The following is a 57054-nucleotide window of genomic DNA, read 5'->3' as shown; positions in this document are numbered from 1 at the left end:
CGAGTCCGGCATCAACGACGGGCTGGCGCTACCGGTGGTGCTGCTGCTGATCGCCGCGGCGGGCCCGGCAGCGGGACACGCCGAGGCATCGGCGTCGAAGATTGTGCTGGAGCTGGTGCTCGGGCTGGCCTTCGGGCTGGTGGCGCCGCTGCTGGTGACCTGGCTGGTGCGTTTCAAGCTGCTGGGGGCGGAGCCGAAGCTGCAGCCGCTGTTGCCCCTGGCCGTCGGCGTGATCCTCTACGGTGCCTGCCACCTCACCCACGCCAACCCCTACCTCGCCGCGTTCTCCGCCGGCGCCGTCTTCGCCGCGGTGGCACCGGAGTCGAAGGCTGTCTTCGAGCCGCTGGGTGAGCAGTTGGCGGAGCTGGCGAAGTTCGCCGCGCTGCTGGTGTTCGGGGCGCTGCTGACGCCGCAGCTGTTCGGCGACCTGTCCATCGGCGGCTACGTCGCCGTGGTGCTGGCGATCGTGCTGATCCGCCCCGCCTCGCTGCTGCTGTCGCTGATCGGCACCCGCTTCGACCGGCGGGAGCGGCTGTGCGCGGCCTGGTTCGGGCCGAAGGGCTTCGCGTCGGTGGTGTACGGACTGCTGGTGCTGCAGTCCGGCATCCCGCAGGCCGAGGAGGCATTCACGCTGATCGCGGTGTGCATCGCGGTCTCGATCGTCGCGCACTCCTCCACCGACGTGCCGATCGCGCGGGCCTTCGACGTCGAGGAACTGGTCGGCATTCCGGACGACGCCCAGGACGAGCGCAGCGGCCAGGAGGGCGCCCGGCGGAACGGACACGAGACGGTCCCCGGCGCCCGCCGCGACGACAAGGAGGGCGATGGTGCGCGCGCGTGACCTGGCCGAGGACTACACGCGAAACTGCCTGCCGCCGACCTCATCGAACAACTCAATTGCGGGCCCTGCCGAGCAGAACACGGTCGGGCGCCGGGACAGGGAGTGTTCCCACCGGACCGGGCTGGTAGCTGTCCTCGACCGTACTGAAACGCCTCCCATTGCTGGCCCCCGCAGCCCAAGCGGACCGGTCAGCGCTGGGGTAACGAACCGGAGGTGACCTGACGTCCAGGTCGTCCGTCGGCCACGCTGTGCCCTCACGCTCCGGACGCCGCCCGACTGCCGACTCGCACATCGCCGGCCCGGGATGCCGGCGCGGCCGGCAAGGAGGAGATTCCGCCGTACCGGAAGAAGGCATTCGCCGTCGGACACCTGGACAACGGCAAGGTCCAGCCCGGCTGGAGCCAGGCACCTGCCGGCCGTCCGGCCGTTACCGCAACCACGCAGACAAGGACATACGCATGTTCGGGACGGCGCACATAATCCTCCTCGCCTATGTGGTGATGGCGCTCGGAGCCGCCGCCCTTGCCGTCTCCGCCGTACTGGCTGTGCATGCCATCCGGCGGGACGTACGGGGCATCCGGCGGGAACTGACTCGACTGAACGACAGGCTCGAGTGAGGCCACCAGCCACCTTCGGGACCCGGCGGCGGCTGTCCCGATGCGGCGGTTCGGCAGCCGGGGCGGCAGCGGTCGGGCGGCAAACACCGGTCTCCTACCTGCCGCCCGCCGAAGGCACCCGCCTCCAGAAGACGGGCGGAGTCAGCAACGTGGCGATATTGGTATAGAGGACGCCGACCACCACCAGCGCCAGCGTGAGGTTTCCCGCGGCCCACTGCACCGCCGTCAGACCGGTCGAAATCATCACATTCGCTGCCAGCATTCCGGGGCGCTGTCTCCTGCCGCGCGGGGACATCAGCCGTGCGGCGATCCACTCCGGCGGCAGCATGGCGGACCCGCCCGCGAACACCGCTCCCGCCCCGAGGCAGGCGCCGATCACCGGATTCGGCGCGACCACGGCGGCGATGCCCCAGAGCGCGGCACCGGCCAGGAACATCAGCCGGACCAGCGGCGGCAGCCGGACTCGCCCCTCGGCCCATACCCCCGCGTCATCCGGGTACCGGCGCAGCGATTCCGCCCACCGCTGGTGCACTGCCACTCGCGCGGCCTGGAGCCTGTCGTTCCGGGTGCTGTACGCGGTCGGCCCCGGCAGCCTGATGCGTCTGCCGTCGCGGCAGGTCACCCACAGCTGTGCGCGGGACCCGGCACGCCACCACCGACCCCGTTCCAGCTCGATGGCGAGAATCTCGTGCCAGGCGGCGAAGCGCCACCGCAGCGGTGAACGGGCCTGGATGCCGTGCCTGTCGACGACCGTCGTCATTTTCAGCGACAGGGTGGCCAAGGCCACAGCCACGAGCATCACCAGGCAGGCTCCGGTGAACCCACGCCCGTCCGGGGCGGGCCCGCCCCGGGCCTGCTCTGCCGGCAACTCCCCGACGGCGTATCGGCCCATCACGTAGACGGCCCAGCAGAACGCGGCGCCTCCGGCGGCGGCGAGGCCGCACATGGCAGCTCCCCACCAACCGAACGCGCTCGGCCGGTACACCAAGTGCCTGCTGCCATGGCCCGTCTCAACCCCGACCACCGCCCACCCCTTCGTCTACATGCGCCGTGCCCGCCCACGGCACTGGCCAGCAGATACCACGTAATGACTCCGCTCAGGCCACGCACGGCAGCAACGATCGCCGTCGCCGCGAGGAGTGCGACTCCGATCAACAGCACGACGTACACGCGGTCAGCCATGCAGGGGAAGCTAAATGTGACCAGGGGGCGTCGTCTGCTGCAGATTCAGGCAGACTGGAAGATCCGAACGCTGCTGGAAACCGACCCCACCAGGCTGCTCAATCGGCCTTGGCGGCGGTGATCAACGTGATCGACGCCAATGCCAGGTCGATGAGCTCAACTTTCTCAGTGGACAGCCCGGCGCGCCGCATCTCATACGCCAGGCACGCCCTTGAGGTAGGCACTCCAGAACGCCTTCCTGAGCGGACGGCCCACCGGTACACCCGCCCGGGCCCTGTCCGCCTCCGTCGCCCATGCGGCGCCGCCGCCCGGCCGCTGTCGATCTCAGCGTCGGCGACCACAACCGTGCCACCGCCGACGGCGACCCGGCTGATCTCCGCCAACCCGAGGCGTGGATCTCCCCAATGCCGCACCGAGAGGGTGGAGACGACCAGGTCGAAGACCGCATCGGCAAAGGGAAGTTCCTCTGCGCGGGCCTGCAGCCACTGGGGGCACGCACTGACGTCCGCCTGATTGATCATCGCGATACAGGGATCCACACCGATGACCGACGCATGCGGAAAACATTCGGCCAAGGCCCGGGGCAAGCGCCCGGTACCGCAGCCGACATCCAGAATCCGTGCGGGCTCGGAAGTGCGACGGCGAACGCGGGCGAGCACCTTGCGGTGCACCGGCTGGTACACCATCTCCTGCAACTGGCTGCGCTCATAATGAGCGGCCCAGCCATCGAAGCGGTGCCGCCGGCCGGGAAACGCACCCTCCGCGTCGGCTCGGGACCCCATACGGGAAGCGTCCCACCTCGCTGCCGCCGGACAACCCTACGTCCGTGCGCACCTTTCAGGATCGGACGCCGCTGTCCGCGGCGGCGGAAGCCGCTCCCGTCACAGCAGCGTCAGCGCCAGCACCGCGCCGAGCAGCACCGCTGCCCACCACACCGTGAGATGTGTCGCCCACGGCGATACGAGCCGCGCTCCCGGCCGCACCATTGCGGTGGCGGCTCCGGCCAACCGGTGCACCCGGGAGACCAGCGACGCCCTCACCCCGCTGCCGAGCCGCGGCACCGTACGGGTCAGGGCCTGCAAGCCGCGCGGCAGCAGCCGGCGGTAGACGACGTCCACGTCCAGGTTCACCGAGCGCAGCTCCGGCGGGTACAGGCCGGTGCGGATCAGTACGGTGAAGGCCATGGCGGCCAGCAGCAGCAGCTGCAGCTGGTTCACCACGTGCGCCGTCGTGTACGGGGCATAGTCCATCTCGTACGGCAGAAGTGCGTACAGCAGATCCGGCGCCGTGCCGATCACGATGCAGATCAGGGCGGCCAGGGCCATCGCCGCGCGCATGTTCAGCGGGGGTTCGCTGACCCGCAGCCCGCGGTCGTGGGCGAAGAACGCGAAGTAAGGGATCTTGATGCCCGCGTGGTGGAAGACGCCCGCCGAGGCGAAGAGCAGCAGCAGCCAGGCCAATGTGCGGTGCTCCTGACCCACGGCCTCTATGATCAGCGACTTTGTGGCGAAGCCGGAGAACAGCGGGAAGGCGGAGATCGAGGCCGCGCCGACCATGCACAGCGCCGCGGTCTGCGGCATCGACTTGTAGAGACCGCCGAGTTCAGAGCCTTTCGTTGTGCCCGCGCGCAGCAACACCGCGCCCATGGCCATGAACAGCAGGCTCTTGAACACCATGTCCGCCACCGCGTGCGCACCCGCCCCGTTGATGCCGAGGGCGCCGCCGATGCCGACGCCGGCCACCATGAAGCCGAGTTGGTTGATCATGCTGTACGCCAGCACCCGGCGCAGATCGTTCTCGATCACCGCGTAGAAGATCGGGAAGACCGCCATGGCGACCCCGACCCAGATCAGCGCCTCGGTGCCGGGGAAGCCGCGGGCGAGGACGTACACGGCCAGCTTCGTCGTGAAGGGCGACAGCGCCACCGTGCCGACCGCCGTCGCCTCCGGGTACGTGTCCGGCAACCACGCGTGCAGCAGCGGGAAGGCGCACTTCAGGCCCGCGGCCAGCAGGATCAGCACGCCGGAGGCGCTGTCCGCGCCGAGTCCGGCGAAGCCGATCCCGTGGCCCTCGTGCACCCGCAGCGCGATGCCGGTCAGCATCAGCAGGCCAGAGGTGAGCTGGGCGATCAGATATCTCATCCCGGCGCGATAGCTGCGCTCGGTGCGGCCCGCCCAGATCAGGCAGGCCGATGACAGCCCGGCCAGTTCCCAGCAGACGAAGAGCGTGACCAGGTCGCCGGCGAGTGCGCCGCCGACCGCCGTGCCCGCGTAGAAGACGATGGCGGCCTGCTGCAGCGGGTCGTTGAGGTGCAGGGCGTAGATCGCGGTGAGCAGGGCGGCGATCAGGAAGCCGGTGGCGAAGAGGCGGGAGAGGTCGTCGATCCGCAGCGGGGTGAGCTCCAGGCCGAGGAAGACGAAGCTGCCGCCGGTTCCCCCCGGCAGCAGCCACAGCAGCACCAGGCCCGCCGCCGGGAGCAGCAGCATCAGGGCGCCGCGCCACCGGCCGCGCAACAGCGGCAGGGCAGCGGCGCCGAGCATGAGCACCAGGGCCGGGTTAGTCGTCATCGCGGTCCCGCTCCGGCGGCTCGTAGTAGTCCTCGTCGCGCATCAGAAATCTGCGCAGCCCTTTGGCCGCGAGCACCAGCGCCACGCTGCCGGTGAAGCCGTACAAGGCGTAGAAGGCGGGCCACTTCTCGACCGTGAAGTGCGGGTGCTTGACATAGAGCAGGTCGGCGAGCAGGGCGAGGGTGCAGAAGGCGACCAGCGCGTACACGATCCGGGTCACCGTGCGCGGATCGTCCAGTGGGCGGCGTCTGCGGCGACTCACGGCAGCTCCAAGGTCGCGGACAGCGGGTCGAGTACCGTCTGGGCGCCGAAGAACAGGGCGACGCAGCCGAGCGCGGTGACGAGCAGCGGCACGGTCAGCACGGCCGTCGCGTCACCGCCGCGGAGCGGATCGGGTGGCGGGCGCAGGAAGGCTCGGACCACGATCGGCACCAGATACGCAACGGCCAGCAGCGACCCGGCCAGCAGCACCACGATGGGGACGACCTGACCGGCTTCCGCAGCGCCGAGGAGTATCAGCCACTTGCTCCAGGTGCCGCCCGCCGGCGGCAGACCGACGATGGAGGCGGCGGCGACAGCGAACGCGGCGAAGGTCCACGGCATCTCGCGCCCGACGCCGTCCAGTTCGCTGACCCGCGTACGGCCGGTGCTGACGGCGATCGCGCCCGCACAGAGAAACAGGGTGATCTTGGCGACGGCGTGCGTGGCCAGATGCAGCGCACCCCCGGCGACGGCGACGTCGGTGGCCATGGTCACGGCGAGCACGATGTACGCGAGCTGGCTCACGGTGGAGTATGCGAGCCGGCGCTTGAGGTCGTCCGCCCGCACGGCGACCACACCGGCGGCGAGCAGCGTGAACGCCGCCACCCACAGCATCGGCCGCGCGGCCCCGCTCTCCCGCAGGGTGTCCAGGCCGAAGACGTACACGGCGACCTTCAGCACCGTGAACACGCCCGCCTTGACCACCGCCACGGCGTGCAGCAGCGCCGACACCGGAGCGGGCGCGACCATGGCGGCGGGCAGCCAGCGGTGCACGGGCATCAGCGCCGCCTTGCCAATGCCGAAGAGATAGAGCGCGAACAGCACGGTGAGGGTGGCCGGTCCGGCGTGTCCGCCGAGCAGCCCGCCGGGCCGGAAATCGGTGCTGCCGGCCAGCGCCCACGTCCACACGATCGCCGGGAGCAGCAGGCCGATGGACGTGACCAGCAGGACCAGGGCGTAGGTACGGGAGCCGCGGCGGGCCCGCTCGGTGCCGTTGTGCGCGACCAGCGGCCAGGTGGTCAGGGTCATCAGCTCGTAGCCGATGAGCAGGGTGACCAGGTTGCCGGAGAACGCGATCCACATCGCGGAGGCAATGGTCAGTGCGAAGAAGACGAAGAATCTGCCGTGCGCCGGCGCCGACACCGCACGCAGGTACCCGGCCGCGTATACACTCGTCAGCGGCCACAGCACCGCGGCGACCGAGGCGAACAGCAACCCCAGGGGCTCCAGCGCGAATTCGAGCGTCAGCCCCGGCAGCCAGTCCCACAGCGCGAACCGCGGCCCGTCGTCGACGGCGGGCCAGAGCGAGCCGACTACCCCCGCGAGCACGAGGCCGCCGGCCGCCGAGCACACGTCGCGGGCGAGCGGCCGGTGCCGCAGCAGGACGACGGCGGCGCAGACCAGCAGGGGGACGGCCACCGCCGCAGGCAGGGCAATGGCACGGTCGGAGGAGGTCCAGGCGGCGGACACCTCAGCCACCTCCGCTTCCGGCGCCTGTGAGCAGGGCCGAGGCCGCGGCGTCGGCGAGACGGCCCGGCAGCTCGGAGTCGATGCCGAAGTAGAGCGACAGCACCACCAGGAACCAGACGACAGCGGTCATGGAGGCGGGCAGCCGCTTCGGTTGCCCGTCCGTGGCGTGGCCAGGAGCGTCCTTGGGCTTGCCCGCGCCCGGCTCGCGGCGGAACCACACCGCCTCCACGATCCGCCCCACGTACACCAGCGCGAGCAGCGAGCTGAGCAGCATCGCGGACAGCACCACCCACTGCCCCCGCTCGACCAGCGCCACCGCGAGCGCCCACTTGCTGACGAAGCCCGCGGACGGCGGCAGGCCGATCAGCCCGATCCCGGCCACGGCAAGGGCGGCAGCCGGCCAGGGCAGCCGCCGCCCCAGCCCTGCCAGCGCCGTGATCCGCACCGACCCCAGCCGCAACAGCAGCAGTCCGGCGAGCGCGAACAGCGCCGCCTTCGTCACGCCATGCATGATCATGTGGAGGTACGCGGCGGACACCCCTGCCTCAGTGGCCAGGCTGATTCCGGCGAGGATGTAGCCGATTTGGGCGACGCTCGACCAGGCCAGCACGTACCGCAGGTCGTCCTGGAAGCACGCGGCCGCCGAGCCCACCAGCATGCCCGCCACAGCCAGCAGCAGCCCGATCCGGTCCAGCGGCAGCTTCCCGAACACCAGCGAGGCACCGAAGACGGTGAACGCCAGCCGGCAGAGCACATATGCCGCCACCTTCGTTCCGGTCGCGGCCAGGAAGGTGCTCACGGCGGCCGGCGCCTCCCCGTACGCGGCGGGCAGCCAGGCGTGCAGCGGGAAGACCGCCATCTTCACGGCGAGCCCGGTGAACAGCAGCACCACGGCGGCCTGCAGGGCGCGGTTGTCGTGCTCCGCGGTCACCCGCTGCGCCAGGTCGGCCATGTTCAAAGTGCCGGTGACCGCGTACGCCATGCCGATGCCGAGCAGCACGAAGGTGGCCCCGACGGTGCCGAGCACCAGATAGCGGAAGGCGGCGATCAGCGCCCGCCGGTGCCGCCCCATCGCGATCATCGTGTACGTAGAGAGCGAGCTGATCTCCAGGAACACGAAGGCGTTGAAGATATCGCCGGTGACGGACAGCCCCAGGAGTCCGGCAAGCGTCAGGCACAGACATGCGTACACCAGCGGCGCCCGCCGGTCATCGACCTCGGCGGCGATGCCGCGGCGGCCGTAGAGGGCCGTCGCCACCGCGGTCAGCGAGACCAGCAGCAGCACGGGGACGTTGAAGCCGGCGACCACGAACTCGATGCCGTACGGCGGCTGCCAGCCGCCCACCGCATACCGCAGCGTCCCGCCACTGTTGACCCGCACGGCGAGCGCGACGGCGCAGCCGAGCGCGGCCAGGGCGGAGAGGAGGAAGAGCAGCCAGGCGACGGTACGGGAGCGCAGGACGACGGTGAGGGGCGCGGAGAGGAGGGGTACGGCGAGCTGCAGCACCGGCAGTTGCTGGGTCACGGGCTGCCGCCGTCCCGACGGTAGGGCGGCGAGTCAGCTGTGGCCGTGTCGTCCGGGGCCGCGTCGGTGGCATCCTCGTCCGCCCGCTCCGCCTCCTCCGCCTGCTCGTCCTTCTCGATCTCGTCCTCCTCGACGGTCCCGTACGTCTCGAAGATCCGCACGGCCAGGGCGAGGCCCACGGCGAGGGTCGCGACGCCGACCACGATGGCGGTCAGGATCAGCACCTGCGGAAGGGGGTGGGAGTACGTCTCGACCTTGTCCGAGATGATCGGGGCGCTGCCGCCGTCCCGCTTGCCGAGGCTGATGTAGAACAGGAAGACACCGGCCTGGAACAAGGTCAGCCCGATCAGCTTCTTGATCAGATTGCCGTGGGTGATCACCACGTACAGACCGATCAGCATCAGCGCGAAGAACGCCCAGTAGACGTAGTGCGTCGCGATCACCGCGCCACCCCCCGGCTTGCGAAGCCGAAGAAGATCGTCGTCATGACCGCGCCGACTGTGATACCGATGGCCGTCTCCACCGCGAGAATGCCGTAGTGCTGCCCGGACTCCCGGTGCTGCGGGTCAAGTTCGCCGTAATCGAGGAAGGGGCCGCCGAGCGCCACCGTGGCCAGGCCGAGGCCGATGAACACCAGCAGACCCAGCGCGACGAGGAGCCACAGCACGGTCTGCGGGATCATCCGCTGCGCCCGGTCCAGACCGAAGACCAGCCCGTACAGTACGAAGCCGGACGCGAAGATCACTCCGGCCTGGAAGCCGCCGCCGGGGCCGTAGTCGCCGTGGAAGAGCACGTACAGCGCGAAGAGCAGGATCAGCGGCATCAGCGCGCCGCTGACCACGCGGATCACCCGGTAGTCGGCGAGGTGGAAGTCCGTGCCCGGCAGGGGCCGTTCCCTGCTCGATGAGCTTGGAGGCAGACTCAGCAGCGACAGCACCGCCAGCCCCGCCGTGAAGACCACGACCAGTTCACCCATGGTGTCCAGGCCGCGGTAACTGGCGAGCACCGAGGTGACGGTGTTGGGGATGCCGATGTCCTCCTGGGAGCGGTGCAGATAGACCTCGGTGAGCGGGTGCCGCTGCACGGGAGTGTCCGCGGCGCCGAACTCCGGCAGGTCGGTTGCGGCATAGCCGAGTGCACCGCCCAGCAGCAGTACGGCGATGGCTCCCGGCAGCCGGCGCCGCCGGGGCGTGACCGCCTCCCGGGACCTGGTGAGCGCGAGCACGCCGAGCAGCAGCACCGTGCTGATGCCGACGCCGACCGCGGCCTCGGTGAACGCCACGTCCACGGCGTCGAGCAGGACGAACAGACTCGCGGTCGTCAGGCTGAACAGCGCCGCCAGCATGGCGGCCTCGTACAGCGCCCGCAGCCGGGCGATGGTCACCGCGGTCGCCGTGAGAATGGCGAGCAGAGCGATGTTGATGAGGGTGAAGGTCGGCATCAGCGGCGCGGGTCGCCCTCCTGCCAGACCGGGACGCCGTCGCGGCGCGCGGCGTGCGCCAGGACGTGCGTGGCGGTCGGGCTGGTCAGGGTGAGGAAGAGCAGGATGATCAGCAGTCGTACGGCGGTGCCCCAGGAGTCGGAGCGCAGCAGCAGACCCAGCAGGATCAGCCCGGCGCCGGCGGTCTCGGTGATGCCGGCGGCGTGGATACGGGTGTAGAAGTCGGGGAAGCGCAGCAGTCCGACGCCGCCGGTGAGCACCGCCGCGCCGCCGAGGCCGAGCAGTACGCCGCTGATCAGTTCGAGGACGGTCATGTGCGCTCACCGTCCCGGGTGCCGCGCAGCAGCTCCTGGTAGTGGGTCAGCCGCAGCACGGCGATGGTCGCGACGAAGTTGACGAGCGCGTACAGGATCCCGATGTCGAGGAACTCGGGCCGGCCGAAGAGGAAGCCGGCGATCGCGATGAACAGCACCGTCTTGGTGCCGAACATATTGACCGCAAGGATGCGGTTGTAGCGGCCCGGCCCGATGAAGGCCCGCAGCAGCACGAGCACCATGGTGACCAGGAGCGCGGCCATGACGGCGAATATCACCGTCCGGACTCCGTCCGCCGTACCCGCGCCAGCATGGCGCCCTCGCGCAGCGCCTTGATGTCGTCCGGCACCAGGCTGTGCACCTCGATGCGGTCCGCTTCGACGTCCAGCGACAGCGTGCCCGGCGTCAGCGTGATCGAGTTCGCGTAGACCACCCGCGACAGCTCCGGCAGCCGCTCCGCCGGCACCGGCACCACCACCGGGCGCAGGTGCGGCCGCGGCGACCACACCGTCCGTGCCACCGCCCACGCCGAGCGCAGTACCTCACCGCCGAGCCACAGCAGATAGCCCGGCAGCCGGAGCACGAAGGCGAGCGGCACCCGGTAGCCATCCAGCCCCGCGCGGTGGACAAGCCAGCAGACGCAGGCGACGGAGAGCGCGCCGAGCGTGAGCAGCAGCGGAGTGTAGTGCCCGGAGAGGACCAGCCAGAACACCGCCGGGAGGAGCCCCGGCCCCAAGGCCAGGCGCACGGACCTTAACCGCGCTCGCATCGATCGCTCCGGCAACCTTGGCCTTCCCGGGTGCCCTCATGCACCCTTCACGTCGCTTGTTCCGCCGCCGCGGCGAGCAACCCGAGCAGGCGGTTGGCCGTCACGACACCGAGTATGTGCCCGTCTGCCGCTTCGACCAGCGCGAACGGTGACTTCCGGCGCGCCAGCAGGGCGCCCAGTTCGGCCGCCGTGGCTTGCGCTCGTACCCGCGGGACAGCGTCCGGCACCCGCCCGATCAGCGCCCTGACCGGCGTGTCGGCCAGATCGGCCGCGATCAGGTCGGCGTGCCTCTCGTCAATCACCTGCGCCAGACATGCCCCTTCCAGAAAGTACGGCGGAAGCACCGCCCGCAGCAGTGCGGCCGAGGACATGCAGGCGATCACCACAGCGCGCTCGTCGGCGACAACGAGCCCCGGAAGCCCTCGCTCCGCCACCATCCGCACGGCTGCCAGGGCGTCCTCGTCCGGTAAGGCGGTCGGCAAGGTTTCCACGACATCGGCAGCGTGCATGTCAGCCTCCCGCGAGCGAAGCCGGGTTCCTGCCAACCTGTCTGCCTCGATTGTCCGGCAGGAGACGGAAGCATCCAACGTTCGCCGCGGCCAATCAATGCCCGGCAATCCTTGCCGGGCACCGGCAAGGAGCGGGAGGCTACCCGTGTCACAGTCGCACTCCCCGCGGGAGGTGAGCGGACCATGCACCCACGCACGGGCGCGGACCCGGAACCGGCGCCAGATCTCATAGAGGTCGCCCGGCTAGCGGCAGAGGAAGCCCGCGGCGTACCCACCGATCTCCTCGAGGGCTATCTGCTCGAACTCGCCAGAGCCAGCACCGGCGCCCCACAGCGTCAGGACGGACGTCTGCGCTGGCGCGCCACCGGCGCTCGCGCCGCCGAACAGAACGTGCCGATGCGCGGCATCATCGACCTCTACCTCAGCGCCACCCGGCTCGTCTGGCCCGTGCTGCCCGGGGTGCGTGCGGCGACCGGCGCTGATGCGCTGCGTCGGGTCGGGGAGGCTGTGATCCGCGCCGCGGACACGGCGATCACGGCGGTGACCGATGGCTACGAGGAGGCGCAGCGATGGTCATGGCGCCAGGAGGAGTCCTTTCGCCGCGAATTCGTGGACGACCTGCTGGAGGGCAACAACGTCGAGACCCTGGTGGGCCGGGCCGAGCGGTACGGGCTGCGGCTCGCCGGCAGCTATGTGGTGCTGGCCGCCAGCGGCTCTGAGCCGTTTGTCGACGGCGGACCGGCGACCCGGCAGGTGGCTTCCGCCACCGGCCTCGACCCGCTGAGCCGGGACATCCTCGTCACCACCAAGGACGGCCTGCTGGTTTGCATCGTGCCGGACGCCGGCGACATGGTGCGGGACTTCGCCGCACGCGTGCGGGAGGTCCTCCGTCCGGGCACCCCATGGCGGATCGGCATCGGCCGGCCGCAGCGCGGGCCCGGCGGCGCCGTCCGCTCGTTCGAGCAGGCGAAGCAGGCATTGCACATCGGTCAGCGGCTGAATCTCCCCGATCAGCTGCACTGGGCCGCCGACCTGCTCGTTTACCAGGTGCTGAGCCGGGACCGGGCGGCGCTGGCCGACCTCGTGGACGCCGTCCTCGAACCGCTGCGCAAGGCCCGCACGGGCCCCGGCACCCTGCTGGAGACGCTCACGGCCTATTTCGCGGCGGGCCGCATGGCCACAGCCGCCGCACGCGAACTGCACGTCGGTGTCCGTACCGTCACCTACCGGCTCGACCGGGTCGAAGAACTCACCGGCTACTCGACGCACGATCCCCAGCAGAGCTTCACCCTTCAAGTGGCTGTGCTCGGAGCACAGTTGCTCGACTGGCCCGGTGGAAAATGACACGGGACCGTAAGACCGAATGGCCGCTCGGCCGGCACCCGCTCACCGAAAGTGCCGCGGGCTGGGGATCGGCAGGACGTCCGAGCTGTGCTGCATTCGTTGCACGGCGGCGGCCAGCTCATGGGCAACCCGCCGCATCTCAACCTCTGCGGCGGCGACTTGCATGCGAACCCGGGTGAGCTGCTGATGCATGGCCACGAACACCGCGACCTTGCTGCGCAACTCGTTCGGCTCGACGGGTTTGCAGAGATAATCTACCGCGCCGACCTCGTAACTGCGGCGCACCTGGTGGGGCTCGTCCGCGCTCGCCGTAAGGAAGATGATGGGGATGGCGCGGGTGCGCTCCCTGCCCTTGATGCACACCGCCGTCTCGAAGCCGTCCATGCCCGGCAGCCGGACATCGAGAATGATGACCGCGTAGTCCTCAGCCATCAGCGCCCGGAGCGCGGCTTCGCCCGACGAGGCTGTCACCACCGGTTGACCGAGCTCGTCCAGAATGCCGCCTATCGCCAGCAGCGCTTCCGGACGGTCGTCCACCAGGAGAATCTTGGAGTGCGGCACCTTTCCCCCGAACGACGACGACCCGAACCTGCTATTTTGCACACTGCAATCATGGTGGATGGCATCATGCGAGAGGCATGAGCGCGAACGCCACTCCGTTAGCGAAGTGTTACTGCGCGTCATGCTGACGATGCTGCTGGATCACCTGGGTTCACCGGGCATGCTCTCGCCTCAGCGGTCGCTGCGGCCGTTCGAGCGCAGGTCAGGCAGCGGTTCGGGGGAGGCGCTGGTGTCCGGGCTGCCCTGCATCAGGATCGGCCTGTCGCCGCTGCCACTCGTGGCGGGTCGCCGTGCGGACTCGGGTGGCTATGACGTCGTTCAGCGACCCCACCGCATGACTGCCGCCTGGACACGCATGGTCCAGCAGTGCCCGAGCCGAGAATGCCCTCTCGCTCACCAGCGGCGCGAGGGGCACCGGTGAACTGAGGGTCCCCATGTCGGGAGGGCCGCTAGCTCGGTCCGTCCTGGACATCAAACGCAAAGGTGCGTCCGATGTGTGCCAGCCGGTGGCAGTACGAGTCGAGGAGGTGGACGGAGGGGGTAGCGATCGTGATGTACACGCAGTAGTCGCGGGGAGCTGGGATGATCAGTTGCAGGGCGGCAACCGGGATCGCGAAAGGCGTCGTTGCCGAGTCACCAGCCGGGAGCGTGAGCGAACGCATGGACACCGACATGGCCCCTGGGCCGCAGGGCAGCTTGGCCGCCAGCACCATGTCCTGCTGGCCCTGCAGGCCCTTGCCCAGCTCGAAGTCGAGTTCCTGCAGGTTCGACTCCCCCTTGAAGAACTTCGTGGTCTTGGCCCGGTAGATTCCCTCCGCTGTCATCAAGCGGTCGTGGTGCTCACTGCCCATGATCGACACGGAGAGCAGACCCATGGACAGCCGTTCGTCGCCGTCGACTTCCTCCGTGCCTACGCACATGGCGTTGAGGATCCCGGATCCGTCATCCGACGGGGGCGGCAGCTGGCCGCGGATCTGGTCGCTGGCGGCCTGAAGGTCTTCCTCGTCCGCACCGGGCATCAGCCGCGCCATTGCCTCTCTCCAGCCGTCCGAGGAGGTGGGGTCGGGCAGCTCGATGAACTCATCCGGCACGGAATGCCGGAAGGAATACGTGACTGGGCGCGGTTGGCCCTCTACGGGCGTGTGGGTCATGCTGCCGTGCCGAACTGCGAGGGGTCGAGTCCCTTCGTGAAGGCGTCGCCCGCAGACATCAGGGTCTTAGGGGCATCCAGCTGAGGCTGGCGCGCAGGGCCCGGAGCCATGACGTCGGGCTCGGGTGGCTCGTATTTCGTCATCGCGGCGAGCGGCCCGAGAATGGGGACGTCGCCCATGGTCCCCTTTCCATCGCTCCAGCGAGTGTCGTTTACGTTGGAGCCGAGCGCGAAGCCGGCGCCGGCCGCCGTCATGCTCACGTCGACAACAGTCCCGGCGGCGACATGCGTCCAGCCCTCTGCAGCCATGACGAAGCCGCGGGCGGAGTTCCTGACGCCGCTGGGAATATGCGCGAGGTTGCCCCAAGATCCTGGACGGACCTTGCTGACAGCGGCCAGGAAGCCTTCCGAAGCACGCAGGGCTCGCCCGGATGCCACCAGGCCTCGTCCCGCTCTGGCCATCGCGCTGCCGGCAACGCCAAGTCCGCCGGTCAGGACACCGGCAGCGTCCCAGGCGAGGGTCTGCCAGGTCATGCCCTCGGCACCACCGATCATGGCTGCGCTGTGCGCAGCCAACGCTCCGGCGCCGACAAGCAGACCTACGAGTGCCAGCCCGGCTATGCCGCCAAATGGGATCGCGAGCAGGCAGATTACTCCGATCACCATCGCCACGTCGGCGAGGATGTCGCCGACAAGCTTCCAGAAGTTGGGATCGGTCAGCACTCTCAGCTGCTCGAGGATCGCCTCTTTGAACCCGTCCACCAAATCGTCGAACCAGCCTGGCTCGGGCGGCGCATCGTCCGCCGCGTCCTTGATGGTGCGGGCCGAGGCGTCTGCCTCGGTGACGTACTCGGCGTGCAAGGCGCGGGAACGGCTACGGATCGACTCAAGCTCGCCGCTGGCGCTGTCATACGCGCGCTGCTTGCCCTTCTTGTCGCGTTCGTGTTCTTCCTTCTCCTTGCCGGACAGCTTGGACGTGTCGCCGCTGACGCCGTCCAAGTCGGCCCTGGCGGCACTCACCTTCTGGGCCGCCGCATCAGCCTCGCGCTCCAGCCGCCGAGCCTGCGTCTGGAAGGCGTCCAGGCTGCGCTCCCACCCCGCCAGAGCCCGGTGTGCCGTGTTGAGGGACGTCAGCGCCTTCTTGAGGTAGGGCGGTATCTTCTCCACGGAGCTGCTGAACTTGTCCGCGGACTTTCCCACCCAAATACCCTATGAGGTGCCTATCTTGCTCAGCTGAGTCTGCGTGGTGCCGCTGTCACCGACCACTTTCCCCACCGCTGAGACTATGCGCCGCACCGTCTCCAGGTCGCCCGGCGCCGGATCGAATCCGAGATTGGGATACTTAGATGAGCCCATCCTGCTCCTCCCCTGTGCATGCCACGAACGCCACTCCGCGGGATGGCTGATGCCAAGATGATAGGAATCTACCTGTGTGACGACGACCTCGACCCCTGAACGAGGTCGTATCGGCAACGCGGACTACTGGGGATGGGATGAGCCTTCAGCGCGCACTCGACGGACTCCTACAGGCCGGAGCCAAGGGATCCGGCCTGTACACGCTCGTCAATCCATGGGGGTCGCGACGTAAATTCGCTGCTTTCGCGTACATCGCCGGACAATACGGGTACGAGTACGATGGCCTCGCTCCTGGTGTGCCCAGGAGCTTGAACTATCCCGTCTTCGCGTTCCGCCGACTGCCTGACGCTGAGCAGCGCGCGGCTCACACGGCGGCTCAGCACCCCAACGCCCGCTTCGGTGGCCCGTACCCGGGCATGCGCCCCGGCGGTGACGGACTCACCCCGCTCGCGGAGACTCGTACCGAGGTCGATCTGCTCCACGCGCGGATCAAGGTGGATCTCTTCGGGAAGTCGGCGGGCAAGCGCGTGCGGAAACTTGCCGTCCTGGTCCCGATCGGGGTGTTCCTCGCCTTGTTGATCAATCAGAGCTTCACGGCAACGGCATTCATCGTGGCCGGCGGCATTTGCGTGGCGTGGTGCCTGTACCTGTGGCTGGCTTCGGAGATCATGCGCCGGCGACACCACCACTACCGCCGCACGCTGGCGGACGCAGGGATCCGGTGGCCGCCGGACAGAAACACGTGACTCCGGGAAACCACAGGCGGAGCCAGTTCTCAAGTCCTGGCTCCCGAGCGCTCATGAGCGCCGAAGGAAACCACGCCGCGTGCGCTCCTGCCGGTACGAACGCTGGCGTGTCCGAGGATGCGCTCGATAGCATGCTTCGCCAAGGACGCTCGATCGAGGTATGTGGACAGTCGGGGGGTCAATGTCATTTCTGAGGTTCATGACTGATGAAGTCAAGCAAATGGCGGGCACGCTGGAGACCGGCGGCAGCCAGATGAAGGACGCCTCGAAGAATATGAAGTATGCCGACACCAAGGAGATCGGCCACGAGGCGATGGAATCAGCGTGCGATGATTTTGCGGACTCGTGGGACTACGGATTCGGCCAGCTGTCCAAGCTGACCAAAGGCGTCTCGAAGTTCGCGAACAAAGCTGCCGAAGAGTTCGCGAAGCTAGACCAGAAGCTCTACGACGAACTGGTCAACGCCAGCAAAGGCGAAGGTAAGCAGTAGACCGCGGCGCCACGCGCGCTGCCGCTGGAGTGCAACGGCATCACCGACCCCGACACCCCGACCAGGTCGTCATCGTCCCAGTGCCATCAGAAGCGGCCTGGGCACACGTGACGCCGGGCCGGCAAGCCAGGCTGCGGAGAGTCCCTCGGGAGCAACGGGCGCACCTAAAGCGTGTTGCACAAGGATGTGTTCTGGCAGGTCAGGGTGCGTGGAGGCAGTCTTCTGGTCATGTTGTGAGGGCGAGGTTGTGCATGTGGGCGACGCCACGCAGACGTCTGACCCGGGTGGGCCCCGGCAACCCGTCAATCCCGGCCTGTGTCAGCAGGACCACCTGGATGCCCATGTCACCCACACGTGCAGCAGACCGACGCGCCGACCGGACTACACCCTCAACTGCGACTGCGAAGAGCCCAAAATTGGCCCCGGTGCGAGGGTCGGCCCGCGTGCTACGTTCCGGCCATGACTAGACCCGGTGAGATCCTCGGCAGCGTGTTAGCCGCCAGCGAGCGCGAGCAGCTCGAGACGTTCCTGGATTACCTGCGCGACGCCGTCGTGCGCAAGGTCCGCGGGGTGTCGGAGGAGGACGCCCGGCGCAGCCCGGTGCCGACCGGCACCAACCTCGGCGGCCTGATCAAACACCTGCGGTGGGTGGAACTGGGCGGGTTCGCCCAGCAGATCGGGCAGATCCCCGCCGCGGAGCTGCCCACGCCGCCGTGGACCGACGCAGACCCGGAGGCCGACCTGCGGCTGGAGCCGCACGAGAAGCTCGACGACGTCATCGGCGCCTACCAGGCGGCGTGCGACCGCTCCCGCGAGATCGCCGCCCAGCACAGCCTCGACTACGCCGTCACCACACCGCGGGGCAGGGAGCTGACGTGGATGTACCTGCACGTGATCCTGGAGACCGCCCGGCACGCGGGCCACGCGGACATCCTGCGCGAGATGATCGACGGCAGCGTCGGCGACTGACGGCTCGCGACGCGTCGTCGGTCCGTGTTCCGGGTCGTCGGAGGCGGCGTTACACCGGTATCGGCGGAGGCTGACCTCCAACACCGTGGGCCGCCACCCGAACGGCTCGTGCGCCAACCGCCGGACCACCGTGTCCCTGGCCGCGCCCTGGCATCCGCAGCGACGACACCATCTGTCGGGCTCGACAACCCGGCACCGGAGAATCGCCCGATCGGGCTCCAACCGCTGCCCGAGCACTTCGAGCCCGAGATCATAGTCACCTCCATCCTCGGGAGACCTCGACCCCTACCCGGCCACCGACGCGCCGACCGGACTTACACCCTCAACTGCGAAGAGCCCGTCATCCACCGAGCGCTGGGGATTGAACTCAACCTAAGCGAACCGGATCTTGGATACCCCGACCGGCCGGCACTGCTTCGACGACGTGGTCGCACACTTCGGCGGCCTGGACATCCTCGTCAACAACGCGGCGATCTCGGTGGAGCAGCGCCGCACGGTGGACGCCCCGGAGACCGACACAGCCGCATTGGACCGGATGCACGCCACCAACTACCTCGGCGTGATCGCCGTCATCCGGGCCGCCTCCCGAGTGCTGCGCACGGGCGGCCGCATCATCACGGTGAGTTCCGGACTGGGCTCCCGGGTCGGCGTCCCGGGCGTTGCCGACTACTTGGCGACCAAGTCAGGCATCGAGAGGTACACCATGGGGGTCGCACGGGACCTCGGGCCCCGCGACATCACGGCCAACGTCGTGGAAGCCGGGCTGATGGACAGCGGCATGCAACCGCCGGACCCCGACACCCTCAAGGCCCTGCTCAGCTCGCTGTCCCTGCAACGCATGGGGCACCCCGACGAAATCGCCGCGGCGATCGCCTTCCTGGCGAGCCCCGACGCGTCGTACGTCACGGGCGCGGTGCTGGACGCCCACGGCGGCTACAACGCCTGAACCCGGACCCCTGCCGCGCGCCCCGAAGGACGTCGCGTCTTCGGGGCGCGCACCGCCAACGACCCGCGTGTGCGTGGACACGACTCAAGAAGCCCGGATCGTGATCGTGTTACGAGCTCATAGGCGATGGCAATGCACCGGGTCGAGGTGCATCGGGCCACTGGGATGCTCGCCGCCCTGCTCGGCATCCCGCTGCCCTCGGCGATCGCCCTGTTACGCGGAGCCTTCCTCCTGGGCAGCGACATCACCGACGTCGCCCGCGCCGTCGTCGACCGCGAGCTGCCCCGGGTCGCCGACGCCCCGCCGAGCGGCGGACCGCGCATCGGCCCCTCCCCACGGGAACCACCATCCAGCTGCTCACCGACCGGTGCGTCGAACTGCTGGACATCTCGGCCGCCGGGCACGTCCTCATCCAGGCGGCGCGGCTGGCCGAACGCGCCGTGCGGCAACGTACGTGGCTCAGCTCCAGCTCGGGGTGGGGCCACGCCCTGCTTGATACGGAACCGGCCGCCCGGTGGTGGCGTCGAGCAGGACGCGGTCATCCAGGGGTTGGTCCAGCTTCACCGTTACGTGTTCCTCCTTCGCATCCTTGCTGCACACGCCCTCCTTCGGGTTCTTGACGGAATTCGACAGCACCACGCTGCCGCGCGTCTCCAGCGCCTTCACGGCGGGGCCTTCGTCGCAGGAGCCGTGGAGGGCGAGCACCGTGACCGAGCGCCCGTCCGAGGCGATGTAAGAGACGCTGGACAGGGGAAAGCCTGGGCCGCCCACCCTTCGCTTGATCGGCGGTTGGGGAAGTTTCGATGGCACGGCTGCAGCCCGCTTCAGAGGAGAGTCATAGCCGGCGAGGGTGAACAGCCAGGCTGGGACGGTGGCCGGGCCTCGGCTGGTGGCGAGGACCATCTCGCCGAGCTTCGCGTCGGTCACTGTAAGGTGCGGGCTTTCCCCCGCGTGATCGCCGGAGAGGGTCTTGTACGCCTCGTCCGCTCCCAGGAGCGGGCGGGTGAGCGCTGTGCCCTCGTTCCACGCCACCCGGCCGTCGGCCGGCCGGGTGGCGGGCAATTTGCTGCGCAGGATGAAGCTTTGCTCTGCATAGGCCTGCTTATCCGCCGGGCTCTTCAGCCCGCCCCGTGGCAGCTGGACCACGTCACCCATGGGGTGATAGCCGGCGCGCCACGCAGCAGCAGCGGTTGAGCCGTCCCAGGCCGCCGCCACCTGCCGTGCACGGGCCGCCAGCTTCTTCGCATCACCGGCGGCTTCCGTGCCCTCGTTCTGGCTGCCGCACCCGGTGCTGAAACCCACGGCGACGACCGCCACCATCAGCACAGCAAGCCTGGCGGCAGGGCGCGACGTCTTGTCAGTCACGTGAACTCCAGAATGGGTCAGGGACGGGTGCCAAAGAAACATGCGCGCCGCTTGGCGCGCATGTAGGAAGTACGTGTCCGAAGGCTCTGGGAGCCTACGGAAGTGCGGAGTGTTGTCGGCGGTGCTGGAGCTGGCTCGGTGAGGACCCGGGCTGTGCTCCGCTCGTGCGCTGGATGCGCTCGCGTTCGTCGACGCCTCGCGTAGAGCCGATCACTCCTGCTGCAGTACCGAGATCCGGAGCGCCTTGTTCTTGTCCCGGGTCAGGAACATCCCGGAGCCGTCCACATCGGCCCATGGAACGTCGATGTCCAGGGACAGCGCCTTCGGCTGTCCGGTACGCAGGGAGACCTGTGCCGGAACGCCGTCGTCGCCGTCGTTGACCCCGCCGAACGCCGTGCCGCGGTCCGTGACGAAGAGCAGGAGGATCTCCTTGCGGTTGTCGTCGCCGGCCAGGCACCAGCCGCGGCGTGTCTTGAGATCGAAGGCGACCGGGCCGGCGGCCACGTAGCGGTCGTTGGAGGAGGCGACGGCCGGATACGCCTCTGAGTACATTCCCGGTGTCAGGTCTTCGGTCGAGCAGGTCGTCGTGGCCTTGACCCTGCCGGTGGTTGCATCGTGCACTGCCCACACATGAGTGCCGTCGGGTCGGTTCCACACGGCCACGAGGTGTTCGCCCGCCGCGGCCTGCGCGTCGCCATTGAGGTTGATGGAGTCGTTGCTGCCCGGCTTCACGCCCGCGGGTGCGTGGTCGTTGCTGAACCAGGACCCCGGCACCCCGAATCCACCGTTGTCCGAGGAGATCACCGGGCCGGCCGCGGCTGTGGCCCACACCCGGCCGTCCGTACACAGGGTGTCTTCGCACCATGCCTTCGGCAGCAGCTCCGTGGCCTGGTAGCGGGTGACCTTGCCGGAGGCGACGTCGACTGCGGCGCCTGCTTCGCGGCCAACGCCCTGGCCGTCGCCCCAGGTGATCAGCAGACCGTCCCCGTTGGCGGCGACGTTGAGGTCGTCGCTGCTCGCGCTGACCGGCACATTGATCACGCGCGCAGGCTTGACCCCGCTGCCGGAGGCCTTCGCCGGGTACACCGCGAGCTGAACGACCTCCGTGCCCTCGTGCAGCTCGTCCTTGCCCTTCAAGCCGTGAGCCCAGGCAACGATGTACTCATCGTCGGCCTGTACCGTCGAGATCACATCGGGGATCTCCTCGTCTTCGGAGAGATCGTCCGAGATTCCTTCGGTGGGCACCGGCGGCTGCCAGTTCTTGCCGGACCAGCGAACATCGCCGGATTCTGCCGCGCGCACCTCCACCGAGTAGCCGCCCGAGGCCGCGCGCAGATAGGCAACGGCGCCGGTCTCCTCGGCCGTCGTCACGGGCAGCGAGCCCACCGAAGGCGGCACCCACCCGAGTGTCTGCTGCCACCCCTTGGTGGTGCTGTAGCCGTCGGGAACGTTCAACTTGGCCAGCTTCTCGGATGGCGCCGGTCCCCGTTGATGAGCGCCTTCGCCGTCGGCCTTGCCGTCCCCGTCGCCGCTGCTGCAGCCGAAGAGTGCTCCCATCACCGCCAGCGCCAACACCCCGTGGGTGACCCTCCGCACCACAAACCCCCGACCTGCGCCTGCAACCCGTGACGGCCGCGCGCACTAGTCACCACGACAAGACCGGTGACGCTAACACACAACTCAGTGTTCACAGCGGTGACATTGAGCCACTTCGGCTCCCGGACGGTGCCGCTGCAGCCGGCACACGGAACCGGGCTGGCGCGCGGGCCGTACGTGCACTCACCCGCCGAGACCGGCTTCCTCGATGAAGCGGCTCGGGGTGCCGGCCCAGGACACGGCCAGCCGGTCGCGGGCGCGGGTGCAGGCGACGAACAGCAGGCAGCGCTCCGCCATGAGGTCCGTTTCGTGCTGCAGCCGGTCGACGTCGAGCGGGGTGAGGGCCTTGGGGTGCGGCAGGGTCTGGGCGTCCACGCCGAGCACGGCGACGCAGCGGAACTCCAGGCCCTTGAAGGAGTGCATGGTGCCGACGCGGACGGCGCCGTCGGCGGCGAGGGCACCGGGCCGCAGTCGCTGGGCGGGGATGCCGGCCGCCTTCAGGTGGGCGGCGGCCGCCTCGACGCCCTTCTTCATGCGGGCGGTGACGCCGATCTCGTCCAGCGCCACGCCTTCGGCCTGCCACGCCGCCACGACGTCCACGAGCGCGTCGAGTTCGGCTTCCTCGGTCGCCGCGGCGTGGATCTGCGGGCCGGGGCCATGCAGCGCGGAGCGGTAGCCGAGCAGGGTTTCGTGGCGGTTGTCGTCTTCCAGCTGGCGGATGGGGGTGCCGAGGAGGATGGCGGTCGACCAGCTGAGGATTTCGTGCGTGGAGCGGTAGTTCTTGCGCAGTTTCGTGCTGCGTCCCGTCACCTTGATGCCGAGGGCCTTGAGGGAGACGCGGGAGTCGTAGATGCGCTGATGGGGGTCGCCGGCGATGAACAGGTCGTCCGGTCGCTCAGGTGCGGCGGCCCTGAGCAGCCGCCACTGCGCCGGGTGGAGGTCCTGGGCTTCGTCGATGACGATGTGGCGGTACGGCGGGCCGTCGGCGCGGAGCTTGTCCGAGGCTTCGACGCAGGTGCCCAGGTAGGTGCGCCTGTTGTCGGTCACGAGCTGTTGGGTGAACCCTTCCATGGTGTGCCAGACCAGGGCCCGTTCGGCGGTTGGCAGTCGGCTGCCGCGGCCGCGGCGCTCTGCGGCCTCGTACGCGCTCAAGCTCCGCAGGTCCTGGGCCAGGATCACGTGCCGGTACTCCTGTGCCAGAAACTGCGGGGTGGCCGCGCAGCCGGTGGCGGCGGCCGCGGCCTCCCAGCGGGTCTCCTCGTCCGTGCCGGTGAGCGGTGTGCGGGAGGTGGCCACGACGCGCCGCGCGAAGGCGTCGACGGTGGTGATGTCGACCCGTGCGCGCTGCTCCTCGCTTTCCACCAGTGTCTCCAGGCCGCTGCGCAGTGCGTCGACGAGGGCGTTGGTGTAGGTGGTGAGCAGGATTCGTTCGCCGTCGCGCAGGTGGCGCAGCAGGTGCCGTACGCGGTGCAGGGCGACCACCGTCTTGCCGGTGCCGGGTCCGCCGGTGACCTGGGCGGGGCCGGCGTAGCTGGCGCGGTGGGCCACGCGGTGCTGACTGGGGTGCAGGAAGACCCGCCACGCGGCGAACGGCTTGTCGAGGATGTCGAGCAGGTCCTCCGACGCGGTGACCAGGGCGATGCGGGTGCGGGTGTGCTGGATCGCGGTCTCGTAGTCGCTCGGGTCGACGACGGCCGGGCGGGGATCGGTGGTGGGGAGATTGACCGAGACCAGGTCCCGCCACACCTCCTCCACCGAGTAGCCCTCGGCGAGGAACTCCAGCACCTCGCGCTGATCGGGCGGGAAGTACGGGCCGAAGACGGCCCCTCCGCTCAAGCGGGCCGCTGCCGTCCCGTCGAAGCTGTCCCGGCTGCCGGTCAAGCGAGCCCCGGACGTGCCGGGACTGCCGCTCCGGCGACTGACGCAGCTCGCCGCGGACGGGCGGTCGGTGACCGTGGAGGCCATGCACGGCGACTGTGACGACCGTGCCGTGGTGTCCGTGCTGGAGACGGGTGGCAGCGTGGTGCTGTCGAATTCCGTGAAGAACCCCAGGAAGGGCATCTGCACCGATAGGGCGCAGATACAGCGGATGGCAGTGAAGCTGGAGCGCCCGCTGGGCGACCGTCTTCTGCTGGACGCGATCACCGGTCGGCCGCTGACCGCCTGCAACGCATGCCGACCGACGCCGGAGCGGACTCGGTGACGCCCGGGTACGGGGCGGCAATGCCACATGCCCCCGCTCGTCGTAAGAGAGGTGGCACTCTCGCGAGGAGTGGGTGGCAAGGATGAGCCCGGAACCACGTCACACGAGCGATGCCCATGCCTACGGTCATGGACACGGAATGGTCATCGGCGTGAATCTCCCCGGGCTCACCCCGGCGCGGTGCGGCACCAGCGGTCGACCGCTCAGGGACGTGCCTGGAGTGATCCAGGAGGGGCTGAACGCATAGGCGGGATCGCCACCTGTCGGTCAGGGCTTTCGACCCAGGCAGACAATGCCTCGGGGAAGTCCTCGTCTTCCAGGAGGGCGGCGTAGGACGATCCGGCCAGGCTCTCCAGTGTGCGGAGCACCTCGGGGAAGCCCGACCGGCGCAACCGTACGGCCGTATGCGTGGCTGCCTTGACCTTCCCTCGCTGCACTTGGCTGTGCCACCGGACCAGCTCGGAGATGAACACCCCGCAGGCGTCTGCGCGGCCAATTCTCAGGTCGTATCGGTTGAGTCCGAAGACCTTGATGCTGTGACACCCCTTGGCGGTGCGCGCCTTCAGCTCGCCCGACTTCGGCAGCAGCATCAGATGGTCTGCTGGGTCGTCCACGGTCGGGTCGATGAGCAGACAGGCGCCGGTGCTGGGGTCGCAGGGATACAGGTTTCGCTTCTCGTTACTGTTGCAGTGGGAGCAGGCCAACAGGTGGTTGTCCCAGCAGAAGGTGCGTAGCGGGGTGCGCGCCTTCGGCTCGAAGTGGTCAATGTCGGTGCCCTGGTTATCCAGGCAGTACATGCAGCGGATACGGCCGGGCGCCATCTGGATGAGCAGGCTCTTGATGTGCCTTTTCGCGACTTTCGCGGCCTTCCACTCCGCGACCGCAGCCTTGCTTGTGGCCCCCGCCTCACGGATCTTCGCAGTGCGGTCGTCGCAAAGCTTGGTCAACTCATGCGTGGCCGACAGCCGTTGCACGGGGATCACTCGTCACCTGCCAGGTGCGCCGCCATCTCGTACACTCGTGCAGTGCGGGAACTCGACAATTCGGCCGCCAACTTCTTGTAGTCCGCTACCTCGGTCTCGTCCGCTTCGCCGTCGAAGACTTTCTCCTCCAGGCGTACGAGTAGGCGACGCAGCCTGTCCGCGCGTTCGGAGTACGGGGTCTCCAGGCCGAAGAGTTCAGAAAGCACCGCGTCCTCGCCGCTCCCGTACACAATCCGCTGGTACAGATCCTGTGCTACGACTTCTGGCGCCCGCTGCTCGTCAGGCCCTGGCAGCCGAATTAGTCCGCCTGGATCGGCAGCCTGGCAGATGTAGGGGCTGTGGCTGGTCACGATGAATTGGATCTTCGGGAAGTGGCTCTTGAGCCAGTCACCGATTCGCCGCTGCCATGTGACGTGTAGATGAGCGTCGACCTCATCGATGATGACCACACCCGGCATCTGCACGATTGGATGGCCACTGTCGTCCGTCCCGACGTCCAAAGTCCCGTACGCGGTCTGGAGCTGTCGGACCAGGTCTAGGACCAGCGCCACGACGGTCCGGAAGCCATCGCTCATCTCTCGCAGTGGATAGGCCCGTTCTGGATCATCAACGGGGGCCACCCATAGTCCTTCGGACGAGACCCGAAGTGCCCGGTAGCCGTCTGGTAGCAGGCCGTCAGATAGCAAATCCTTCACGATATCCAGGAGCTCGGTGGCTTCCTCGCGTTCCTCCAGGCTGCGTAGTCGCAATTCCTTGAGCCAGCTGACGCCTTCGGCGAGTGAGGCGTCTTCGTGGAAAAGCGAAGCCATCCGCCCGGCGGGTCCCGGCGCGAGCATCAGGCGTTGGGCTTCCCCACTGCCGCCTGCGAGGCGTCTGAACGGGCCGTAGGCGGCGCAGAACCAGCCCTGCGGATGATCGGCCCAGGGGCCGCGGGCGGACGAAGGGGAGCCGTAGTTGACGCCGTCGTACGGGGCCAGTGAAGGCTGAACGGGGCTGCCGAACGGGTTCCGGGGTTGGGTGTCGTCGGCCTCTGGCAGGGTCCAGCCCAGTCCGAGCATCATGCGCCCGTCCGGACCTCGACCCCGTCCGGTGAGTTGATCGACCGTGTAGTCGGGTGAGACCGCGGCCTGAGACCAGGCATCCAGCTCACCGGTGGTGATCCAGCCACTGAAGTCCTGGGCGAGCGTGCGGGCTACCTGTGGGCCGGCGAGTGTGAGGGCTAGGGCGCGCAGGAGTGTGGACTTTCCGGACCCGTTACGCCCCGCGATGACAGTCCAACTGCCGCCGTCCTCGGGCTGGGGCAGCGGGAGAGCGTCCACTGCACGGGCCCCGTAGAAGCCCCTCACGTTGGAGAGACCGAACTCTGTGACGTACACCCAGCCCTCCTTGTCGATCGTCAGTTCCCTGGGCGGGTTGTCGAAGTCAGCCTCTCACGGGGTGCTGACGCTGCCATCCGCCTCAGCTCAGCCGAAGTCGGAAGTTGGGCTCGTAACCGGCAATCTTATTCTGGCGGCAATCGGTCGTCAGGCCAGATCATCCGCGATTACCTCGGTCTGCTTCAGGACGCGGTCGACCGCGCCTGGCTCCTCGTCCGGCGGGTAGCCGAAGAAGTTGAGGAGCAGCTTGACCTTGGCGCGAATGCGGTCCTGGGCCTGGCTCTTGACGCGCCAGTCAATGGTGACGTCTTCCGTGATCTGCTCGTATAGCTTGCGGGCGATCTGCGACAGGATGTCTTGTCCCATCTCCAGCGCCTTCGGGTTGGCCGCGATGGCGTCATAGAAGGCCATCTCATGTTCGGACAAGCCGAGTTCTGCTGCGAGTGTGCGGGAGCTGGATACTGCCTGAGCCATCTCGACGAGGAGCCTCGCCGCCTCGGCAGAGCTGATGAGGCCGTTGTGATATCGGTTCATGACCGACTTCATCTGCTCGGAGTACTCCTGCTGCCGCGTGAGATTGCTCGGGTGTGCTTCCTGGATCTCCCTGGCGATCGCGTCACGCAGGGCCTTGAGTGCCAGGTTCGGGTGCCGGCTCTCCCTGAGCTGCTGAACGAAGCCCTCGTCGAGGTGGGACAGGTCCGGCTTGGTGAGGCCAGCGGCGTCGTAGATATCGACAACGCCGTCGGCGGCCACCATCTCCGCGTTGAGCTGCTCGATCATGCGGCGGACATCGGCCTCGGTGGCCAGACCGAGCCGCTGCCGGTGCTCGGCAGCCAGCTTCCGGTACGTGGTTCGTACGGATGCGAAAAAGTGGATGTCGGGCAGCAGATCCTGGACGTCGGGGTGCGTCGGGCAGAGCGAGAACGCCTGGGAGAGCAAGCGGCTGAAGTGCAGGAAGCGCTGCGCGCGGGTGGGCTCGCCCGGTGGCAGGGCGGGCTCGGCGGTCTCCAGGAGGTCGAGTGCCTCACGGAGAGCCCCGCGGTAGCCGGCATCCCGCAGCGTGGCGCGCCAGGGGCAGCTTCGGAGTACGGCGTCAACCTTGCCGTGCATGCCGCGTACGGTCTTGACCGCCTCCTTGATGTGCGCGCCGATGGTCTTCTGTTCTTGATCTGCCTCCGAGTACGTGGCCAGCGCGTACTTCAGTTCTTTGGCCACGCCCAGGAAGTCCACGACCAGGCCGGAAGGCTTCTCGTCCCAGGTACGGTTGACGCGGGCGACGGCCTGCATGAGAGCGGCGCCGCGCATCCGGCGGTCCATGTACATCGTGTGCAGAGGTGGGGCGTCGAAGCCGGTCAGCCACAGGGACTGGACGATGATCAGCTCCAATTCGTCCTCTGGCTTGCCGACACGCGCCTGGATCTTCTTCAACTGGGTGGGCGTGCGAACGTAGTCGGTGATATCGGATGTGTCCTTGCCGGGGTTGCCGGTAAAGTGGGGTTTGCCCCCGTTTGTGGACATCTCTTGAAGATCGGATCTTGGGATCCGAGGAGGTGTTCTGGTGGGTGCTGCCCGGTATCCGGAGGAGTTCAAGCGGGACGCGGTGGAGCTGGTGCGGTCCACCGGTCGGTCGATCGGCTCGGTCGCCAAGGAGCTCGGTGTCAACACCGAGTCGCTGCGCCAGTGGGTGCGCAAATCCCAGGCCGTGGCCGGCGACGGCGGTGGTGACGCGGTGACGCCGTCGGAGCGTGAGGAGCTGAAGCGGCTGCGCAAGCAGGTTCGTGAGCTGGAGCTGGAGAAGGAGATCCTGCGGAAGGCAGCACAGTATTTTGCGAAGGAGATGGGTCGTTGACCGGCCGCTGGCGGTTCATCTCCGACCACCATGTGGAGTACGGCATTCAGCGGCTGTGCAGAATTTTTGGCGTCTCCCGGTCGGGCTTCTATCGGTGGCGCCAGGCGGCGCCGGCCCGGCAGGCCAGGGCAGCCGCCGAGGCGGCGCTCACCGAGCAGATCCGGGCCATACACACGCAGACGAAGGGCGCCTATGGGGTGCCGAGGGTGACGCGGGAGCTGCGCGCGGATGGGCCGGCGGTGAACCACAAGAAGGTCGCTCGCCTGATGCGGGCGGCTGGGATATCGGGGCGGCATCTGCGGAAGGGCAAGCGCACCACGATCCCGGATGCCCGTGCGCCGAAGGCCCCCGACCTGCTGGAGCGGGACTTCACCGCCCGGGCACCGAATGTGCGCTGGTGCGGCGATATCACCTACCTGCCGGTGGGAGGCGCATGGATGTATCTGGCGACCGTCATCGACATTCATTCCCGGCGGGTGGTGGGGTGGTCGATGGCCGAGCACATGCGCTCCGCCCTGGTCGTCGACGCGCTCGAAGCGGCCGTCGCGACCCGCGGCGGCTCCGTCAACGGCGTGGTATTCCACAGCGACAGGGGAACGCAATACACGTCGGCGGCGTTCGCCGCGGCCTGCCGGAAGCATGGAGTACGTCGGTCGATGGGCAGAACGGGATCGAGCTACGACAATGCGATGGCAGAGTCGTTCTTCGCCAGCATCAAACGTGAACTCCTCTACGGCGAGCGGTGGCTGAAGAGTTGCGAGGCCCGGCTGGCCGTGTTCTCGTGGATGGCTTGGTACAACAACCGGCGTCGGCATTCCGCACTGGGTCACATCAGCCCGGTCGAGTTCGAAAGGCGCTCGGTCATGTCAGGTAGCCTGAATCTGGCTGCATAGTTCGCAGATGTCCACGTAGCGGGGCGAAGCCCAAGGAGTGGATGACCCGGGTGCAGGGCCAAATGACCTTTGGGATACCGAGGATGGGCGGAGGTTAATCAGCATCCTGTTTGCCAGGCCCGATTCGGCGATATTCTCTGACCTTCAGAGGGAAATCGTATACTACAACGTCCGGTCGGGTGCGGGATGGGATCTGTTTGTCGCCGGGTATTGTCCAGGGCAACCGCAGGATGATCCAACAGCGTATGCAGCTGAGGGGGGTTGGTGGTTTAGCCCCACTGCGTTCAACGACATACGGGGTGCCGTAGAGAGTCGGCACAGAGAAGCAGTGACGACTCGAGGGCTTCTCAGAGGAAGACGTGAGTCTTGGCGATACTCAGGGAAACCGGAATTGGTTAGCTTCTGGGGGTTCGCTTCCGACTGGGCGCGACCTGACTGGTCCTCGCTGGTTTCGTGCAACATTGCCGAACCTGATAAATCGCTAAGCTGGGCCGTTGAGGCGCATTCAGATTGGCGCACTGTCCAGTTGCCAAGAGAATTCTTGCCTGGGAGCAGACAATGGGAGCTTCGCGACCGAATGCGTTTGAGTGAGTTGAACTCCGCCCTATCATGGACGGCTACAGCTGCCGCCGGGGCGGCAATGGGGGAAGGGGTGAAGACGCTGATGGGCAAGCTACTCGGCTAGCGGAAGACTGCTTCCTCCACCGCTACGGCTTTGCCAGCTCACTCTGGTTTCATGAGGCCGCCCTCGGCTCCGGAGTACGGCACCTAGAGGCTGCCAGTCAGCCGGTAGCTTCTTATGGTTCCGCTTGCGGTCAGGTCAACGGTGTGGGTACTGAATCCGTCAGGATCCAGTCGGATGTAAGACTGCCGCGCTGAGGCGATGTGTTTTACCCAGGTCGCAGTGAAGCCCTTGGCCAGTTTCTGCCAGGGCTTCCAGCCGGAGTTGTCTGCCAGTTCGGCGTAGAAGTGATACACGTCGCGGACCGAGAGCGTCGAGGTGAACGTCGCCGTCACATGCCCGCCGCTCCAAGCGCCAGCCTCAAAAATGCTGCCTTTCGAGTAGGTTGCGGGTTTTTCCTCTCGCGCGGTGCGCTTCGCAGCGGGCGGGAGCGCGGTGAGGATCGGTTCGGATGCCAGCCGGTGCAGCCGTTTGTTGCCGGGGTCGGGGTGGGGTGGCCTGCGGTGAATTGCGCAGGCTGTGGTCAGTCCTCCGGCGGCCCACAGCAGGAGTATGGCTCTACGTGTCGCGATCAACATGATCACCTCAAGAGTGCCCGAAGCCGGATGAGTTGGCTGGGCACGAAGGTCAGTGTAGGTCGGTCCGCCGCGGGGTGACCCGGGTTCGGCAGGGTGTGGTGGGCCCAGGGCCCTGAGCTGCACCCCGTTTCGTAGCGTCCCTGAAGCCAGGTCTATGATCTTGGCGTAAGGAGACACACGAGCAAGTGCCAGCACCACGGAAGTACCCCGACGAGCTCCGCGAGCGTGCCGTCCGCGAGGTCCGCACCAGCGGACGCCCGGTCGCCCATGTCGCCAAAGACCTCGGCATCCACAAGGAAGCCCTGCGGCAGTGGGTCCGCCAGGCCGAGGCGGACAGCGGCGACCGCGATGACCGGCTTACCAGCGCCGAACGCGACGAGCTGAAACAACTCCGCAAGGACAACGCCGAGTTGAAGCGGGCCAATGAGATCCTGAAGGCCGCTTCGGTGTTTTTTGCCCAGGAGATCGACCGTCCCCGGACGAGGCCGAGCAGGTGATCGACCACCTGAAGGAACGCGGCCTCGGGGTCGATCCCGTCTGCCGGGTGCTGGACCTGTCGGTCTCGACCTATTTCGCCCGCAAGCGGCGCCCGAAATCGGCCCGCCGGCTGCGCGACGAACAGCTCATGCCCATGATCGAGGAGATCCACGCCGAGTCCGGCGGCACCTATGGGGCCCGCCGGATCACCCGCGCGCTGCGGCGCAAGGGCGTCGAAGCTGCCCGCTGCACCGTCGAGCGGCTGATGCGCGAGCTGGGCCTGGAAGGCGTCATCCGCGGCCAGCGGCGCCGCACCACGATCCCCGAGCCGACCGCGCCGCGGCCGCCGGACCTGGTCGACCGCGACTTCACCGCGGACCGGCCGGATCAGCTGTGGGTGGCGGACATGACCTACGTGCGGACCTGGTCCGGCTGGGCGTATGTCGCGTTCGTCCTCGACGTGTACTCGCGGATGATCGTCGGCTGGCAGATCGCCGGTCACATGCGGACCGAACTGCCGCTGGACGCCTTGGAAATGGCGCTGTGGCGCCGGAGGATCAAGACGGGTTCCGGTCTCATACATCACAGCGACCGCGGGTCGCAATACGTATCAATTCGATACACAGACCGGCTCACCGACATCGGCGCCTCGGCATCCGTCGGGTCCGTCGCGGACAGTTACGACAACGCCATGGCGGAGGCGCTGAACGGCACCTTCAAGGCCGAGCTGATCGAGATGCAGGGCCCCTGGCACGACGTCCACCAGGTCGAGCGGGCGATCTTTCGCTGGGTGACGTGGTACAACGAGGAACGGCTCCACTCCGCCCTCGACTACGTGCCACCCGCCGAGTACGAGGACGCCTTCTGGCGAAGTCAGGAAGCCACCCAGCAGTCCGCCTGACCAATCAAGTCCGGACGCTATGAAACTCGGGGCAGCTCAGTACGAACGGCCATGGCCTCCCAGGCCCGTATCGAAGGGCGCTTCCTGGGCGGACGCCCGCCGTACGGCTATCAGCTGGTGGACCTCGGCCCACACCCGAACCCGGGCAAGGCCGCCGACGGCAAACGCCTGCGCCAGCTGGCCCCGGACCCGGCCACTGCCCCGGTCGTCGTGCGGATCTTCGCCGAATACATCCGCGGCCGAGGCGACTACGCCATCGCCGAGGGCCTGACCCGCGACGCCATCCCCTGCCCCTCGGCCGCCGACCGGGCCCGTAACCCGCACCGCGACGGCCACGCCTGGTCCAAGGGTGCGGTCCGCGCCATCCTGTCCAACCCCCGCTACACCGGCCGCCAGGTATGGAACCGCCAGCGCAAACACGAAACGCTCCTCAGCCCCGACGATGTCACCCTCGGCTATGCCACCACCATGCGCTGGAACACCCCCGACCAATGGATCTACTCCGAGCAGCGCTCTCACCCCGCGCTCATCGATGACGCCACCTTCACCCGCGCCCAGCAACTCCGCAGCCGCACCGTCCGCCCCGCTCCGGCCCCCGGCGTCCCCCGGGCCCGCCACCCCTACCTGCTGCGCGGCGCCCTCATCTGCGGCATCTGCGAACGCCGCATGCAAGGCAACTGGACCCACGACCAGGCCTATTACCGCTGCCGCTACCCCGACGAATACGCCCTCGCCAATCGCATCCACCATCCGCGGAATATCTACCTGCGCGAAGCCTGGATCCTCCCACCCCTCGACACGTGGGTGGCCACCTGCTTTCTGCCACACCGGCTCGACGACACCATCGACCAACTCGCGGCCGCCACCACAACAGATCCGGGCCCCGGCGAAGCCGCCGCGCAAGCCGCCCACACCACGCTGACCGAATGCGACGCCAAACTCGCCACCTACCGCACCGCCCTGGAATCCGGCACCGAGCCAACCATCGTCAACGAATGGATCACCGAGATCCAGGCCCGCCGCGCCACTGCCCAGGCCCAGCTCCGCCACCTCACCGGCGAAGCCTCCACCCGCATGTCCCGCGACGAGATCGCCCGCCTGGTCCGCACCATCGCCGATGTCACCGCCGTCATCCGCGAAGCCGACCCCGCCGACAAAGCAGTCATCTACCAGCAGCTCGGCTTGCGCCTCACCTACCACCCCGCAAAGCAAAAAGTGCTGGCCGAGATAGATCTCGACCAGCACCCAGCCCACAACCGTAGGCTGCCAGAGAGTGTCCGAGGGGGGACTTGAACCCCCACGCCCGTTAAAGGGCACTAGCACCTCAAGCTAGCGCGTCTGCCATTCCGCCACCCGGACGAGGGTGTCTTGCCGATGGCCTGGCGGCCGCGGCGACATCTCAACCATACCAAGGATTCCGGGGTGCTCTGCCACCCGTTAATGGCGTTACGCTACGTGAGCGGTAAGTGACGATTCGCAGGTCAGGAGGGGACACGGGCCCGCCCGGCGGCGGAGCCCGTGTCCCCCGATGCGTTAGGCGTTCTTGCGCCGGCCCGTCAGATACGCCGCCGACCGCTTCGCCGTACTGAAGCTGCCCGCCGGGTTCGTCGCCGGGTCGACCGCGTCGTCCCGCTCCACCAGCCAGTTGTGATAGCGGTCACCTCCGCGGCGGCGGGTCACCGTGCCGATGAAGCGGCGGTAGTCGATGTCGCCGTCGCCGACGTCTGTCATGTGGTAGCCGTGCTCCTGGGCCTCGTCGTGTTCGCCGTCCTTGACGTGGAAGAGGGGGTAGCGGCGCGGGTCGTCCAGTACGTAGTCCAGCGGCTTGAAGGGGGCCGGGGTGCCGTCCGGGCGCTTGCTGAAGCGGTACTGGCCGACGTAGGCCCAGTAGATGTCCATCTCCAGGTAGACCAGGTCCGGGTCCGTTTCCGCCAGCATCAGGTCGTAGATCCGGACCTTCGGGTTGTCGCTGCAGAAGCCGAATTCCTCCGAGTGGTTGTGCGTGTACCACTTCATGCCGCGCGCCTTCGCCGCCGCGCCGTACTCGTTGAACTCCGCGCACGAGCGCTTCACCGCGTCCACCGTGGTGCCGTAGCGGTTGTTCGGGCCGGCCCAGGTGCCGATGTACGGCATGCCCAGCGCCTCCGCGTCGTCCAGCACCTGGTCGAGGCTCTCGGCGAAGGAGTACGCGCCGGTGTGGGACACGTGGCTGCCGATCGGGAACAGGTCGTGGTCCCGCGCGAGCCGCCTGAGCTGGGGCAAGGTGATGGACCCCGTGCCCTGGGTGTAGCCCGCGTACTCGATCTGGTCGTAGCCCGCCCTTTCGAGCTCCTGGAAGACCTTGGCGAAGCCGACCGAGGCGATCTGGTCACGCACCGTGTACAGCTGGATACCCAGCTTGCCGCGCGGCACGATCCGGCGGCTGCCGTGTCCGTGGCCGTGGCCCCCCGCCACGGCCGGAGACGCCGCCGCGCCGGTGATCGCGGCGGCGGTGGCGCCCGCCGCGACGCCGAGGAAGCTGCGGCGCTTGAGGCGTCTGGCGAGTTCGGAGTTGTCACTCATCAGGCGGGTACTCCTTGTTCTTGAAATTATTCGAGGTGGTGAGGTGTCGACAGCCCGGCCAGTGAGAGCAGCAGCTGCTTCACGTCGGTGGCTGCGACTGGGTCCGTCGCGGCTCCTGGCCGGGACGTAAGGAAGACCGGGCCGTCGCGCTCGTCGTCCGGGAGGCGGCCGTGGCTGCCGCGGACGGGTGAGGGGTCGAGGGGGATGACGGACATCTTGTAGCGGAGGCCTGTTTTCTTGCGGGCCAGGGCGGTGGCCGCGCGGAGGCGTACGTACGGGTCCGCGGGGTCCATGAAGAGCTCGGCCGGGTCGTAGCCGGGCTTGCGGTGGATCTCTACCAGGCGGGCGAAGTCGGGGGCCTTCGCGTCGTCCAGCCAGTAGTAGTACGTGAACCAGGCGTCCGGCTCCGCCAGCGCCACCAGCTCTCCGGCGCGCGGGTGGTCGAGGCCGTACGACTTCTTGCCCTCGTCGTCCAGCAGCTCCGCCACGCCCGCGAGGCCGGTCAGGGCCTCCCGTGCGGCCGGGATGTCCTCGGGGCGGCGGACGTACACGTGGGCGATCTGGTGGTCGGCCACCGCGAAGGCGCGGGACGCCATCGGGTCGAGATATTCCATGCCGTCCTGGGTGTGCACCTCCAGGAGGCCTGCGCGGCGGAGTGCGCGGTTGATGTCGATCGGGCGGTCGGCCGATGTGATGCCGTACTCCGACAGGACCACCGTCTCCGCGTCCGCAGCGGATGCGTCCGCCAGCAGCGGTGCCAGTTCCGCGTCCACCTCACGGGCCGCCGCGTGGGCGCGGGGGTCGTCGGGGCCGTAGCGCTGGAGGTCGTAGTCGAGGTGGGGGACGTAGACCAATGTCAGATCAGGGCGGCGGGTGGCCAGGAGGTGGCGAGCCGCCGCGATGATCCACTTGGATGAGGTGATTGCTGCCGTGGGGCCCCAGTAGGTGAAGAGCGGGAAGGTGCCCAGCTTTGCCTCCAGCTCGTCGTGCAGCGCCGCCGGGCGGGTGTAGCAGTCCGGTTCCTTGCGGCCGTCCGCGTAATAGATGGGCCTCGGAGTGATCGTGTAATCCGTGTCCGCGCCCATCGCGTACCACCAGCAGACGTTCGCCACCGTGTAGCCGGGGTGGGCGCGGCGGGCGGCGTCCCAGAGTTTGTCGCCTTCGACGAGGGCGTTGTGCTGGCGCCACAGCAGGACCTCGCCCAGGTCGCGGAAGTACCAGCCGTTGCCGACCACGCCATGCGCCGAGGGCGTGGTGCCGGTCAGGAAGGTGGACTGGGCGGTGCAGGTGACGGCCGGGAGCGGGGGCTGCAGTGGGGCGCACGAGCCGGCGTCGGCCAATGCCGTCAGGTTCGGCATGTGCTCCAGGAGGCGGGGGGTGAGGCCGACGACGTCTATGACCACCAGGCGCTTTGGTGTCGTCACGGCAGCTCCTTCAGGCCGAGTTCGGTGAGCAGGTCGCGGGCCAGGGACAGTTCGGCGGCGATGCCATCGGCGAGCTGGGCGCGGCTGCGGGGTCTGAGGTGGGGTGGTAGGGCGTGCCAGGTGTACGTCTCCACCTCCAGGTGGCGGGTGAGCGGGTGCGGGCCGCCGACGAGGTGGGTGAGGGCGGACTTCAGGACGCCGGTGGTCGCGGCGAGCGGGGGCTCCAGGGGCGCGTGCAGGGGTACGTGGAAGTGCGAGCGCCACTCCCCCGCGGTCGGCAGGCCGCCGGTCAGGGCCTCGTCCAGGTCGTCGGTGCCGCTCACGCCGCGTACGCCCTGAGCCGCGCGCGTCCGGGTCTGGTGCAGGAAGCGCGGCTCGGCGAAGGCCTGGAGGGCGGTGCGTACGGCGGCGTCGTGCGGGTCGGCGGCCTGGAGGGCGGCGGAGAGCTGGGTCTTGACGATCGCGACGCCGGACGCGGTGAGGGCCGGGATGGCGGTGTCCGGGTCCTCGAACTCGGTCGCCAGGTGGCAGGTGTCGACGCAGATCCCGATGCGGTCGGGGGGCGGGGCATCCGCGCCGGTGAGGGCTTCGATGGCGTCGCTCGTGGTCTCGACCGTGCAGCCGGGCTCCGGTTCGAGGCCGACGCGGATGCGGCGGCCGGTGAGCTCCTCGATCGCCTCCAGGCGAGAGGCGAGGATGTGGAGCGCGGCCAGGGCCTTCTTGCGCTGGTCGTCGCCGAAGTCCGTACGCCAGGCGAGCGGGAGGGTCGAGATGGTGCCCTCGGCGGCGTCGTCCGGGAGGAGTGTGGCTAGGAGGCGGGCTAGGTCGGCGGTGTGGTCGAGGCGGGGCTGCTCGGTCCAGTCGGGTTTGTAGACGCGGTATTTGACGACCTGGTCACCGAAGCCCTGGTACGGGAAGCCGTTGAGGGTGACGACCTCCAGGCCGCGGTCGTCGAGTTCACGCTTGAGGCGGCGCAGCGCGGCTGGGTCGGAGCCGAGGGTGCGGACGGCGTCGGCCGCCAGCCAGAGGCCGATGCCGAGGCGGTCGCGGCCGAGGCGGCGGCGTACCGGCTCGGCGTGGTCGCCGAGCTGGGCGAGGACGCCGTCGTAGTCCTCGGCGGGGTGGACGTTGGTGCAGTACGCGAGGTGGACGGTGGAGCCGTCGGGGTGGCGGAAGCGCATGGGGGGTCAGCTCCCTCCGCGGAGGATGGAGTTGCCTTCGTGGGTGGCCGCGCCGTCTTGTGGCTTCGGGGGCTCCAGTTCCAGGCGGCCTGACTGGCCGTAGAAGGCGGCCGGGTTGCGCCAGAGGACCTTGTCCACGTCGTCGTCGGAGAAGCCGGCGGCGAGCATGGCGTCGGCGGTCTTGCGGGTCTTGAGCGGGTCGGACTTGCCCCAGTCGGCGGCGGAGTTGATGAGGATCTTGTCGGTGCCGTACTCGCGGAGGATCGCGACCATGCGGTGCTCGTCCATCTTGGTGTCGGGGTAGATGGAGAAGCCGCGCCAGACACCGCTGTCAGTGGCGGCCTTTACGGTGGTCTCGTTCAGGTGATCGAGGACGACCTGCGCGGGGGGCAGGTCGGACTCGGCGATGACGGCGAGGGTGCGGGCGACGCCCGCGGCCTTGTCACGGTGGGGGGTGTGCACGAGGGCGGGGAGCCCGTGGTCGGCGGCCAGCTGCAGCTGGGCGGCGAGGGCGTGGTCCTCGGCCGGGGTCATCGAGTCGTAGCCGATTTCGCCGACGGCGACGACGTGGTCTTTGAGGAGGTAGCGAGGGAGTTCGTCGAGGACGGGGGTGCAGCGGGGGTCGTTGGCCTCTTTGGGGTTGAGGGCGAGAGTGCAGTGGTGCGCGATGCCGTATTGCGCGGCGCGGTACGGCTCCCAGCCGAGGAGGGCGTCGAAGTAGTCGAAGAAGCTGGCGGGTGCGGTGCGGGGCTGGCCGAGCCAGAAGGAGGGCTCGACCAGGGCGCGGACGCCTGCGTCGTACATCGCCGCGTAGTCGTCGGTGGTGCGGGAGGTCATGTGGATATGGGGGTCGAAGATGCGCATGGGTGAGGTCAGCCCTCCTCGTTGACGGCTGGTGCGCTTGCGCCGGGGGCGGTGGCGCTGCCGGGGTCGGCTGCGCCGTCGGTGACGGCGGTGAGGGACAGCACGCGGTGCAGGTCCTGCGGGACGTCGCGGCCGGCGGCCTCGCGTTCGGCGGCGTAGTCGCGGAGCATGCGGGCGAGTTCGGCGTCATCGCGGGCGCGGTCGGCGAGGTCGTGGATGTCCGTCACCGGGACGCCGGTGAACAGGCACTTCAGCACGGCCTGCCGCCAGTCGTGGGCGGGCAGGTGCTCGGCGCCGTATGGGCCGAGGGCTGCCGCCACCAGGCGCGTGTCGTTGGTGCGCAGCGCGTCGTGTACGAGCGGGAGGGCGTCGTCGCTGGGCTCGAGGTGCGGGAGCGCGGTGAGAATGGCGATGCGCTCTGCGGTGTCGCCGCGCTCGTAGATCCGGGTGGCCGCGTCGGTGTCGGCGCGGGCTGCTTGGAGCAGCAGGATGCGTACGGCCATGGCCTGCTCGCCGCCCGCGCGGCGGCGGGCGGCGGCGAAGTGGGCCTCCCAGGCCGGGATGGAGGGGCTGGGACCTGGCGCGCCCTTCGCCGCCTCGGTCAGGGCGTCGGCCAGCCAGGCGCGGGCGTCGGTGGGGAGGGCGGCGTCCACGGCGGCGCGGAGGGTGGCGGGGGTGGTGGTGCTGGGGTCGGGGGTGTCTGCGGTGTTCGTCATAGGGCGCCTCCTCGGGTGCTTGCCTCGGCTTCGGCGGCGCGGAGGAAGTCGAGGGAGGTACGGGCCAGTTCGGGGCCTGCGTGGGAGTCGCGGGGCAGCTCCACGCTGATCAGGCCGCGGTATCCGGTGGTCTGGAGGGCTTCGAGTACGGGCGGGAAGTTGATCTCGCCCTCGCCGAAGGGCAGGTGCTCGTGTACCCCGCGGTACATGTCCTCGATCTGAACATGTGCCAGCCAGGGCGCGGCGGCGCGTACGCAGTCGGCGGGCGGGGCCGGTTCCAGGCACTGGCAGTGGCCGATGTCGAGGGTGAGGGCGAGGGAGTCGGGGTCGCCGAGGGCGGTGCGGAGGCGGTGGAAGCAGTCGAGGTTGTGGAGGAGGTGGCCGGGTTCGGGTTCGACGGCGAGGGGGACGTTGGCGGCGGCCGCCGCCTCCAGGACGGGGGCGAGCTCGTCGGCGAGGCGCTTCCAGGCCTCGTCCTCGGGGACGCCGTGCGGGCGCTGGCCCGAGAAGCAGTGCACGGCGCCGGCGCCGAGGTCGGCGGCGACGCGTACCGCGGTCAGGAGCAGGCCGGCGCGGGCCTGGCGGGCGGCCGGGTCTGGGTCGAGGAGGGTGGGGTGGTGCTTGCGGCGGGGGTCGAGTACGTAGCGGGCGCCGGTCTCGATGGTGACGGAGAGGCCGGTATCGCTGAGGAGGCGGGCGACTTGGGCGGTGCGGGCCGGGAGGTCGGGGGCCAGCGGGTCGAGGTGCATGTGGTCGAGGGTCAGGGCGATGCCGTCGTATCCGAGGTCGGCGAGGAGGTGGGCGGCGTCTGTGAGGCGGAGGTCGGTGAGGCCGTTGGTGCCGTAGGCGAGTCGGAGAGGCGTCATGTGGCGCTCACCTTTCGCGCGACGCGGCGGGCGAGGGGGGCGAGGGCGGTGATGGCGGCGGCCGTGACGGGGTGCCCTGCGCGGGCGGCGAGGGCGGCTTGGAGGGGGATCATTGCGCGGATGCCGCCGCCGACTGCGCGCTGGGTGAGGAGGGGGGAGGGGTTGAGGGCGGCGTGGAGGGAGGGTTTGGCGGCGGTGGTGAAGTAGAGGGCGGCTGCCGCTGCGGTGGCCGCTGCCGCGGGGGTTGGGGGTTGGCGGCTGGTGTGGTGGCCGCTGCGAGGTCCGCTGTCGCGGAGGGTGTAGGTGATGGCGGTGGTGGCTGCGAGGGCGGCGAGGGGTGGGACGGTGGCGCCTCCCTCTGCCTCGCGGCGGGAGACGGTGGTTACGGCGTAGGTGTGGGCGGCCAGGAGGGTGGCTGCCGGGAGGGGGGTTGTGCGGCGGGGGGCAGTGGCGCGGAGGGGGGATGCCCCAGACCCGCCCCTTCCCGAAACCGGGGGGATGCCCCCGGGCCCCTTGACGGCAGATGCGGCTGCAGCTCGTGCGCTTGCTGAACCCAGCAGCAGGTCCAGGCCACGTGCTGCCGCCATTGCCGCCGGGCCCGCCGGAGTTTGTTTCAGGCGGAGGTCGTACGCCCAGACCGTGCCTGCCAGGGCCGTGGCCAGCGCCAGCGGTTTGCGGCCTGCGGCTGCTGCCAGGGAGAGGCCGGCTGCGGTTAGGGCTGTGGCTGCTGCCAGGGCGGCGCGTGGGCTGATGCGGCCCGATGGGATGGGGCGGTGGGGGCGTTCGATGGCGTCTACGTCGCGGTCGGCGTAGTCGTTCAGGGCCATGCCTGCCTCGTAGAGGCAGAGGGAGGCTCCTGCGGCCAGCAGCGTGCCCCGGTTCGGCCTGCGACCCGCCGCCGCGGCTCCGGCCAGCGCATCGCCGGGCACCGTGAACACCGCCGATATTCGCAGGAGTTCCGCCCATGCCCGTAGCTTGCCGCCGCGCGGCCGGGCCGGAGCCCGGGACGGGGCCGAGGCCGCCGCCGGAGCCGAGGCCGCCGCCTGGGTGGCGGTCGCGGCCGCGTCGCCAGTGTGCCGGGCAGCGGCGGGCAGCCAGGGTGGGGAAGCCCCCTGGTCTGCCCGACCGGCGCCCAGGCGGCCGGGGGCCGCAGGTACCTGGGTGGGGTCGGACGCGGCCGGGCGCTCGGCCTCTGGCGCCGAAGCGGCGGGCGCAGGCACCCGCTCGTCTGGCGCCGAGGCGGCGCGCACCCGGCCGTCCTCCGCCGCCGAGGCGCGCGCAGGCGCCCCCTCGGGCGGCCCCGCCGCCCCGGGGACAGCCCCCGCCGCACGTTCGGGCTCCGAAGCCGATGCGGGCCCGGACCCCGGCGCCGCTGACGCTGCGGACGCCAACTCAGCAGCCGACTGCGTCGACACTCGCGGCGTGCTCACGGATGGCGATCCGGGCTCCGCGCCAGCCGCTGCGGGCCCGGACTCCGGCGCCGCTGACTCCGCGGACGCCGGCTCAGCAGCCGACGACATCGGCACTCGCGGCGTGCCAGCAGCCCGCGATCCGGGCTCCGCACCAGCCGCTCCGTATCGCCGCCGCTCACCCCCGCCGGGTCCCCCCGGCGTCGCACGTACGGCCGCCGTCAGCGCGACCGCCGCACCCACCGCACCCACCACACCCACCACACCCACCACACCCGCAGCCAGGCCCAGCGCCCTCACTCCCACGCCCGCACCCAACCCGCACCGCCTCATCGCAGCCGCTCCGCCAACGACAGCAGCTCCGTCCATTGCTCCGCCAACCCCGCCGGACCACCGTCCGGGTCCTTGAAGTAGAAACCCAGCCCCGCGACCGGACCCCGCACCCCCCGCTCATCCGCCCGCGCCAGCAATCGCGCCAAGTCCAGGATCAACGGCGCCGCCAGCGCCGAATCGCAGCCCTGCCACGTCGTCTGCAAGACCATGCGCGTGCCCAGGAAGCCGTCGAACGCGATGTGGTCCCACGCCGTCTTCCAGTCGCCCAGAGACGGGACGTCGTCGATGTGGACCTCGCCCTCCGGCGCGCCGCCGGGCAACGTCTCTGCCAGCACCCGCTCCTTGCCCGCGTTCTTCGCCGCCGCGGCGCCCGGGTCCGCGGCGAGCGTGGCGCCGTCGCCGCCGCCGAGGAGGTTGGTGCCGGACCAGGCGCGGACCGTCAGCGCGCGCTGCGCGAACATCGGGCCGAGGACCGAGCGGAGCAGGGTCTGGCCCGTCTTGCCGTCGCGGCCCGCGTACGGGAGGTCCGCGGCAGCCGCGGCCGCCGCCAGCCGCGGGTGGTGCAGGCCCGTCGACGGGGTGAAGTTCACGTACGGGCAGCCGGCCCGCAGCGCCGCCGCCGCGTACAGGGAGCTGGGCGGGAACAAAGCCTCCGGGTCGTCGGGGGCCGGTTCCGTCGTTGATACGTTCACGACCACCACGCGCGCCAGGTCGTGGCGGTCGGCGAAGGACGTCATGTCCGCCGCCAGCGCGTCGATCAGCTCCGCCTCCGTACGCGCATCGCCCGGCTGCGGCCCGCCCGGCCGTATCTCCTCGTCCGCCGCCGCCAGTTCCGCCGCCACCGCCGCCGGCAGCCCGTGCGGCAGCACGCCGCCCGCGGCCAGTTCCTCCGCGCGCTTCGGCAGCGGCGTGGACGTCACGTCATGGCCGCCGAAGACCAGGTCCGACACGGCCGGCAGGCCCGAGTCCGCGAAGGGCGGCAGCTCCGTCACCATCCCCGTCGGCGGGTACATGCCCCCGGCCATGGCCGCGCATCCGGCCACCGCCGTGGTCGCCACCGAGCCGCGGGCGCCCACCAGCCACACGCCGGTCCGCCCGGTACGCCCGGTCCGCTCGCTCCCGCCGGGCTCGGCCCGGCCGGCCCCTCCCAGCCCGCCACCCACACGCCCTCGCTCAGAGCCAGAGCTCTCGCTTCGACTAGTCAACGGAAAAGACCTCCCACCGGTTCGCCACCAACCCCGCACCGACGGGGGCGGCGCCGCTGTGGCACCGCCCCCGCCGGGCGCGGTCAGGTGAGTTCCTTCACGCGGATGTTGCGGAACGACACATGGTCAGCGTCCCCATGGTTCTGGATGCCGATGTGACCGTCTACGAGGCTGCGGGCCGGCTCCGCGTTCGTGAAGTCGTTGATCTTCGCGCCGTTGAGCCAGATCTGCAGGTGCTCGCCTTCGACGCGGAGTTCGTACGTGTTCCACTCCCCCGGCGGGTTCAGCGCCGCGTCGCGCGCCGCGATGTCCGCCGACTGGAAGCCGTAGACCGAGCCCGTCGTCTTCTCCACGACATCCGTGGCGTCGATCTGGATCTCGTAGCCGTTGTCGACGGCCGTCCAGGGGTCGTCCGACGGCGGGAAGCCGATGAAGATGCCGGAGTTGGAGTCGCCGTCCATCTTCCAGGAGAGCTTCAGCGAGTACGCGTGCAGCTCCTTGGCCTCGTACCAGAACAGGCCCATCCCGCCGACCGACGACAGGGTGCCGTCCGCCAGCTCGAAGGACCCCGGGCCCGCCTGCTTCCAGCCCGTCGTCGACGTGCCGTCGAACAGAGCCGAATACCCCAGCTCCGGGCGGGCGTCCGCATGCGCCGCGCCGATCGCGTAGCGGATGCCGCCGAGGAGCATCTTGCGGAAGTTCTCCTCCGCGTACGACTCCTTCGTATGTCCCAGGCCCGTGTAGAAGACGCGGCCGCCCTCGTACTCCTGGCACCAGCTGATCGGGTGGTCCTCGCCCATGTTGCCGCCGGTGTACGAGGACTCGTCCAGGGTCGCCAGGACCTTCACGACCTCGCGCGGGTTCTTGCGGTAGTTGTACAGCTCGTCCGTGCGCTCCCAGACCGCCGGCAGGTGCGACGTCGCCGGGTGGGCGCGGTCTTCCACCAGCACCTTCACCGGCTGGATCGCCGGGTGCGAGTCGAAGTACGCGCCGACCAGGCCGCCGTAGAACGGCCAGTCGTACTCCGTGTCTGCGGCGGCGTGCACGCCGACATAGCCGCCGCCCGCCTTGATGTAGTCCTCGAAGGCGGTCTGCTGGGCGGCGTCCAGCACGTCGCCCGTGGTCGACAGGAAGACGACCGCCTTGTACTTCGCCAGGTTGCCCGGGTTGAAGTCGGCGGCGTTCTCCGTCGCCGTGACCGTGAAGGCGTTGTCCTTGCCGAGCTGCTGGATCGCGGCGATGCCGTCGGGGATGGAGTCGTGGCGGAAGCCGGCGGTCTTGGAGAAGACCAGGACGGCATCGTCGGCCTTCGGACAGGGCTTCGGCTTCGGCTTTCTACGGGCCGCGGCGTCGGTGGACATGGCGTGTGCGTTTCCACTCAGGGTCATGGCGCCCAGGATCGCGGTCGTGCCCAGCACGACCGAACGTCTCGATGGCTCAGGCATGCGAGTTACTCCAGTGAGGAGAAGGGGGCCCGCCCCGCCGGGGGCAGCCGGCGGGGCGGGAGGGGGTGTCAGCCGGTGGTGAAGGTGAAGTCGTCCACGTCGTAGAGCGCCCCGTCGCCGCTGCCCTTGAAGACGAGGTAGAGCGTGGTGGTGCCCGCCGGCGCGTTCGACAGATCCGCGCTGACGTCCTGGAACTTGTCCCAGCCGCCGGTCACCGGGACCTCCGTCGAGCCGAGCAGGGTGCCGTCCGCCGCCCCGGCGCGGATCTCCAGGGTGCCGCCGGTGCCGCCGGAGGAGATCCGGGCGCTCATCTTGGTGGCGCCCGCCAGCACATACGGCTTGAAGGAGATCCAGTCGCCGTTGTTGATGTCGCCGACCGTGGCGCCGCCGTGGGCGGTGGCCTTGTCCTGCGGTGCGACGCCCTTCATCTCGTCGTAGTGCTCGGCCTGCCGCTGGGTGGGCTGGACCTCGCTCTGGTCGTGGGTGGTCAGCGCCGCCTGGCCGCCGCCTCCGCCGTCGGTGTACTCGGCGTCGAAGACTCCGAAGACGTTCTCGGCCGGGTCATGGCCGCCGTCGATGGGCGTCTTGAGGGTGCCGGTGCAGCCGTTGGCCGAGGTGATCGGGTGGCCGTGACTGTCGTGGCCGAGGATGTACGTCACCTTGACCTTGGCGCAGTCGATCTCGCCGTCCTCGGGGTCGGTGACCTTCACCTCGAACGGGATCTCGTCGCCGAACTTGAACAGCTGCCCGTCCGCGGGCTTCTGCAGCTCCACCGTGGGGGCGGTGTTGCCGACGATCACCTGCACGCCGGCGGTGCCGGTGTTGCCCTTCTCGTCCTTGACGGTGAGCTTGGCCGTGTAGGTGCCGTTCTCGGTGTACGTGTGCGTGGGGTTGGCATCGGTGGAGTTGCCGCCGTCGCCGAAGTCCCAGGCGTACGTCAGCTCGGTGCTGTCGCCGTCACTGGTCCCCTCGGAGGAGAACTTCACCTCCAGCGGTGCCTGCCCGTTGGTCTTGTCGGACTTGGCCGCGGCGATCGGTGAGAGGCCGTTGGGGGCGTTCTCGATCCGGTAGAGAGCCGAGTTCTCGTCGCCGTTGAAGTAGCCGGTGCCGTAGTCGAGGACGTACAGGGCGCCGTCGGTGCCGAACGCCATGTCCATCACCTGGGTGCCGGACCACGGGAAATCGTTGATCGACTGGACCGTGCCGGAGGAGTCCTCCTGTATCCGCTTGATCCACTTGCGGCCGAACTCGCCCAGGAAGACGTTCTTGTCGTACGACTCCGGGAACTTGATCTTCGAGTCCGAGGCGGCGTCGTAGTGGTAGACCGGGCCGCCCATCGGCGACTCGGAGCCGTTGCCGAACTCCGGCACACTCGCGCCGTCGTACGGGATCCAGGCGTTCTGCGCCGGCGGCAGGTCGGTCAGGCCCGTGTTGTGCGGCGAGTTGTTCTTCGGCGCCGCGCAGTCGAACTTCCCGCCGGACTCCTTCGTACCGAAGTCGTAGTCGTTGTACGCGTCGTTCTTGCCCGTGCAGTACGGCCAGCCGAAGTTGCCGGCCTTGGTGACGCGGGCGAACTCGACCTGTCCGCCGGGCCCGCGGTTCGGGTCGGCGGCCGCGGCGTCGGGGCCGTAGTCGCCTACATAGACGATGCCGGTGGCCTTGTCGACGGAGAAGCGGAAGGGGTTGCGGAAGCCCATCGCGTAGATCTCGGGGCGGGCCTTCTCCGTCCCGGGCGCGAAGAGGTTGCCCTCCGGCGTCGTGTACGTGCCGTCGTCCTTGACCTTGACGCGCAGGATCTTGCCGCGCAGGTCGTTGGTGTTGCCGGCGGAGCGCTGGGCGTCGAAGGCCGGGTTGCGGTCGGCGCGCTCGTCGATCGGCGAGTAGCCGTCGGACTGGAACGGGTTGGTGTCGTCACCGGTCGACAGGTAGAGGTTGCCGTCCTTGTCGAAGTCGATATCGCCGCCGACGTGGCAGCAGATGCCGCGGGACGCGGGGACGTCGAGGACCTTCTTCTCGGACGCGGCGTCGAGGGTGCCGTCTTCCTTCAGTACGAAGCGGGAGAGGCGGTTGACGCCGTCAAACTTCGCGAAGTCGGCGGCGGTGCCGGTCTCCGGGGCGTCGCCTGTGGGGGTGTCGAGCGGGGGCGCGTAGTAGAGGTAGATCGCCCGGTTCTGGGCGAAGTTGGGGTCTACGCCGACGCCCTGGAGGCCCTCCTCGTCGTGGCTGTATACGTCCAGCTTGCCGGCGAGCTTGGTGTCGCCGTCCTTGCTGGTCAGCCACAGCTCGCCGTCGCGGGAGGTGTGGAGGGCGGAGTTGTCCGGGAGGAGCGCGAGCGTCATCGGCTCGCCCATCTCGGCTTCGCCCTTGGCGAGGGGGACCTGCTGGAAGGTTTCTGCCTTGGGCTTCTTGTCGGCGTCGGTCATCGGCTTGGCCGCGGCGCCGCCGGCGAGGCCGGTCAGGACGAGGAGGGCCGCGGCTATGAGGGCGGTGAGGCTTCTTAGTCGGAGCACGCTGGGGGTCTCCTGACGAGATGTTGTGGGGTTTTGTCAGGTTCATTACAGGACGGTAAACGGCTTTGACCGCCCCGTGAAGCCCTTTGACAGCGGCGAGTTGAAACTTTTACCTCTGGCGGGACAAAGGCGCATGCGTTGCGTCGCGCTTCGCCTTCGGCGGCTCTTCCCTCCCGCCCGCCCGTTCCTGTCGCACCGAGCAACGGGCGGGCGGGAGGGCAGGCTTACTCCCCGCCCCCGAAAGCCGCGTCGAACGACGCCTGCGGCGGCTCGAAGTCCAGCTCCTTCAGCTTGCGCAGCGCCTCCGGCGCCCCCTGCAGCCGGTCCATCCCCGCGTCCTCCCACTCCACCGAGATCGGCCCGGTGTAGTCGATCGACCGCAGCATCCGGAAGCAGTCCTCCCATGGCACATCCCCGTGCCCGGCCGACACGAAGTCCCAGCCCCGCCGCGGATCCCCCCACGGCAGATGCGACCCCAGCCGCCCGTTGCGCCCGTCCAGGCGCTTCCGCGCCTCCTTGCAGTCGACGTGGTAGATGCGGTCCTTGAAGTCCCACAGGAAGCCGACCGGGTCGAGGTCCTGCCAGACGAAGTGCGACGGGTCGAAGTTCAGCCCGAACGCCGGCCGGTGGCCGATCGCCTCCATCGCCTGATGCGTCGTCCAGTAGTCGTACGCGATCTCGCTCGGGTGCACCTCGTGCGCGAAGCGCACGCCCTCGGCGTCGAAGACGTCCAGGATCGGGTTCCAGCGCTCGGCGAAGTCCTCGTAACCCCGCTCGATCATCCCGGGCACCACCGGCGGGAACATCGCCACCAGATGCCAGATCGACGACCCGGTGAAGCCGATGACCGTCTCCACCCCGAAGGCGGCCGCGGCCCGCGCGGTGTCCTTGATCCGCTGCGCGGCCCGCTGCCGTACGCCCTCGGGGTCGCCGTCGCCCCAGATGTCGCCCGGGAGGATCGCCTGGTGCCGCTCGTCGATGGGGTTGTCGCAGACGGCCTGGCCGACGAGGTGGTTGGAGATCGCCCAGCACTTCAGGCCGTACTTGTCGAGCAGCTGGTGGCGACTGTCGAGGTAGCCCGGGTCGCTGAGCGCCTTGTCGACCTCGAAGTGATCGCCCCAGCAGGCCAGCTCCAGGCCGTCGTAGCCGAAGTCGCGGGCCAGCCGGCAGACCTCCTCGAGCGGCAGGTCGGCCCACTGTCCGGTGAACAGGGTGAACTGACGGGGCATGCTGCGACTCCTTCTGTACAGAACGGTTCTTCAGTCGACGGCGGTGTAGACGGCGTTCTTCTCCGCGCTCTCCTCCACGGCGGCCAGCACCCGCTGCACCTGCAGCCCGTCCTCGAAGGACGGCGCGGGCTGCTCGCCCGCCGCGATGGCGGTGACCAGGTCGCGGGCCTGGTGGACGAAGGTGTGCTCGTAGCCGAGGCCGTGCCCGGGCGGCCACCAGCCCTCCAGGTACGGATGCTCGGGCTCGGTGACCAGGACCCGGCGGAAGCCCGCGAGCTGCGGATCCTCGGCGTGGTCGTGGTACTGCAGCTCGTTCAGCCGCTCCAGGTCGAAGGCGAGGGAGCCGAGCTCGCCGTTCAGCTCCACCGACATGGCGTTCTTACGGCCGGCGGCCATCCGGCTCACCTCGAAGGTGGCCAGCGCCCCGCCCGCCATCCGCCCGCTGAAGACCGCCGCGTCGTCCACGGTGACCCGCCCGCGCCCGGCGCCCGCAGCCCCGGACAGGCCCGCCGCCTCGGCCGGCAGCGGCCGCTCCTTGACGAAGGTCTCCGTATGCGCGGACACCCCGGCGACCCGCTCCCCCGCCAGGTACTGCGCGAGGTCGACGATGTGCGCGCCCAGGTCGCCGAGCGCCCCGGACCCGGCGTGCTCGCGCTGCAGCCGCCAGGCGAGCGGGAAGTCCGGGTCCATCAGCCAGTCCTGCAGATACGTCAGGCGTACGTGCCTGAGCGCCCCGAGCCGCCCGTCGGCGACCAGCTTCCTGGCGTACGAAAGCGCGGGCACCCGGCGGTAGTTGAAGCCCACCATCGCCAGCTGGCCGCGCTCGCGGGCCCGGCGGGCGGCCTCGACCATCGCCTCGGCCTCGGCGACGTTGTTGGCGAGGGGCTTCTCGCACAGGACGTGCTTGCCCGCCTCCAGCGCGGCGATGGCGATCTCGGCGTGGCTGTCGCCGGGCGTGCAGACGTCGACGAGCTGCACATCGTCGCGCTGGATCAGGGCCCGCCAGTCGGTCTCGGTGGCGGCCCAGCCCAACTGCCGGGCAGCGGCTTGCACCTTGGCCTCGTCGCGCCCGCACACGGCCGCCATGGCCGGGCGCAGCGGCAGGTCGAAGGCCCGGGCGGCGGTCCGCCAGCCCTGGGAGTGGGCGGCTCCCATGAAGGCGTAGCCGACCATGCCCACGCCGAGTGCGGGCTTGTCGCTGGTGTCGGTCTCCTCGGACATGTATCTCCTAGCTGTCTTGAGCTGCGTTCCCCCCTGCGTGCTGTCCGGCCTACTTGAAGCCGGTCGGCAGGTATTGATCGATGTTCTTCTTGTCGACAACCGCGGAGTACAGGGTGATCGAGGCGGGGATCTCGAACTCCGCCAGCCCGCCGATGCCCTTGGACTGGCCGAGCGCCCTGGCCAGGTCGATGGCGGAGGCGGCCATGGTGGGCGGGTAGAGGACGGTGGCCTTCATGACGGTGTTGTCGGCCTTGATCTGGTCCATGACGTGCTTGGAGCCGGCACCGCCGACCATCAGGAAGCCCTCCCGGCCGGCCTGCTTGATGGCGCTCTCGGCGCCCACGCCCTGGTCGTCGTCGTGGTTCCACAGGGCGTCGAACTTCTTCTGGCCCTGCAGCAGGTCCGCCATCTTCTTCTGGCCGGACTCGACCGTGAACTCGGCGGCCTGGCGGGCCACGATCTCGCAGTTCTTGTAGTTCTTCAGCGCGTCCCTGAAGCCCTTGCTGCGCTGCTTGGTCAGCTCCAGGGTGTCCATGCCGGCGAGCTCGACGACCTTGGCGGCCTTCTTGTCCTTCATGGCGCGGCCGATGTAGTGCCCGGCGTTCAGGCCCATGCCGTAGTTGTCGCCGCCGATCCAGCAGCGGGAGGCCTGCGGGGTGGCGAAGGCGCGGTCGAGGTTGACGACCGGGATGTTCGCCTCCATGGCCTTCAGCCCTGCCTGGGTGAGGGCCTTGCCGTCTGCCGGGAGGATGACGATGACGTCGACCTTCTGGTTGATCAGCGTCTCGATCGAACCCGACTGGGTGGCGGCGTCATTGGAGCCCTCGACGGCCCGGAAGGTGATGTCCTCGTATTCCTTGGCGCGCTTGCGGGCCTGGTCGTTGATGGCGTTGAGCCAGCCGTGGTCGGCCTGCGGCCCGGAGAAGCCGATGGTGACCTGCTTGCCCTTCTTCTTGTCGGCGACGGCGGCCTTGTTGTCGGTGCCGCCGTCGTCGCCGCCGTCGTCGGAGTTGGACGTACAGGCGGTGAGGAAGCCGCCGGCGGCGATGGCGCCGGCACCGAAGAGCATGTTTCTGCGACTGGTGAGGGGCGATTCAGGCATGGCGGAGCCTTTCTGCGTGAGCGGGGTGAGGGCGAGCGGGGTCAGGCATCAGCTGCGTTGCGGCTCGTTCGGTGCTGGATCAGCACGGCGAGGACGATGATTCCGCCCTTGGCGATCTGCTGGACGGCCGTCTCGAGGTTGTTGAGGATGAAGATGTTCTGGATCATGGTGAAGACAAGCACGCCGAGCACCGAGCCGACGATCGTGCCGCGGCCGCCGCTGAGCAACGTGCCGCCGATGATCGCCGCGGCGATGGCGTCCAGTTCGTAGAGGTTGCCGTTGGTGTTCTGGCCGGAGCCGCTGAGGACGACCAGCATGAAGGCGGCGATGCCGCAGCACAGCCCGGACAGCACGAACAGCACGAGCCGCTGCCGGTTGATATTGATGCCGGCCAGCCGCGCGGCCTCGGGGTTGCCGCCGAGGGCGACGGTGCGGCGGCCGAAGGTGGTGCGGTTGAGCAGCAGCCAGCCGAGCACCGCGATCACCGCGAAGATGATCACGAGCGGCGGAATGCCCAGCACGAACGACTTCGGCAGCGCCAGGTCGGTGACCGAATTGACCTCCACGATCTGGGTGTTGCCGCTGGAAATCTGCAGCGCCAGGCCGCGCGCGGAGGCGAGCATGGCCAGCGTCGCGATGAACGGCACCATCCCGCCGTACGAGATGAGCACCCCGTTCACCAGGCCGCAGCCGACGCCGACGATCACCGCGGTGAAGAGAATGCCGGTGAACCCGTAGTCCTGGGTCGCCACCGTCGTCGCCCACACCGAGGCGAGCGCCACGATCGCGCCTACGGACAGATCGATGCCGCCGCCGATGATGACCAGGGTCATGCCGACCGTAACGACGCCGATGATGGAGCCCTGGGTGAGGATCAGCCGGAAGTTGGCCCACTCCAGGAACTCGTCGGGCTTGGTGACGCCGCCGACCACGATCAGTGCGGCCAGCACGGCGAGCAGCGACAGTACGCGCAGATCGGCGCGCTGCAGCAGCAGACGCAGCGGGGAGGCCGGGCCCGGGGCGCCGGCCTTGTCCGCGGTCACGGTCTCCGGAGAGCTCAGCACGGTCAGCTTCCTTCCATCACCAGGTCAAGTACGCGGTGTTCATCGAGCTCCTGGGCCGGCGCGGTGTGCACCACCCGGCCCTCGCGCAGCACGATCACCCGGTCGGCGAGCCCGAGCACCTCGGGGATCTCGCTCGATACGAGCAGCACGGCGACGCCCTCGTCGGCGAGCCGGCGGATCAGGGCGTACAGCTCGGCGCGGGCGCCGACGTCCACGCCTCGCGTCGGCTCATCAAGCAGCAGCACCTTGCAGCCGCGCAGCAGCCAGCGGGCGAGGACCGCCTTCTGCTGGTTGCCGCCGGAGAGGGTGCGGATGAGGGCGTCGGGGTTGTCGGGGCGCAGCGACAGGTCGCGCACGGCCTCGCGGGTGGCGGTGCGCTCGCCTCCGCGGTCCAGCCAGCTGCCGCGGGAGAAGCGGGACAGCGAGGAGATGGAGACGTTGCGGGTGACGGACTCCATCATGAGCAGCGCCTGCGCCTTGCGCTCCTCGGGCGCGAGCCCGAGCCCGGCGCGTACGGCGGCGGGGACGCTGCCGGGCCGCAGCGGCTCGCCTTCGACGGTGATCCGCCCCGCGGTGGGCTTGCGGGCGCCGAAGACGGTCTCGAGGATCTCGGAGCGGCCGGAGCCAACGAGCCCGGCGAGGCCGACGATCTCCCCGGGGTACAGCTCGAAGTCCACCGGCGCGAACTCCCCGGCCAGCTCCAGGCCTTCGGCCTTGAGCACCGGCTGCCCTTTGCGCACGTCGCTGATGGCCTTCTCCGGGAAGGCGTACTCGACATTGCGCCCGGTCATGAGCGAGACGATCTCGGGGGTCGGCGTCGACTCGGCGGGCAGCCCGCGGGCCGCGTGCCGGCCGTCCTTCAGTACGGTCACGCGGTCGCCGATCCGGCGGATCTCCTCCAGCCGGTGCGAGATGTAGATGACGGCGACGCCCTCGGCGGTGAGGTCGGCGACGATACGGAAGAGGTTGTCGACCTCGTCGGGGTCGAGGGCGGCAGACGGCTCGTCCATGACGATGAGCTTCACGTCGTGGGAGAGCGCGCGGGCCATGGAGACGATCTGCTGCCCGGCGGCGGAGAGCGAGCCGACGATCGTGCCCGGGCCGATCTCCGGATGGCCGAGCCGCTTCAGCAGCTCCGCGGTGCGCTGTTTCGCCTCGCGGCGCCGTACGAAGCCTTTGGATGCCACCTCGTGACCCAGATAGACGTTCTCCGCCACGGACAAGTGCCGTACGAGGTCGAGCTCTTGGTAGATGGTCGCGATGCCGAGCCGCATCGCGGCCATCGGCGACTTCAGCTCGGTGCGCGCGCCCTGCCAGACGATCTCGCCGCCGTCCGGCTGGTGGGCGCCGGCGAGCACCTTGATCAGGGTGGACTTGCCGGCGCCGTTCTGGCCGAGCAGGCAGTGCACCTCACCGGCGGCGACGTCCAGGTCGACGCCGTCGAGGGCGCGGACGCCGGGGAAGGACTTGGTGATGCCCGACATCGTGAGCAAGGGGGGTGAGGCGGGTGGTGTCGAGGGTGTTGCCATCGTTCTCCTCGAGGAGGCGGTGCGCTGGCGGAACTTGGCAAGGGGGCATCGCGGATTGGCGTTACCTGGTGTTATGCGTGCGCGGTGGTGCGGCTCGTGCGGTGGCGCTGTTCGCTGACTACGCGGGTGAGAAGAGGTGATCGCTGGTGAGCCGGGCCGCGCCGATGACGCCGGCGGTGGGCCCCAATTCACCCAGCACGATGGGCAGATTGCCGGTCGCCAGCGGCAGCGACTGGCGGTAAACCTGCGTACGGATGGACGCGAGGAGGTTGTGACCGAGTCCGGTCACCCCGCCCCCAATCACCACCAGACCAGGATTGAAGAAGCTGACCAGACCGGCGATCACCTGTCCGGTACGGGTCCCGCCCTCGCGGATCAGCTCCAGGGCGCAGGTGTCCCCGGCGACGGCCGCCGCGGCCACGTCGGAGGCGGCGAGCACGCCCTGGTCGTCGAGACGCTGGGCGAGTTCCGGCGACCGCCCCTCGCGGGCCGCGTGCTCCGCGTCCCGCGCGAGCGCCGCGCCGCCGAAGTACGCCTCCAGGCAGCCGCGGTTGCCGCAGGCGCACTGGCGCCCGTCCACCTCCACCTGGATGTGGCCGATGTCGCCGGCGGAGCCGTTCGTACCGCGATAGACGTCGCCGCCCACCACGATGCCGCAGCCGATGCCCGTACCGATCTTGACGCAGAGGAAGTCGCGCACGCTGCGGGCGACGCCCGCGTGCTGCTCCCCCAGCGCCATCAGGTTCACGTCGTTGTCGACCATGACCGGGCAGCCCAGCTCCTGGCTGAGCGCCTCGCGCACCGGGAAGCCGTCCCAGCCGGGCATGATCGGCGGTGATACTGGGACGCCCTCGGGGAAGCGGACGGGACCCGGGACGCCGATGCCGGCGCCGTCGAAGCCCTCCGCCACCCCGGAGGCGCGGAGCTTCGCCGCCATCGCCAGCGCCTGCTCGAAGATCGCGACCGGACCTTCCCGTACGTCCATGGGGTGGGTCAGGTGGCCGAGGATCTCCAGCTCGGCGTTGGTCACGGCGACGTCGACCGAGGTCGCGCCGATGTCGACGCCCAGGAAGCGGAGTCCGGGCGCGAGGCGGATGTTGTGCGAGCGGCGGCCGCCGCGGGAGGCGGCGAGCCCGTCGGCGACGACGAGCCCGGTCTCCAGCAGCCGGTCGATCTCCACCGCGAGCTTCGAGCGGGAGAGCTCCACCAGGTCGCCGAGTTGCGCACGCGAGCTGGGACCACCGTCACGCAGCAGGCGGAGCAGCCGCGCCTGGTGCGCGTTCGCGGGCCGTGCCGTCATGCGCCTCACGCTGTCCCTCCCCGCCGTCACTTCGGCCGTGCTGCTTCCTTCGGTCAAGGGGAAATTAGCAGCGGATGCCGGAACGGGGAAGAAGTTTCGCAGCAACTGATGCGGACTTTTCCCCGACTCAGGACAAAGGGGGGTCCCCGGGTGGCCTTAGCCTGGGTGGCATGGGACGGGTGACGGAGCGACGGCGAGTGCTGCGGATACGGGACGGGGCGGTGAGCGCGCGGCCGGACACGCTGGTGGCGGAGGAGCCGCTGGAGATCCGCCTCAACGGGCGACCGCTCGCGATCACGATGCGCACGCCGGGCGACGACTTCGCGCTGGCGGCGGGCTTCCTGGTGAGCGAGGGGGTGCTGGGCCGGGCGGACGAGCTGCAGCGCATCGTCTATTGCGCGGGCGCCACCGCCGACGACGGCACCGGCAATACGTACAACGTGGTGGACGTGCAGCTGGCCCCCGGCGTCCCGGTGCCGGACATCACGCTCGAACGGAACGTCTATACGACGTCATCGTGCGGCCTGTGCGGCAAGGCCAGCCTCGACGCCGTACGCACGCAGGCGCGCTGGCCGCTGACTGGCAAGATCGAGCTGACGCCCGCGACCCTGTCGGCGCTCCCGGACCGGCTGCGCGCCGCCCAGCGGGTCTTCGACCGTACGGGCGGGCTGCACGCGGCCGGCCTCTTCACCGCGGACGGCGAGCTGCTGGACGTACGCGAGGACGTCGGCCGCCACAACGCGGTGGACAAGCTGGTCGGCCGGGCCCTGCAGGACGGGCGGCTGCCGCTGGCGGACGCGGTGCTGATGGTGTCGGGCCGGGCGTCCTTCGAGCTGGCGCAGAAGGCGGCGATGGCGGGCATCCCGGTCCTGGCCGCGGTCTCGGCGCCGTCGTCGCTGGCGGTCGATCTGGCGGCCGAGACCGGGATGACGCTGGTCGGCTTTCTGCGCGGGACGTCGATGAATGTGTACGCGGGCGAGGAGCGGCTGACGCTGGGCGGCTTCGCCGCGGCTCGTCGCTGAGAGCATCCGGGGGCTCCGCCCCCAGACCGGCTTCGCCGAGCTCGCTCAGGTCCTAGCGCGATCCGCGCCCGGGCTTCCGGCCGGCCGCCGGGGCCTGCCGCTTGCGCGCGGGCTGGGTCCTGGACTGGCCCGCCGGCTTCTTCCGGGCGGCGGACTGCGACTGGCCGCCCGTCTTGGGGGCGCCGGTCTTGGGGGCGCCGCCCGCGGACTTGGTCCTGGTGCGGGACTTGGGCTTGGCCGAGGTCGCCGCACCTGCCTTCGCGGCGGGCGTCGCCTTCGCCTTCGCGGCAGGCGTCGCCTTCGCCTTCGCCGCCGGCCTCCTCGCCCGCCCGCTTCCGGCGGACTTGGCCTTCGGCCGGGCGGCCGGCTGCGGCGGAGGCGTCACCACGACGGGGACGCCCGAGGGCTCCCGCGCACCCGTGATCTCCGCCAGCTCCGCGTCCGTCGACTTGATCCGCGTCGTCTTCGGGCTGATGCCCGCGTCCGACATCAGGCGGCTGACATCCCGCTTCTCCTCCGGCAGCACCAGCGTCACCACGCTCCCGGACTCCCCGGCCCGCGCGGTGCGCCCGCCGCGGTGCAGATAGTCCTTGTGGTCCTTCGGCGGATCGACGTTGAGTACGAGGCCGAGGTCGTCGACGTGGATGCCGCGCGCGGCGACGTTGGTCGCCACCAGCGCCGTAATATCGCCGGTCTTGAAGGCGGCAAGGGTCCGGTCCCGCTGCGGCTGCGACCGCCCGCCGTGCAGCGGAGCCGCCCGTACGCCGCTGGCCAGCAGCCGCTTGGCGAGCCGGTCGACGGCCCGCTTGGTGTGCAGGAACAGGATGACGCGCCCGTCACGGGCGGCGATCCGCGTGGCGACGGCCCGCTTCTCGGTCACGTCGGCCACGTACAGGACGTGGTGGTCCATGGTGGTGACCGCGCCCGCCGACGGATCGACCGAGTGCGTGACCGGGTCGGTGAGGAACTGCTTGACGAGCCGGTCGATATTCCGGTCCAGCGTGGCCGAGAAGAGCAGCCGCTGCCCGCCCGGCTTCACCTGCTTCAGCAGCCTCGTCACCTGCGGCAGAAAGCCCATGTCGGCCATCTGGTCGGCCTCGTCCAGGACGGTTACGGCCACGTCCCCCAGCTCGCAGTCGCCGCGCTCGATGAGGTCCGCCAGCCGCCCGGGCGTCGCGACCAGCACCTCCGCGCCGCGCCGCAGCGCGCTCGCCTGCCGGGTGATGGACAGGCCGCCGACGACGGTGGTCAGCCGCAGGTGCACGGCGGTCGCGTACGGCGTCAGCGCATCGGTCACCTGCTGGGCGAGCTCGCGCGTCGGCACCAGCACCAGCGCCAGCGGCGCCCGCGGCTGGGCCCGCCGGCCCGCGGTGCGGGCGAGCAGCGCGAGGCCGAAGGCGAGGGTCTTTCCGGATCCCGTACGCCCCCGGCCGAGGACATCGCGTCCGGCGAGGGCGTTGGGCAGGGTCGCGGCCTGGATGGGGAAGGGCTCGGTGACGCCCTGCTCTGCGAGGGTCTTGAGGAGGGCGGCGGGAAGCTCCATATCCGCGAACGCCTCGACCGCGGGCAGCCCGGGAGTCGTGGACTCCGGCACCGCGAAGTCGCCGCCGCGGGCGGCCGGCTTTCCGCCGGGCGTCTTCTTGGCCGGCGCCTTCCTGGCCGCCGGCTTCCCGGCGCCCGCTTTCGCGCCGACGCCCCCGGTGCGCCGGCGAGGTGTGCCTGCGCGGCGGGCTGAGCTGGTCATACGTGCCTTCCTGAGCCCTTGGTGAACCCAGGCTAGATCGCGGCTCGGCTGCCGGCATCCGCAGTCCACACGGGAAGCTGTCGAACCTAGCATGATCAGCCGATCGTCCGGCGCATCAGTGGCCGCGGAAGGCCTCTTCCAGCCACCACGCCGGCTCGTCCGCGGTCACCTTCGCGTCCAGCAGCAGCGGCCGGTCACGAGGGCCGGCCAGCCAGTCCCGTACGGGCCGCAGATCATCGGGCCCGCGCACGGTCGTGGCCGTACAGCCGAAGCCGCGAGCGATCGCGGCGAGGTCCGTGGGCGGGAAGCGGACGGTGTCGAGCGCGTGCCCGCCCGGGCCGAAATGGTGGACCTCGGCGCCGTACGC

General features: G+C 69.5%; 51 protein-coding genes, 1 tRNA gene and 2 pseudogenes (2 of these 54 running past the window's edge). 12 read left to right on the top strand and 42 right to left on the bottom strand.

All coding sequences use genetic code 11. The features are described 5' to 3' along the window. Both ACNNMR_RS38105 and ACNNMR_RS38100 read left to right on the top strand, forming a co-directional pair. Positions 1-841: the 3' portion of a cation:proton antiporter gene (locus tag ACNNMR_RS38105; RefSeq protein ID WP_419999288.1), read on the top strand. Its footprint begins 452 nt before the window's first position; only the last 841 of its 1293 coding nucleotides appear in the window; its start codon lies off the left edge, out of view; it ends in the stop codon at positions 839-841. A 458-nt stretch (positions 842-1299) separates the two neighbouring features. Continuing rightward, on the top strand, positions 1300-1458 hold the full coding sequence (locus tag ACNNMR_RS38100; protein ID WP_419999287.1) for a hypothetical protein: 159 nt from the start codon (positions 1300-1302) through the stop codon (positions 1456-1458). A 94-nt stretch (positions 1459-1552) separates the two neighbouring features. Here the strand turns inward: ACNNMR_RS38100 and ACNNMR_RS38095 are convergent, their stop codons facing one another. The 12 genes from ACNNMR_RS38095 to ACNNMR_RS38040 all read right to left on the bottom strand — a co-directional run bounded on the left by ACNNMR_RS38095 (position 1553) and on the right by ACNNMR_RS38040 (position 11496). Further along, positions 1553-2404 carry a PH domain-containing protein gene (locus ACNNMR_RS38095; protein ID WP_419999286.1) on the bottom strand — a complete coding sequence of 284 codons (852 nt, stop codon included), beginning with the start codon at positions 2402-2404 and terminating at the stop codon, positions 1553-1555. Between the two features lie 334 nt (positions 2405-2738). Continuing rightward, the gene (locus ACNNMR_RS38090) at positions 2739-3422 is read right to left on the bottom strand and encodes a class I SAM-dependent methyltransferase (protein WP_419999285.1); all 684 of its coding nucleotides are present in this window, start codon (positions 3420-3422) and stop codon (positions 2739-2741) included. A gap of 99 nt (positions 3423-3521) precedes the next feature. After that, complete coding sequence (locus tag ACNNMR_RS38085; protein ID WP_419999284.1) at positions 3522-5207, bottom strand: Na(+)/H(+) antiporter subunit D; 1686 nt, start codon at positions 5205-5207, stop codon at positions 3522-3524. Further along, the gene (locus tag ACNNMR_RS38080; protein ID WP_419999283.1) at positions 5197-5469 is read right to left on the bottom strand and encodes a hypothetical protein; all 273 of its coding nucleotides are present in this window, start codon (positions 5467-5469) and stop codon (positions 5197-5199) included. The genes ACNNMR_RS38085 and ACNNMR_RS38080 overlap by 11 nt, the downstream gene beginning before the upstream one ends. After that, entirely contained in the window at positions 5466-6947 is a 1482-nt protein-coding gene (locus ACNNMR_RS38075; RefSeq protein ID WP_419999282.1) for a proton-conducting transporter membrane subunit, read from the bottom strand. The genes ACNNMR_RS38080 and ACNNMR_RS38075 overlap by 4 nt, the downstream gene beginning before the upstream one ends. After that, positions 6940-8463, bottom strand: coding sequence for a monovalent cation/H+ antiporter subunit D family protein (locus tag ACNNMR_RS38070; RefSeq protein ID WP_419999281.1), 1524 nt, complete (start codon positions 8461-8463; stop codon positions 6940-6942). The genes ACNNMR_RS38075 and ACNNMR_RS38070 overlap by 8 nt, the downstream gene beginning before the upstream one ends. After that, positions 8460-8906, bottom strand: a complete 447-nt coding sequence (locus ACNNMR_RS38065) for a cation:proton antiporter subunit C (protein WP_419999280.1) — start codon at positions 8904-8906, stop codon at positions 8460-8462. The genes ACNNMR_RS38070 and ACNNMR_RS38065 overlap by 4 nt, the downstream gene beginning before the upstream one ends. Continuing rightward, complete coding sequence (locus ACNNMR_RS38060; protein ID WP_419999279.1) at positions 8903-9904, bottom strand: DUF4040 domain-containing protein; 1002 nt, start codon at positions 9902-9904, stop codon at positions 8903-8905. Before ACNNMR_RS38060 ends, ACNNMR_RS38065 begins: the two co-directional genes overlap by 4 nt. Next, complete coding sequence (mnhG, locus tag ACNNMR_RS38055) at positions 9904-10218, bottom strand: monovalent cation/H(+) antiporter subunit G (protein WP_419999278.1); 315 nt, start codon at positions 10216-10218, stop codon at positions 9904-9906. Before mnhG ends, ACNNMR_RS38060 begins: the two co-directional genes overlap by 1 nt. Continuing rightward, positions 10215-10481, bottom strand: coding sequence for a monovalent cation/H+ antiporter complex subunit F (locus ACNNMR_RS38050; protein WP_419999277.1), 267 nt, complete (start codon positions 10479-10481; stop codon positions 10215-10217). The genes mnhG and ACNNMR_RS38050 overlap by 4 nt, the downstream gene beginning before the upstream one ends. Positions 10482-10492: 11 nt before the next feature. Further along, complete coding sequence (locus tag ACNNMR_RS38045) at positions 10493-10966, bottom strand: Na+/H+ antiporter subunit E (protein WP_419999276.1); 474 nt, start codon at positions 10964-10966, stop codon at positions 10493-10495. A gap of 68 nt (positions 10967-11034) precedes the next feature. Beyond that, complete coding sequence (locus tag ACNNMR_RS38040) at positions 11035-11496, bottom strand: hypothetical protein (protein ID WP_419999275.1); 462 nt, start codon at positions 11494-11496, stop codon at positions 11035-11037. A gap of 183 nt (positions 11497-11679) precedes the next feature. On the opposite strand from ACNNMR_RS38040, the gene ACNNMR_RS38035 reads away from it, so the two are divergent. After that, entirely contained in the window at positions 11680-12840 is a 1161-nt protein-coding gene (locus ACNNMR_RS38035; protein WP_419999274.1) for a PucR family transcriptional regulator, read from the top strand. A gap of 42 nt (positions 12841-12882) precedes the next feature. On the opposite strand, the gene ACNNMR_RS38030 is transcribed toward ACNNMR_RS38035, so the two are convergent. From ACNNMR_RS38030 to ACNNMR_RS38020, 3 genes are all read right to left on the bottom strand, one after another. Then, positions 12883-13377, bottom strand: coding sequence for a response regulator (locus ACNNMR_RS38030; RefSeq protein WP_419999273.1), 495 nt, complete (start codon positions 13375-13377; stop codon positions 12883-12885). Positions 13378-13850: 473 nt separating this feature from the next. Beyond that, positions 13851-14492, bottom strand: a complete 642-nt coding sequence (locus ACNNMR_RS38025) for a hypothetical protein (RefSeq protein WP_419999272.1) — start codon at positions 14490-14492, stop codon at positions 13851-13853. A gap of 56 nt (positions 14493-14548) precedes the next feature. Beyond that, positions 14549-15751 (bottom strand): hypothetical protein, encoded by a 1203-nt coding sequence (locus ACNNMR_RS38020; RefSeq protein ID WP_419999271.1) that lies wholly within the window; start codon positions 15749-15751, stop codon positions 14549-14551. Positions 15752-16044: 293 nt separating this feature from the next. Here ACNNMR_RS38020 and ACNNMR_RS38015 point away from each other — a divergent pair, with 293 nt between their 5' ends. The 3 genes from ACNNMR_RS38015 to ACNNMR_RS38005 all read left to right on the top strand — a co-directional run bounded on the left by ACNNMR_RS38015 (position 16045) and on the right by ACNNMR_RS38005 (position 18112). Beyond that, on the top strand, positions 16045-16653 hold the full coding sequence (locus tag ACNNMR_RS38015) for a hypothetical protein (protein WP_419999270.1): 609 nt from the start codon (positions 16045-16047) through the stop codon (positions 16651-16653). Positions 16654-16834: 181 nt separating this feature from the next. Then, complete coding sequence (locus tag ACNNMR_RS38010; protein WP_419999269.1) at positions 16835-17143, top strand: hypothetical protein; 309 nt, start codon at positions 16835-16837, stop codon at positions 17141-17143. 459 nt (positions 17144-17602) lie between these two features. Further along, on the top strand, positions 17603-18112 hold the full coding sequence (locus ACNNMR_RS38005; RefSeq protein WP_419999268.1) for a DinB family protein: 510 nt from the start codon (positions 17603-17605) through the stop codon (positions 18110-18112). Between the two features lie 51 nt (positions 18113-18163). On the opposite strand, the pseudogene ACNNMR_RS38000 reads toward ACNNMR_RS38005, so the two are convergent. Then, positions 18164-18364, bottom strand: a pseudogene (locus ACNNMR_RS38000) (ISL3 family transposase); the annotation flags it as partial. 136 nt (positions 18365-18500) lie between these two features. Between ACNNMR_RS38000 and ACNNMR_RS37995 the strand changes: the two are divergent. Next, positions 18501-19058 carry an SDR family NAD(P)-dependent oxidoreductase gene (locus tag ACNNMR_RS37995; RefSeq protein WP_419999267.1) on the top strand — a complete coding sequence of 186 codons (558 nt, stop codon included), beginning with the start codon at positions 18501-18503 and terminating at the stop codon, positions 19056-19058. Positions 19059-19517: 459 nt separating this feature from the next. On the opposite strand, the gene ACNNMR_RS37990 is transcribed toward ACNNMR_RS37995, so the two are convergent. The 3 genes and pseudogenes from ACNNMR_RS37990 to ACNNMR_RS37980 form a co-directional block, all read right to left on the bottom strand. Continuing rightward, the gene (locus tag ACNNMR_RS37990) at positions 19518-20423 is read right to left on the bottom strand and encodes a hypothetical protein (RefSeq protein WP_419999266.1); all 906 of its coding nucleotides are present in this window, start codon (positions 20421-20423) and stop codon (positions 19518-19520) included. Positions 20424-20633: 210 nt separating this feature from the next. Beyond that, complete coding sequence (locus ACNNMR_RS37985; RefSeq protein ID WP_419999265.1) at positions 20634-21995, bottom strand: hypothetical protein; 1362 nt, start codon at positions 21993-21995, stop codon at positions 20634-20636. A gap of 207 nt (positions 21996-22202) precedes the next feature. Beyond that, positions 22203-23840, bottom strand: a pseudogene (locus tag ACNNMR_RS37980) (UvrD-helicase domain-containing protein); the annotation flags it as partial. A 73-nt stretch (positions 23841-23913) separates the two neighbouring features. Between ACNNMR_RS37980 and ACNNMR_RS37975 the strand changes: the two are divergent. Then, positions 23914-24222 (top strand): hypothetical protein, encoded by a 309-nt coding sequence (locus ACNNMR_RS37975; RefSeq protein ID WP_419999264.1) that lies wholly within the window; start codon positions 23914-23916, stop codon positions 24220-24222. A 203-nt stretch (positions 24223-24425) separates the two neighbouring features. Here the strand turns inward: ACNNMR_RS37975 and ACNNMR_RS37970 are convergent, their stop codons facing one another. The 3 genes from ACNNMR_RS37970 to ACNNMR_RS37960 form a co-directional block, all read right to left on the bottom strand. Beyond that, a complete protein-coding gene (locus ACNNMR_RS37970) occupies positions 24426-25196 on the bottom strand; it encodes a hypothetical protein (RefSeq protein WP_419999263.1) in 771 nt (256 codons plus the stop codon). Between the two features lie 5 nt (positions 25197-25201). Beyond that, complete coding sequence (locus ACNNMR_RS37965) at positions 25202-26581, bottom strand: AAA family ATPase (protein ID WP_419999262.1); 1380 nt, start codon at positions 26579-26581, stop codon at positions 25202-25204. A 147-nt stretch (positions 26582-26728) separates the two neighbouring features. Continuing rightward, positions 26729-28099, bottom strand: a complete 1371-nt coding sequence (locus ACNNMR_RS37960; RefSeq protein ID WP_419999261.1) for a type I restriction enzyme endonuclease domain-containing protein — start codon at positions 28097-28099, stop codon at positions 26729-26731. 40 nt (positions 28100-28139) lie between these two features. On the opposite strand from ACNNMR_RS37960, the gene ACNNMR_RS37955 reads away from it, so the two are divergent. Next, positions 28140-29323 (top strand): IS3 family transposase gene (locus tag ACNNMR_RS37955; RefSeq protein ID WP_419999260.1). Its coding sequence is split into 2 segments (ribosomal slippage): positions 28140-28409 and positions 28412-29323, totalling 1182 coding nucleotides; the frame shifts between segments, so codons are not numbered across the junction. A 768-nt stretch (positions 29324-30091) separates the two neighbouring features. On the opposite strand, the gene ACNNMR_RS37950 is transcribed toward ACNNMR_RS37955, so the two are convergent. Then, positions 30092-30583: a hypothetical protein gene (locus tag ACNNMR_RS37950; protein ID WP_419999259.1), complete on the bottom strand. Its 492-nt coding sequence runs from the start codon at positions 30581-30583 to the stop codon at positions 30092-30094. A 185-nt stretch (positions 30584-30768) separates the two neighbouring features. Between ACNNMR_RS37950 and ACNNMR_RS37945 the strand changes: the two genes are divergently transcribed. Both ACNNMR_RS37945 and ACNNMR_RS37940 read left to right on the top strand, forming a co-directional pair. Beyond that, a protein-coding gene (locus ACNNMR_RS37945; protein WP_419993208.1) for an IS3 family transposase occupies positions 30769-31961 on the top strand; the annotation gives its coding sequence in 2 pieces (ribosomal slippage) (positions 30769-31033 and positions 31033-31961; 1194 coding nt in all). Positions 31962-32012: 51 nt separating this feature from the next. Beyond that, positions 32013-33254, top strand: coding sequence for a recombinase family protein (locus ACNNMR_RS37940; protein ID WP_419999258.1), 1242 nt, complete (start codon positions 32013-32015; stop codon positions 33252-33254). Here ACNNMR_RS37940 and ACNNMR_RS37935 read toward each other — a convergent pair. The 17 genes from ACNNMR_RS37935 to ACNNMR_RS37855 all read right to left on the bottom strand — a co-directional run bounded on the left by ACNNMR_RS37935 (position 33236) and on the right by ACNNMR_RS37855 (position 53921). Further along, positions 33236-33320: transfer RNA gene (locus ACNNMR_RS37935), tRNA-Leu, on the bottom strand. The genes ACNNMR_RS37940 and ACNNMR_RS37935 overlap by 19 nt on opposite strands. Before the next feature lie 174 nt (positions 33321-33494). Beyond that, complete coding sequence (locus tag ACNNMR_RS37930; RefSeq protein ID WP_419999257.1) at positions 33495-34523, bottom strand: sugar phosphate isomerase/epimerase family protein; 1029 nt, start codon at positions 34521-34523, stop codon at positions 33495-33497. 26 nt (positions 34524-34549) lie between these two features. Next, on the bottom strand, positions 34550-35947 hold the full coding sequence (locus ACNNMR_RS37925) for an alkaline phosphatase family protein (protein ID WP_419999256.1): 1398 nt from the start codon (positions 35945-35947) through the stop codon (positions 34550-34552). Beyond that, positions 35944-37128 (bottom strand): metabolite traffic protein EboE, encoded by a 1185-nt coding sequence (gene eboE, locus ACNNMR_RS37920; protein ID WP_419999255.1) that lies wholly within the window; start codon positions 37126-37128, stop codon positions 35944-35946. The genes ACNNMR_RS37925 and eboE overlap by 4 nt, the downstream gene beginning before the upstream one ends. 6 nt (positions 37129-37134) lie before the next feature. Further along, positions 37135-37992, bottom strand: coding sequence for a TatD family hydrolase (locus tag ACNNMR_RS37915; RefSeq protein ID WP_419999254.1), 858 nt, complete (start codon positions 37990-37992; stop codon positions 37135-37137). 8 nt (positions 37993-38000) lie between these two features. After that, positions 38001-38708, bottom strand: a complete 708-nt coding sequence (locus tag ACNNMR_RS37910) for an EboA domain-containing protein (RefSeq protein ID WP_419999253.1) — start codon at positions 38706-38708, stop codon at positions 38001-38003. Next, entirely contained in the window at positions 38705-39574 is an 870-nt protein-coding gene (locus tag ACNNMR_RS37905) for a sugar phosphate isomerase/epimerase family protein (RefSeq protein WP_419999252.1), read from the bottom strand. Before ACNNMR_RS37905 ends, ACNNMR_RS37910 begins: the two co-directional genes overlap by 4 nt. Beyond that, positions 39571-40710 (bottom strand): SCO3242 family prenyltransferase, encoded by a 1140-nt coding sequence (locus tag ACNNMR_RS37900; RefSeq protein ID WP_420000620.1) that lies wholly within the window; start codon positions 40708-40710, stop codon positions 39571-39573. Before ACNNMR_RS37900 ends, ACNNMR_RS37905 begins: the two co-directional genes overlap by 4 nt. 602 nt (positions 40711-41312) lie before the next feature. Then, positions 41313-42467 (bottom strand): inositol-3-phosphate synthase, encoded by a 1155-nt coding sequence (locus ACNNMR_RS37895; protein ID WP_420000619.1) that lies wholly within the window; start codon positions 42465-42467, stop codon positions 41313-41315. A gap of 137 nt (positions 42468-42604) precedes the next feature. Further along, positions 42605-43909: a ThuA domain-containing protein gene (locus ACNNMR_RS37890; RefSeq protein WP_419999251.1), complete on the bottom strand. Its 1305-nt coding sequence runs from the start codon at positions 43907-43909 to the stop codon at positions 42605-42607. A gap of 125 nt (positions 43910-44034) precedes the next feature. After that, entirely contained in the window at positions 44035-46476 is a 2442-nt protein-coding gene (locus tag ACNNMR_RS37885; RefSeq protein ID WP_419999250.1) for a PQQ-dependent sugar dehydrogenase, read from the bottom strand. A gap of 224 nt (positions 46477-46700) precedes the next feature. After that, a complete protein-coding gene (locus ACNNMR_RS37880) occupies positions 46701-47705 on the bottom strand; it encodes a sugar phosphate isomerase/epimerase family protein (RefSeq protein ID WP_419999249.1) in 1005 nt (334 codons plus the stop codon). 30 nt (positions 47706-47735) lie between these two features. Beyond that, positions 47736-48926 carry a Gfo/Idh/MocA family protein gene (locus ACNNMR_RS37875; protein WP_419999248.1) on the bottom strand — a complete coding sequence of 397 codons (1191 nt, stop codon included), beginning with the start codon at positions 48924-48926 and terminating at the stop codon, positions 47736-47738. Positions 48927-48975: 49 nt separating this feature from the next. Further along, positions 48976-50028: a substrate-binding domain-containing protein gene (locus ACNNMR_RS37870; RefSeq protein WP_419999247.1), complete on the bottom strand. Its 1053-nt coding sequence runs from the start codon at positions 50026-50028 to the stop codon at positions 48976-48978. A gap of 41 nt (positions 50029-50069) precedes the next feature. Further along, a complete protein-coding gene (locus ACNNMR_RS37865; RefSeq protein ID WP_420000618.1) occupies positions 50070-51098 on the bottom strand; it encodes an ABC transporter permease in 1029 nt (342 codons plus the stop codon). After that, positions 51095-52621, bottom strand: a complete 1527-nt coding sequence (locus tag ACNNMR_RS37860) for a sugar ABC transporter ATP-binding protein (RefSeq protein WP_419999246.1) — start codon at positions 52619-52621, stop codon at positions 51095-51097. Before ACNNMR_RS37860 ends, ACNNMR_RS37865 begins: the two co-directional genes overlap by 4 nt. A 118-nt stretch (positions 52622-52739) precedes the next feature. Next, the gene (locus tag ACNNMR_RS37855) at positions 52740-53921 is read right to left on the bottom strand and encodes an ROK family protein (RefSeq protein ID WP_419999245.1); all 1182 of its coding nucleotides are present in this window, start codon (positions 53919-53921) and stop codon (positions 52740-52742) included. A 170-nt stretch (positions 53922-54091) separates the two neighbouring features. Between ACNNMR_RS37855 and fdhD the strand changes: the two genes are divergently transcribed. Then, positions 54092-54943: a formate dehydrogenase accessory sulfurtransferase FdhD gene (gene fdhD, locus ACNNMR_RS37850; RefSeq protein WP_419999244.1), complete on the top strand. Its 852-nt coding sequence runs from the start codon at positions 54092-54094 to the stop codon at positions 54941-54943. A gap of 52 nt (positions 54944-54995) precedes the next feature. On the opposite strand, the gene ACNNMR_RS37845 is transcribed toward fdhD, so the two are convergent. Then, on the bottom strand, positions 54996-56687 hold the full coding sequence (locus ACNNMR_RS37845) for a DEAD/DEAH box helicase (protein WP_419999243.1): 1692 nt from the start codon (positions 56685-56687) through the stop codon (positions 54996-54998). A 115-nt stretch (positions 56688-56802) separates the two neighbouring features. Further along, a protein-coding gene (locus ACNNMR_RS37840; RefSeq protein ID WP_419999242.1) for a thiamine pyrophosphate-binding protein crosses the window boundary here: on the bottom strand, positions 56803-57054 show its 3' portion. 1398 nt of this gene lie beyond the right edge of the window; only the last 252 of its 1650 coding nucleotides appear in the window; the start codon falls outside the window, past its right edge; it ends in the stop codon at positions 56803-56805.

Origin of the sequence: Streptomyces boninensis (assembly GCF_048572725.1) — a bacterium.
In the GTDB taxonomy this organism is placed as follows: domain Bacteria; phylum Actinomycetota; class Actinomycetes; order Streptomycetales; family Streptomycetaceae; genus Streptomyces; species Streptomyces boninensis.
Note: the sequence above shows the minus strand (reverse complement) of the source record. Positions and strands in the feature narration are given on the sequence as shown.

Excerpts from the sequence above, each read along its gene's own strand:
- ACNNMR_RS38100 (WP_419999287.1), top strand. The coding sequence starts at position 1,300 with ATGTTCGGGACGGCGCACATAATCCTCCTCGCCTATGTGGTGATGGCG.
- ACNNMR_RS38095 (WP_419999286.1), bottom strand. The coding sequence starts at position 2,404 with ATGTGCGGCCTCGCCGCCGCCGGAGGCGCCGCGTTCTGCTGGGCCGTC.
- ACNNMR_RS38090 (WP_419999285.1), bottom strand. The coding sequence starts at position 3,422 with ATGGGGTCCCGAGCCGACGCGGAGGGTGCGTTTCCCGGCCGGCGGCAC.
- ACNNMR_RS38085 (WP_419999284.1), bottom strand. The coding sequence starts at position 5,207 with ATGACGACTAACCCGGCCCTGGTGCTCATGCTCGGCGCCGCTGCCCTG.
- ACNNMR_RS38060 (WP_419999279.1), bottom strand. The coding sequence starts at position 9,904 with ATGCCGACCTTCACCCTCATCAACATCGCTCTGCTCGCCATTCTCACG.
- mnhG (WP_419999278.1), bottom strand. The coding sequence starts at position 10,218 with ATGACCGTCCTCGAACTGATCAGCGGCGTACTGCTCGGCCTCGGCGGC.
- ACNNMR_RS38050 (WP_419999277.1), bottom strand. The coding sequence starts at position 10,481 with ATGGCCGCGCTCCTGGTCACCATGGTGCTCGTGCTGCTGCGGGCCTTC.
- ACNNMR_RS38040 (WP_419999275.1), bottom strand. The coding sequence starts at position 11,496 with ATGCACGCTGCCGATGTCGTGGAAACCTTGCCGACCGCCTTACCGGAC.
- ACNNMR_RS38035 (WP_419999274.1), top strand. The coding sequence starts at position 11,680 with ATGCACCCACGCACGGGCGCGGACCCGGAACCGGCGCCAGATCTCATA.
- ACNNMR_RS38015 (WP_419999270.1), top strand. The coding sequence starts at position 16,045 with ATGAGCCTTCAGCGCGCACTCGACGGACTCCTACAGGCCGGAGCCAAG.
- ACNNMR_RS38010 (WP_419999269.1), top strand. The coding sequence starts at position 16,835 with ATGTCATTTCTGAGGTTCATGACTGATGAAGTCAAGCAAATGGCGGGC.
- ACNNMR_RS38005 (WP_419999268.1), top strand. The coding sequence starts at position 17,603 with ATGACTAGACCCGGTGAGATCCTCGGCAGCGTGTTAGCCGCCAGCGAG.
- ACNNMR_RS37960 (WP_419999261.1), bottom strand. The coding sequence starts at position 28,099 with ATGTCCACAAACGGGGGCAAACCCCACTTTACCGGCAACCCCGGCAAG.
- ACNNMR_RS37950 (WP_419999259.1), bottom strand. The coding sequence starts at position 30,583 with ATGTTGATCGCGACACGTAGAGCCATACTCCTGCTGTGGGCCGCCGGA.
- ACNNMR_RS37940 (WP_419999258.1), top strand. The coding sequence starts at position 32,013 with ATGGCCTCCCAGGCCCGTATCGAAGGGCGCTTCCTGGGCGGACGCCCG.
- ACNNMR_RS37930 (WP_419999257.1), bottom strand. The coding sequence starts at position 34,523 with ATGAGTGACAACTCCGAACTCGCCAGACGCCTCAAGCGCCGCAGCTTC.
- eboE (WP_419999255.1), bottom strand. The coding sequence starts at position 37,128 with ATGCGCTTCCGCCACCCCGACGGCTCCACCGTCCACCTCGCGTACTGC.
- ACNNMR_RS37915 (WP_419999254.1), bottom strand. The coding sequence starts at position 37,992 with ATGCGCATCTTCGACCCCCATATCCACATGACCTCCCGCACCACCGAC.
- ACNNMR_RS37910 (WP_419999253.1), bottom strand. The coding sequence starts at position 38,708 with ATGACGAACACCGCAGACACCCCCGACCCCAGCACCACCACCCCCGCC.
- ACNNMR_RS37905 (WP_419999252.1), bottom strand. The coding sequence starts at position 39,574 with ATGACGCCTCTCCGACTCGCCTACGGCACCAACGGCCTCACCGACCTC.
- ACNNMR_RS37890 (WP_419999251.1), bottom strand. The coding sequence starts at position 43,909 with ATGACCCTGAGTGGAAACGCACACGCCATGTCCACCGACGCCGCGGCC.
- ACNNMR_RS37880 (WP_419999249.1), bottom strand. The coding sequence starts at position 47,705 with ATGCCCCGTCAGTTCACCCTGTTCACCGGACAGTGGGCCGACCTGCCG.
- ACNNMR_RS37875 (WP_419999248.1), bottom strand. The coding sequence starts at position 48,926 with ATGTCCGAGGAGACCGACACCAGCGACAAGCCCGCACTCGGCGTGGGC.
- ACNNMR_RS37870 (WP_419999247.1), bottom strand. The coding sequence starts at position 50,028 with ATGCCTGAATCGCCCCTCACCAGTCGCAGAAACATGCTCTTCGGTGCC.
- ACNNMR_RS37860 (WP_419999246.1), bottom strand. The coding sequence starts at position 52,621 with ATGGCAACACCCTCGACACCACCCGCCTCACCCCCCTTGCTCACGATG.
- ACNNMR_RS37855 (WP_419999245.1), bottom strand. The coding sequence starts at position 53,921 with ATGACGGCACGGCCCGCGAACGCGCACCAGGCGCGGCTGCTCCGCCTG.
- fdhD (WP_419999244.1), top strand. The coding sequence starts at position 54,092 with ATGGGACGGGTGACGGAGCGACGGCGAGTGCTGCGGATACGGGACGGG.
- ACNNMR_RS37845 (WP_419999243.1), bottom strand. The coding sequence starts at position 56,687 with ATGACCAGCTCAGCCCGCCGCGCAGGCACACCTCGCCGGCGCACCGGG.